Annotated in this window: 49 protein-coding genes and 2 tRNA genes (2 of these 51 running past the window's edge); 37 read left to right on the top strand and 14 right to left on the bottom strand. The window is 66.5% G+C overall.

Going from position 1 to position 55,809, the window contains the following annotated elements; all coding sequences use genetic code 11:
* The 3 genes from AC3QLZ_RS04855 to AC3QLZ_RS04845 all read left to right on the top strand — a co-directional run.
* A protein-coding gene (locus AC3QLZ_RS04855; RefSeq protein ID WP_492783425.1) for an MBL fold metallo-hydrolase crosses the window boundary here: on the top strand, nucleotides 1-97 show its final stretch. 806 nt of this gene lie to the left of the window's left edge; only the last 97 of its 903 coding nucleotides appear in the window; its start codon lies beyond the left edge, outside the window; its stop codon occupies nucleotides 95-97.
* Nucleotides 98-188: 91 nt separating this feature from the next.
* Nucleotides 189-881 (top strand): DsbA family protein, encoded by a 693-nt coding sequence (locus tag AC3QLZ_RS04850; RefSeq protein WP_492783424.1) that lies wholly within the window; start codon nucleotides 189-191, stop codon nucleotides 879-881.
* A 15-nt stretch (nucleotides 882-896) separates the two neighbouring features.
* Nucleotides 897-1,289, top strand: a complete 393-nt coding sequence (locus AC3QLZ_RS04845) for a nuclear transport factor 2 family protein (protein ID WP_492783423.1) — start codon at nucleotides 897-899, stop codon at nucleotides 1,287-1,289.
* 37 nt (nucleotides 1,290-1,326) lie between these two features.
* On the opposite strand, the gene AC3QLZ_RS04840 is transcribed toward AC3QLZ_RS04845, so the two are convergent.
* Nucleotides 1,327-2,058, bottom strand: coding sequence for a flagellar brake protein (locus AC3QLZ_RS04840; protein ID WP_492783422.1), 732 nt, complete (start codon nucleotides 2,056-2,058; stop codon nucleotides 1,327-1,329).
* A gap of 109 nt (nucleotides 2,059-2,167) precedes the next feature.
* The gene (locus tag AC3QLZ_RS04835; protein ID WP_130458827.1) at nucleotides 2,168-2,668 is read right to left on the bottom strand and encodes a DUF411 domain-containing protein; all 501 of its coding nucleotides are present in this window, start codon (nucleotides 2,666-2,668) and stop codon (nucleotides 2,168-2,170) included.
* A 202-nt stretch (nucleotides 2,669-2,870) separates the two neighbouring features.
* Here AC3QLZ_RS04835 and AC3QLZ_RS04830 point away from each other — a divergent pair, with 202 nt between their 5' ends.
* The 5 genes from AC3QLZ_RS04830 (at nucleotide 2,871) to AC3QLZ_RS04810 (ending at nucleotide 9,846) form a co-directional block, all read left to right on the top strand.
* Nucleotides 2,871-4,025, top strand: coding sequence for an FIST signal transduction protein (locus AC3QLZ_RS04830; RefSeq protein ID WP_492783421.1), 1,155 nt, complete (start codon nucleotides 2,871-2,873; stop codon nucleotides 4,023-4,025).
* Complete coding sequence (locus AC3QLZ_RS04825) at nucleotides 4,010-6,190, top strand: putative bifunctional diguanylate cyclase/phosphodiesterase (protein WP_130458825.1); 2,181 nt, start codon at nucleotides 4,010-4,012, stop codon at nucleotides 6,188-6,190. The genes AC3QLZ_RS04830 and AC3QLZ_RS04825 overlap by 16 nt, the downstream gene beginning before the upstream one ends.
* 93 nt (nucleotides 6,191-6,283) lie before the next feature.
* Entirely contained in the window at nucleotides 6,284-7,252 is a 969-nt protein-coding gene (locus AC3QLZ_RS04820) for an acetyl-CoA carboxylase carboxyltransferase subunit alpha (RefSeq protein WP_014238178.1), read from the top strand.
* Complete coding sequence (gene tilS, locus AC3QLZ_RS04815) at nucleotides 7,221-8,666, top strand: tRNA lysidine(34) synthetase TilS (RefSeq protein WP_492783420.1); 1,446 nt, start codon at nucleotides 7,221-7,223, stop codon at nucleotides 8,664-8,666. The genes AC3QLZ_RS04820 and tilS overlap by 32 nt, the downstream gene beginning before the upstream one ends.
* A complete protein-coding gene (locus AC3QLZ_RS04810) occupies nucleotides 8,653-9,846 on the top strand; it encodes a GGDEF domain-containing protein (RefSeq protein ID WP_152088897.1) in 1,194 nt (397 codons plus the stop codon). Before tilS ends, AC3QLZ_RS04810 begins: the two co-directional genes overlap by 14 nt.
* Before the next feature lie 23 nt (nucleotides 9,847-9,869).
* Here the strand turns inward: AC3QLZ_RS04810 and AC3QLZ_RS04805 are convergent, their stop codons facing one another.
* From AC3QLZ_RS04805 to AC3QLZ_RS04785, 5 genes are all read right to left on the bottom strand, one after another.
* The gene (locus AC3QLZ_RS04805; protein WP_152088898.1) at nucleotides 9,870-11,015 is read right to left on the bottom strand and encodes an acetyltransferase domain-containing protein; all 1,146 of its coding nucleotides are present in this window, start codon (nucleotides 11,013-11,015) and stop codon (nucleotides 9,870-9,872) included.
* A complete protein-coding gene (locus AC3QLZ_RS04800; protein WP_130458821.1) occupies nucleotides 11,015-13,138 on the bottom strand; it encodes a TonB-dependent siderophore receptor in 2,124 nt (707 codons plus the stop codon). Before AC3QLZ_RS04800 ends, AC3QLZ_RS04805 begins: the two co-directional genes overlap by 1 nt.
* Before the next feature lie 309 nt (nucleotides 13,139-13,447).
* Nucleotides 13,448-15,370, bottom strand: coding sequence for a putative bifunctional diguanylate cyclase/phosphodiesterase (locus AC3QLZ_RS04795; RefSeq protein ID WP_130458820.1), 1,923 nt, complete (start codon nucleotides 15,368-15,370; stop codon nucleotides 13,448-13,450).
* Nucleotides 15,371-15,381: 11 nt separating this feature from the next.
* Entirely contained in the window at nucleotides 15,382-15,984 is a 603-nt protein-coding gene (locus AC3QLZ_RS04790) for a response regulator transcription factor (protein ID WP_014238172.1), read from the bottom strand.
* 3 nt (nucleotides 15,985-15,987) lie between these two features.
* Complete coding sequence (locus AC3QLZ_RS04785; RefSeq protein WP_152088900.1) at nucleotides 15,988-17,976, bottom strand: ATP-binding protein; 1,989 nt, start codon at nucleotides 17,974-17,976, stop codon at nucleotides 15,988-15,990.
* 180 nt (nucleotides 17,977-18,156) lie between these two features.
* On the opposite strand from AC3QLZ_RS04785, the gene AC3QLZ_RS04780 reads away from it, so the two are divergent.
* Nucleotides 18,157-19,503 carry a dicarboxylate/amino acid:cation symporter gene (locus tag AC3QLZ_RS04780; RefSeq protein ID WP_152088901.1) on the top strand — a complete coding sequence of 449 codons (1,347 nt, stop codon included), beginning with the start codon at nucleotides 18,157-18,159 and terminating at the stop codon, nucleotides 19,501-19,503.
* 78 nt (nucleotides 19,504-19,581) lie between these two features.
* Here AC3QLZ_RS04780 and AC3QLZ_RS04775 read toward each other — a convergent pair whose 3' ends face one another.
* Both AC3QLZ_RS04775 and AC3QLZ_RS04770 read right to left on the bottom strand, forming a co-directional pair.
* On the bottom strand, nucleotides 19,582-21,933 hold the full coding sequence (locus AC3QLZ_RS04775) for a fatty acid cis/trans isomerase (RefSeq protein WP_492783419.1): 2,352 nt from the start codon (nucleotides 21,931-21,933) through the stop codon (nucleotides 19,582-19,584).
* A 187-nt stretch (nucleotides 21,934-22,120) separates the two neighbouring features.
* Nucleotides 22,121-22,894: a sulfite exporter TauE/SafE family protein gene (locus tag AC3QLZ_RS04770; RefSeq protein ID WP_172974668.1), complete on the bottom strand. Its 774-nt coding sequence runs from the start codon at nucleotides 22,892-22,894 to the stop codon at nucleotides 22,121-22,123.
* A 177-nt stretch (nucleotides 22,895-23,071) separates the two neighbouring features.
* Here AC3QLZ_RS04770 and AC3QLZ_RS04765 point away from each other — a divergent pair, with 177 nt between their 5' ends.
* From AC3QLZ_RS04765 to AC3QLZ_RS04645, 25 genes are all read left to right on the top strand, one after another.
* A complete protein-coding gene (locus tag AC3QLZ_RS04765; RefSeq protein ID WP_014238167.1) occupies nucleotides 23,072-24,070 on the top strand; it encodes a TRAP transporter substrate-binding protein in 999 nt (332 codons plus the stop codon).
* Nucleotides 24,071-24,142: 72 nt separating this feature from the next.
* Nucleotides 24,143-24,883: a TRAP transporter small permease gene (locus AC3QLZ_RS04760; protein ID WP_152088904.1), complete on the top strand. Its 741-nt coding sequence runs from the start codon at nucleotides 24,143-24,145 to the stop codon at nucleotides 24,881-24,883.
* Between the two features lies 1 nt (nucleotide 24,884).
* Nucleotides 24,885-26,168 (top strand): TRAP transporter large permease, encoded by a 1,284-nt coding sequence (locus tag AC3QLZ_RS04755; RefSeq protein WP_492783418.1) that lies wholly within the window; start codon nucleotides 24,885-24,887, stop codon nucleotides 26,166-26,168.
* Between the two features lie 140 nt (nucleotides 26,169-26,308).
* Nucleotides 26,309-27,808 (top strand): ATP-binding protein, encoded by a 1,500-nt coding sequence (locus AC3QLZ_RS04750; RefSeq protein WP_492783417.1) that lies wholly within the window; start codon nucleotides 26,309-26,311, stop codon nucleotides 27,806-27,808.
* A complete protein-coding gene (locus AC3QLZ_RS04745) occupies nucleotides 27,805-28,494 on the top strand; it encodes a response regulator (RefSeq protein ID WP_014238163.1) in 690 nt (229 codons plus the stop codon). The genes AC3QLZ_RS04750 and AC3QLZ_RS04745 overlap by 4 nt, the downstream gene beginning before the upstream one ends.
* Nucleotides 28,495-28,519: 25 nt before the next feature.
* Entirely contained in the window at nucleotides 28,520-29,404 is an 885-nt protein-coding gene (locus AC3QLZ_RS04740) for an electron transfer flavoprotein subunit beta/FixA family protein (RefSeq protein WP_492783416.1), read from the top strand.
* Nucleotides 29,397-30,479, top strand: a complete 1,083-nt coding sequence (locus AC3QLZ_RS04735) for an electron transfer flavoprotein subunit alpha/FixB family protein (protein ID WP_152088907.1) — start codon at nucleotides 29,397-29,399, stop codon at nucleotides 30,477-30,479. Before AC3QLZ_RS04740 ends, AC3QLZ_RS04735 begins: the two co-directional genes overlap by 8 nt.
* A gap of 9 nt (nucleotides 30,480-30,488) precedes the next feature.
* Nucleotides 30,489-31,799, top strand: coding sequence for an FAD-dependent oxidoreductase (locus tag AC3QLZ_RS04730; RefSeq protein WP_014238160.1), 1,311 nt, complete (start codon nucleotides 30,489-30,491; stop codon nucleotides 31,797-31,799).
* 135 nt (nucleotides 31,800-31,934) lie between these two features.
* Entirely contained in the window at nucleotides 31,935-32,219 is a 285-nt protein-coding gene (locus tag AC3QLZ_RS04725) for a ferredoxin family protein (protein WP_014238159.1), read from the top strand.
* 180 nt (nucleotides 32,220-32,399) lie between these two features.
* Complete coding sequence (ndk, locus tag AC3QLZ_RS04720; protein WP_014238158.1) at nucleotides 32,400-32,828, top strand: nucleoside-diphosphate kinase; 429 nt, start codon at nucleotides 32,400-32,402, stop codon at nucleotides 32,826-32,828.
* A gap of 71 nt (nucleotides 32,829-32,899) precedes the next feature.
* Nucleotides 32,900-34,003 carry a dual-specificity RNA methyltransferase RlmN gene (gene rlmN, locus AC3QLZ_RS04715; RefSeq protein ID WP_014238157.1) on the top strand — a complete coding sequence of 368 codons (1,104 nt, stop codon included), beginning with the start codon at nucleotides 32,900-32,902 and terminating at the stop codon, nucleotides 34,001-34,003.
* Nucleotides 34,000-34,818 (top strand): type IV pilus biogenesis/stability protein PilW, encoded by an 819-nt coding sequence (gene pilW / locus AC3QLZ_RS04710; protein ID WP_287873769.1) that lies wholly within the window; start codon nucleotides 34,000-34,002, stop codon nucleotides 34,816-34,818. Before rlmN ends, pilW begins: the two co-directional genes overlap by 4 nt.
* A complete protein-coding gene (locus AC3QLZ_RS04705) occupies nucleotides 34,815-35,762 on the top strand; it encodes a helix-turn-helix domain-containing protein (RefSeq protein ID WP_287873768.1) in 948 nt (315 codons plus the stop codon). Before pilW ends, AC3QLZ_RS04705 begins: the two co-directional genes overlap by 4 nt.
* Before the next feature lie 3 nt (nucleotides 35,763-35,765).
* Nucleotides 35,766-37,004, top strand: a complete 1,239-nt coding sequence (gene ispG / locus AC3QLZ_RS04700) for a flavodoxin-dependent (E)-4-hydroxy-3-methylbut-2-enyl-diphosphate synthase (RefSeq protein WP_014238154.1) — start codon at nucleotides 35,766-35,768, stop codon at nucleotides 37,002-37,004.
* 69 nt (nucleotides 37,005-37,073) lie between these two features.
* Nucleotides 37,074-38,372 (top strand): histidine--tRNA ligase, encoded by a 1,299-nt coding sequence (hisS, locus tag AC3QLZ_RS04695; protein ID WP_287873767.1) that lies wholly within the window; start codon nucleotides 37,074-37,076, stop codon nucleotides 38,370-38,372.
* Nucleotides 38,372-39,046 carry a YfgM family protein gene (locus AC3QLZ_RS04690; RefSeq protein WP_205229900.1) on the top strand — a complete coding sequence of 225 codons (675 nt, stop codon included), beginning with the start codon at nucleotides 38,372-38,374 and terminating at the stop codon, nucleotides 39,044-39,046. The genes hisS and AC3QLZ_RS04690 overlap by 1 nt, the downstream gene beginning before the upstream one ends.
* The gene (bamB, locus tag AC3QLZ_RS04685; RefSeq protein WP_287873766.1) at nucleotides 39,043-40,191 is read left to right on the top strand and encodes an outer membrane protein assembly factor BamB; all 1,149 of its coding nucleotides are present in this window, start codon (nucleotides 39,043-39,045) and stop codon (nucleotides 40,189-40,191) included. Before AC3QLZ_RS04690 ends, bamB begins: the two co-directional genes overlap by 4 nt.
* A gap of 21 nt (nucleotides 40,192-40,212) precedes the next feature.
* Nucleotides 40,213-41,598: a ribosome biogenesis GTPase Der gene (der, locus tag AC3QLZ_RS04680; RefSeq protein ID WP_014238150.1), complete on the top strand. Its 1,386-nt coding sequence runs from the start codon at nucleotides 40,213-40,215 to the stop codon at nucleotides 41,596-41,598.
* 83 nt (nucleotides 41,599-41,681) lie between these two features.
* Entirely contained in the window at nucleotides 41,682-41,921 is a 240-nt protein-coding gene (gene hfq, locus AC3QLZ_RS04675) for an RNA chaperone Hfq (RefSeq protein ID WP_014238149.1), read from the top strand.
* An 89-nt stretch (nucleotides 41,922-42,010) separates the two neighbouring features.
* Nucleotides 42,011-43,198 carry a GTPase HflX gene (hflX, locus tag AC3QLZ_RS04670; protein ID WP_130458810.1) on the top strand — a complete coding sequence of 396 codons (1,188 nt, stop codon included), beginning with the start codon at nucleotides 42,011-42,013 and terminating at the stop codon, nucleotides 43,196-43,198.
* Nucleotides 43,199-43,269: 71 nt separating this feature from the next.
* On the top strand, nucleotides 43,270-44,520 hold the full coding sequence (gene hflK, locus AC3QLZ_RS04665; protein ID WP_043798355.1) for an FtsH protease activity modulator HflK: 1,251 nt from the start codon (nucleotides 43,270-43,272) through the stop codon (nucleotides 44,518-44,520).
* Between the two features lie 12 nt (nucleotides 44,521-44,532).
* Entirely contained in the window at nucleotides 44,533-45,411 is an 879-nt protein-coding gene (hflC, locus tag AC3QLZ_RS04660) for a protease modulator HflC (protein ID WP_014238146.1), read from the top strand.
* Nucleotides 45,412-45,431: 20 nt separating this feature from the next.
* Nucleotides 45,432-45,617, top strand: a complete 186-nt coding sequence (locus tag AC3QLZ_RS04655) for a DUF2065 domain-containing protein (RefSeq protein ID WP_014238145.1) — start codon at nucleotides 45,432-45,434, stop codon at nucleotides 45,615-45,617.
* On the top strand, nucleotides 45,614-46,768 hold the full coding sequence (locus tag AC3QLZ_RS04650) for an ATP phosphoribosyltransferase regulatory subunit (protein ID WP_014238144.1): 1,155 nt from the start codon (nucleotides 45,614-45,616) through the stop codon (nucleotides 46,766-46,768). The genes AC3QLZ_RS04655 and AC3QLZ_RS04650 overlap by 4 nt, the downstream gene beginning before the upstream one ends.
* A 5-nt stretch (nucleotides 46,769-46,773) precedes the next feature.
* A complete protein-coding gene (locus tag AC3QLZ_RS04645; RefSeq protein ID WP_492783415.1) occupies nucleotides 46,774-48,084 on the top strand; it encodes an adenylosuccinate synthase in 1,311 nt (436 codons plus the stop codon).
* 269 nt (nucleotides 48,085-48,353) lie between these two features.
* Here AC3QLZ_RS04645 and AC3QLZ_RS04640 read toward each other — a convergent pair.
* Together AC3QLZ_RS04640 and AC3QLZ_RS04635 are read right to left on the bottom strand one after the other, a co-directional pair.
* Nucleotides 48,354-48,440: transfer RNA gene (locus AC3QLZ_RS04640), tRNA-Leu, on the bottom strand.
* A gap of 244 nt (nucleotides 48,441-48,684) precedes the next feature.
* Nucleotides 48,685-48,771 (bottom strand) — tRNA-Leu (locus AC3QLZ_RS04635).
* Nucleotides 48,772-48,910: 139 nt separating this feature from the next.
* Between AC3QLZ_RS04635 and rnr the strand changes: the two genes are divergently transcribed.
* Nucleotides 48,911-51,298 carry a ribonuclease R gene (gene rnr, locus AC3QLZ_RS04630; RefSeq protein WP_492783414.1) on the top strand — a complete coding sequence of 796 codons (2,388 nt, stop codon included), beginning with the start codon at nucleotides 48,911-48,913 and terminating at the stop codon, nucleotides 51,296-51,298.
* A 16-nt stretch (nucleotides 51,299-51,314) separates the two neighbouring features.
* Here rnr and AC3QLZ_RS04625 read toward each other — a convergent pair whose 3' ends face one another.
* On the bottom strand, nucleotides 51,315-52,061 hold the full coding sequence (locus AC3QLZ_RS04625; RefSeq protein ID WP_152088914.1) for a tRNA pseudouridine(65) synthase TruC: 747 nt from the start codon (nucleotides 52,059-52,061) through the stop codon (nucleotides 51,315-51,317).
* 201 nt (nucleotides 52,062-52,262) lie between these two features.
* Here AC3QLZ_RS04625 and nirJ point away from each other — a divergent pair, with 201 nt between their 5' ends.
* Nucleotides 52,263-53,438, top strand: coding sequence for a heme d1 biosynthesis radical SAM protein NirJ (gene nirJ / locus AC3QLZ_RS04620; protein ID WP_492783413.1), 1,176 nt, complete (start codon nucleotides 52,263-52,265; stop codon nucleotides 53,436-53,438).
* Nucleotides 53,435-55,033: a cytochrome D1 domain-containing protein gene (locus tag AC3QLZ_RS04615; RefSeq protein ID WP_014238139.1), complete on the top strand. Its 1,599-nt coding sequence runs from the start codon at nucleotides 53,435-53,437 to the stop codon at nucleotides 55,031-55,033. Before nirJ ends, AC3QLZ_RS04615 begins: the two co-directional genes overlap by 4 nt.
* Nucleotides 55,034-55,188: 155 nt before the next feature.
* Here AC3QLZ_RS04615 and AC3QLZ_RS04610 read toward each other — a convergent pair whose 3' ends face one another.
* Together AC3QLZ_RS04610 and AC3QLZ_RS04605 are read right to left on the bottom strand one after the other, a co-directional pair.
* Nucleotides 55,189-55,557 (bottom strand): response regulator, encoded by a 369-nt coding sequence (locus tag AC3QLZ_RS04610; RefSeq protein WP_014238138.1) that lies wholly within the window; start codon nucleotides 55,555-55,557, stop codon nucleotides 55,189-55,191.
* An 18-nt stretch (nucleotides 55,558-55,575) separates the two neighbouring features.
* Nucleotides 55,576-55,809: the final stretch of a methyl-accepting chemotaxis protein gene (locus AC3QLZ_RS04605; protein ID WP_014238137.1), read on the bottom strand. It continues 1,062 nt past the right edge of the window; the window shows 234 of its 1,296 coding nt (coding positions 1,063-1,296); the start codon falls outside the window, past its right edge — the gene reads right to left on this strand; it ends in the stop codon at nucleotides 55,576-55,578.

Here is a 55,809-nt window from a genome sequence, read left to right as displayed (position 1 = left end):
GCTGATCGCCGCCATGCAGCAGGCCTACCCCCGGGCCGGCCTGGGCGTGGCCCTGGAGATCGGTGCCAAGGTCAACAAGGGCGAGATGCAGTGGTAGGTCTCCGCGCCCTGCGCCAACGCCGTGCCGCCGCCATCCGGGCGGCGGCGCGGTCCTGATTTATCGCCTCCATCCAAGGAATTACCGAACCATGACGGCCCCGATCCTGCATTACCTCTACGACCCGCTGTGCGGTTGGTGCTATGGCGCCGCCCCCTTGGTGCGGGCAGCCCGCGACGTCCTGCCGGTGCGGCCCCGCAGCGGCGGCATGATGGCCGGCGCCCGGCGCCAGGCGGTGACGCCCCAGCTGCGCGCCTATGTCCAACCCCATGACCAGCGGATCGCCCAGTTGAGCGGCCAGCCCTTCGGCCCTGCCTACACCGATGGCCTGCTCCGGGACAACGGCGCGGTCTTCGACTCCGAGCCGCCCACCGCCGCCATGCTGGCCGCCGAGCAGCTGGCCGGCCGCGGGCTGGACATGCTGGCCCGGTTGCAGGTGGCCCACTATGAAGAAGGCCGCCGCATCGCCGAGCCGTCGGTGCTGGTGGAGTTGGCCGCATCCCTCGGGCACGATGCCGCCGCCTTTGCCGAGACTCTGACGCAACTGTCGGGCGAGGCGGTGCAGGCCCATTTCCGCGACACCCGGGAATTCATGGGCCGGGTCGGCGCCCAGGGCTTTCCCACTTTCGTCCTCGAAACGGCGGAGGGCCTGCAGAGCATCGACGTCTCCGCCTACCTGGGGCGTCCCCAGGCCTTCCAGGAGCGTCTGCGCCAGCGTGCCGGGCTGCCCGCCGCGAGCGCCGCCCAGGCCCTGGGCTGCGGCTTCGACGGTTGTGCCCTGTAAGCCGGGAGTCTGGTCATGAAAAGCAATCTGCAGATCGTTGCCGATCACTACGCCGCATCGGCCCGGGGGGATCTGGCCGGCATGCTGGCGGACCTGTCGCCGGAGGCGGCCTGGACCGAGATGGCGGGCTTTCCCTGCGCCGGCACCTGGATCGGTGCCACCGAGGTGGGCGCCCATGTCTTCGCCGTCCTCGGCCGCGACTGGGAGGATTACACCTTTGTCCTGGAACGTTTGATCGACGGCGGCGAGGAAGTGGTGGGTATCGGCACCTACAGCGGCACTTACCGTAAAACCGGCAAGTCGATGCGGGCCCGGGCGACCCATGTGTGGCGGCTTGCCGGCGGCCGGATCGTCGCTTTCGAGCAGTTCACCGACACCCTGCTGGTGGCCCGGGCCATGCAGGCCTGATGGGGACGGCCTGGCTTGGCCGCGGCTGCCCGGAGGTTCAGGTGGCCGCGTCCTGTTCCAGCAGCTTCTGGTAGACGAAGGCGGTGAGGGTGATGCGGTCCTGGGCTTCGCCGCCGACGAATTCCAGGCCGTAGCCGATCATGCCGGGGCCCAGGTCTTCGCCGCCCGGATTGACGGCGCGGATGACCGCATCCAGGGTCACCAGGGAAATGATGTCGGCCAGGGCGATCTTGAAGGAGAGGCGAATGCTGTCGCCCTGGAGCCCCAGGGGATGGGGCGAGGCCAGCATGGCGCCGGAGATGCTGACGTTGCGGATGCTGGCGGCGCAGGCGTCCGGACTTTCCTGGCCCAGGGCGTCGAGGCGGCGGGCGCTGGCGATGAGATTGACCTTGGCCCGGGCGCCGCGGCGCACCACCAGGGCGCGCACGTCTTTGGGATAGGACAGGTGCAGGTAGGGGTAGGGCACGGCCACGGAACGCACCACCGTGGTGGAGAAGGCGTAGGCGTTCTTGCCGGAGAAGGCCCGCACCACGTAGTTCTGGCCGTCCCGTACGAAAATGTAGGCGCCGTCCACCTTGGGCGTGCTGACCAGGACGCTGGCGCCCTTGGTGAAGCCGATCAGCTTGACGTAGTGGCGGGCGGCGTTGGCGTCGCCGTTGGGTTGCAGCTGCAGGGCGTCGCCTATCTGCAGGCGGGCTTCGTCCAGATTGACCCGATTTTCGGCGGGGATTTCCGGGGCGATGTCCTTGGTGGGGGCGGGATCGGGCATGGTCGGGGCGCTATGGTTATACGGGGCCCTGGGGCCTGTGTTGTGGCCCTGAGTGTAGCACCCCCATGTTGCCGTCGTAAGGCCGTCCCCGGACCGGCCCTGGCCCCGCCTAGTGCCGGTTGAAGATGCGGGTCTGGCCCTTGAGATCCACCAGCAGGGTGTCGTACAGCTCCCGCCGCACTTCCCGCTGCTCCGGCGTCGAATCGAGCACCGTGCAGCCCCGCTCACAGCTGGGGTTGGAAGCCTCCCGTCCCGGCGCCCCGGCGGGCAGGCCTGGCACGGCCAGGCCCCGGGCCTTGGGCTTTTCCTTGAGCAGTTCCTTGATGTCCTCGGCCGGCACATGGCCTTCGATGAAGTAGCCGGCAACCCGGGCCGTATGCACCGACTCCACCGCGGCGGGGACTTTCAGGCGCTTTTTCAGGGCCGCCATGTCCGCCGTTTCCTTCATGGTGACGCTGAAGCCGTTCTGCCGCAGGTGCTCGGCCCAGTCGATGCAGGCCAGGCAGGGCACCGGGGCGAACACTTCCACCGGCGGCAGGTTTTCCGCCGCACCGAGGGGCGCGGCAGGCAGGAGGGCGGCCAGCAGGGCCGTTGCCAGCAATCGTTGCATATGAGTTTTCCCTGAGAATGTGGGACTGCGGAAAAGCCGCGCCCTTTTTTTGCCATTCTCGCCCCGGGGCGGGCGGCAAAACAACCCTTCCTCTGCCATGGATTTGGCGCTGGTGGCCGATCCGTGACGGATTGCAGCCGTCGCTGCGGGGGGCTGTGCGACAATGGGCGCCCCAAATCGTTCCCGTTTCCCGTCTTCCACCATGGATTCCCCCCGCTATCTGGAAGCCCCGACCGGCCAGGCCCTGGAGGCCGTGCTGGCGGCCTGGCATGAGAGCCTGCCCGGGTATTCCGTCCTCGCCCTGGTGGCCGAGGCCAGCGCCGAGGCCGTGCCCCTGCTGCAGGCAGCCTGCCGCAGCGCCGGCGTCAGCCTGGCCGGGGCGGTCTTCCCGGCCCTGCTGCAGGAAGACGGGGCCTTGCCCCGGGGAGTGGTGCTGCTGCCCCTGCACGGAGCGCCGCCGCCCCTGCTGGTGGAGGGCGTGTCCCGGGCCGAGGCGGTGGCGCCCCTGGCCAGCCGTCTCGCCGCCTATGTCGATGCCCAGCTGGACGACGACACCGAGGCCACCCTGTTCTGCATCTTCGATGCCCTGGTGCCGAACATCGCCACCCACCTGGATGCCTGGTACCTGGCCCTGGCCGACCGGGTGCACTACGCCGGGGTCAATGCGGGCAGCGAGCGTTTCGTTGCCATCCCCTGCCTGTTCGACCAGGAGCGCTGCATCGCCGACGGCGTGCTGCTGCAGCTCCTGCCGGGCCACCAGGGCGCCGTGCTCGAACACGGCTTCCAGGTGCCCGAACAGGTTATCACCGCCACCTCCGCCAGCGGCAACCGCATCGTCCAGATCGACTGGCGGCCGGCCCTGGAGGTCTATGGGGAAATGATGGCCAGCCAGTATGGGGTCAGCATCGACCGGGACAACTTCTATACCTACGCCGTGCATTTCCCCTTCGGCATCCTGCGGGCCGACGGCGAGGTGCTGGTGCGCATTCCCGTGGCCCTGGACGAGGGCGGCGGCATTATCTGCGTCGGCGAGATTCCGCCCAATTCGGTGCTGACCCTGCTCGACGCCCGCAGCGGTGCCGAGCGCTGTGTGCCCCAGCTGGCCGCCAGCCTGGCCGCCATGCCGCGCTCCGGTGCCGACCTGTTGCTCTTCTACTGTGCCGGGCGCCGTATGCACATGGGCCCGGCCGGGATGGACCGGGAGCTGGCCGAACTGGCCCGGCGCCTGGGGCCGGTCAGGCTGTGGGGCGCCCTTTCCCTGGGCGAGATCGGGGCCGCCGTCTGCGGCGGCTACCCCCTGTTCCACAACGCCACCCTGGTGGGTCTTCCCTGGAGCGGTTCGTGGTCGGTGCGGTAAACGACGAACAGGCCCTGGCCATCCTCTACGACCTGGCGCTGACCATCGGCGGCGAGGTCAATGTGGCGCCGCTGATGGTGCGCACCCTGCAGCGCTTCATGTACCACACCGGCTTCCCCGTCGGCCTGTGGCTGGTGGAGGAAGAGGGGGCGGCCGACGGCCGCTGTCGCCTGGAACTGGCCATCGGCGACTACCACCTGATCCGGCGCCAGGGCGAATCCCTGGCACTGCCCGCCGCCCTGGTGCAGGGCGGCCCGGCCCTGTTCGAGGCCGGGGCGCTGCTGGCCGGCCTGGCCCTGCGCAAGCCCCTGGGGGTGGTGCTGCGGCTGCCGGTGCCGGGGCAGGGGGTGATCCTGCTGCTGGGGGCGGCCAGACCGGCCACCCGTCTTTCCCTGCCGGAGCTGTTCTCCCCCATCCTGGAGCGCCTGGGCCGCTCCATCACCCTGTGCCGCAGCTACGAGCTGGAAGTGCTGCACCGGGTGGAGCAGACGGCCTACTACGACCCGCTCACCGGCCTGCCCAACGCCATCCTGTTCAACAACACCCTGCACCAGGCTGTGGTCCGGGCCCGGGCCACGGGCCGCTGGCTGGCCCTGGTGCACCTGGATGTGGACGACTTCCGCGCCTTCAACGAGGCCCGGGGCAGCGACCTGGGCAACCGGGTGCTGGTGGCCCTGGGGCAGCGCTTCGGCGCATCCCTGCAGCCGGGGGAACTGCTGGCCCGCATCGCCGGCGACGAATTCATGTTGCTGCTGCCCGACCTGGGGGGCTGGGACGATGTGGACGAGCGCATCGTGCGCACCCTGCAGACCAACCGCACGCCCCTGGAAATCGACGGCGAGGCGGTGGAAATCACCTTCTCCGCCGGCATTGCCCTGCTGCCCGCCGATTCGGAGGATGGCGACACCCTGGTGCGCCACGCCCAGATGGCCCTGCACCAGGCCAAGCAGGAGGCCCGGGGCTATTTCCGCCTCTTCGACGGCGAGCAGGACAAACGCACCCACGCCCGCCGGGAGATGCTGCGGCGACTCGACCTGGCCATGGAGAACAAGGAACTGCGGCTGTACTACCAGCCCAAGGTGGACATGCCCAGCGGCCGGGTGCTCGGCTTCGAGGCCCTGCTGCGCTGGTTCCATCCGGAGCGGGGCATGGTGCCGCCGGGAGAATTCCTGCCGGTGGTGGAAAGCAGCGACTTCATCATCCGTCTCGGCGAGTGGGCCATGCGCGAGGCCCTGGCCCAGGCCGTCTCCTGGCGCCGCGCCGGGCTGGAGACCTGCATCAGCGTCAATATCGCCGGCCGCCACCTGCAGCTGCCCGATTTTCCCGAGCGGGTGCGCCATGCCCTGGCCGACGTGCCCGGCGCCCGGGCCGACTCCCTGGAAATCGAGATTCTCGAGTCCTCCATCCTGGATGACATGGCCCACGTGCGCGAGGTGATGCGGGCCTGCGCCGGCATGGGCGTGCGTTTCGCCCTGGACGACTTCGGCACCGGCTACTCCTCCCTGGCCTATCTGCACCAGTTGCCTGCCGCCACCATCAAGATCGACCAGTTCTTCGTGCGCAACCTGTTCGAGCAGCGGGAAGACCCGGCCATCATCCAGGCCGTGGTGCAGATCGCCCAGGTCTTCGGCCGGGAACTGGTGGCCGAAGGGGTGGAAGACCCGGAACACGGCATGCTGCTGGTGGCCATGGGCTGCCATATCGGCCAGGGATTCGGCATTGGCCGGCCCATGGCGGCGGAGGCAGTCCTGCCCTGGGTGGCGGGCTACCGGGCCCGCCGGGAATGGACGGCCCTGCAGGGCCTGGCCTGGCACCAGGGACTGTACGAGCTGTTCCACCTGCGCCACGAGCACCGCCAGTGGCGCGAGCGGGTGTCTGCCCGGCTGGCGGAGAGGGCGGAGGCGGCGCTGCCGGCCTTCGATGCCTGCGGCCTCAGCCAGTGGCTGATGATTGCGGCGCCGGGCGGCGCCCCGGCCCAGGTGCGGGAGTGCTTCCGCCTGCTGGGGGAACTGGCGCAGCAGGCCCGGGGCCTGGAGGCGGCGCGGCAGAGTCCGGCAGCACCCGCCACCATGGCCCTGCTGGGGCAGATGTTCGCCTCCTCCGACGCCCTGCTGCGGCTGCTGGACGAACTGGGGGTGCGCCTGGCCGCCCGCGCGGCGGCCTGAGCATCCTCCCGCGCCGCCGGCCTTTCCCGGGCAATGGGGAGTATCCGGGGGGTTTGGGGTAGAATACGCGCCTGCCAAAATTTCCCTATCTCGATGAAAACCACTTTCCTCGACTTCGAACAGCCCATCGCCGAGCTTGAAACCAAGATCGAAGAACTGCGCTTCATGCAGGACGATTCCGCGGTGGACATCTCGGAAGAAATCGCCCGCCTGGAAAAGAAGAGCCAGGGGCTGACCAAAGACATCTACGCCAAGCTGACGCCCTGGCAGACCGCCATGGTGGCGCGTCATCCCCAGCGTCCCTACACCCTGGACTACGTCTCCCGCCTGTTCACCGACTTCGAGGAACTGCACGGGGACCGCAGCTTTGCCGACGACAAGGCCATCGTTGGCGGCCTGGCCCGCTTCAACGGCCAGCCCTGCGTCGTCATCGGCCACCAGAAGGGCCGGGACACCAAGGAAAAGATCTACCGCAACTTCGGCATGCCGCGCCCCGAGGGCTACCGCAAGGCCGAGCGCCTGATGAAGCTGGCCGAGAAGTTCCAGATTCCCGTGTTCACCTTCGTGGACACCCCGGGCGCCTATCCCGGCATCGACGCCGAGGAGCGGGGCCAGTCCGAGGCCATCGGCCGCAACCTCTACGTCATGGCCGAGCTGAAGACCCCCATCATCGTCACCATCATCGGTGAAGGCGGCTCCGGCGGTGCCCTGGCCATCGCCGTCGGCGACACGGTGCAGATGCTGCAGTACTCCACCTATTCCGTGATTTCCCCCGAAGGCTGCGCCTCCATCCTGTGGAAGAGCGCCGAGAAGGCCAACGAGGCTGCGGAAACCATGGGCATCACCGCTTCCCGCCTGAAGACCCTGGGCCTCATCGACAAGATCGTCAACGAACCCGTGGGCGGCGCCCACCGGGATCACGGCGCCATGGCCCAGAACCTGAAGAAGGCCCTGCAGGACGCGCTCAAGGGCGTTTCCGGCCTGTCTACCCAAGAACTGCTGGCGGCCCGCTACGAGCGGCTCATGTCCTATGGCCGCTTCAAGGAACAGCCGGTCTCCTGACCTGCCCCGGCGGATCGCCGACCGCCTGGCCTGGTTGCTGGCGGCGGCCGATCCCCATTCCGTTCTTCCCGCATCCCCCCTTTCCACTACGCCCGTCCTCGCCGTCGGCCTCTCCGGCGGCCGGGATTCCGTCGCCCTGCTGGCGGCCCTGGCTGCCCAGGCGCCGGCGCGGGGCTGGCGTTTGCAGGCGGTGCATGTGCACCACGGTCTGTCGCCCCATGCCGATGCCTGGACCGCCTTCTGCGGCGACCTCTGCGCTCGCCTCGGCGTGCCCCTGCAGGTGCACCGGGTCAGTCTGCCCGAGGCCCGTCCGGCGGGCCTGGAGGCGACGGCCCGGGCCGCCCGCTACCAGGTTTTCGCCGGCCTTACGGCCGATGCCCTGATCCTGGCCCACCACCGGGACGACCAGGCCGAAACCCTGCTCTTCAACCTGCTGCGGGGCAGCGGCCTGCGGGGCCTGGCGGCCATGCCGGGGCGGCGCCTGCTGCCGCGTCCGGGCCATGGGCCCCTGCCGTTGCTGCGTCCCCTGCTGGAAACCTCCCGGGCCGAACTGGAAGCCTGGCTGGTGGCCCAGGGCCTGGGCTGGATCGAGGACGAGAGCAACGGCGACCGGGCCTACGCCCGCAATTTCCTGCGGCATGAGGCCCTGCCCCTGCTGCAGTCCCGCTTTCCCGCCGCCGTCAGCCTCGGCCGGGCGGCGGCGCTGGCGGGGGAGGCGGAGGACCTGCTGGAGGAACTGGCGGCCCAGGATCTGGCCAAGGCCGCCGTCGGCTCCCGCCTGCAGCAGGCGGCCCTGGCCGGCCTCTCCAGTGCCCGGGGGCGCAACCTGCTGCGCTGCTGGCTGCGCCGCCATGGCGCCCCCATGCCCGAGGCCCGGGCCCTGGCGGAACTGTGGCAGCAGCTGGCCTGCCCCCGGCCTGACGGCCAGGTGGAATGGCGCTGTAGCGAGTGGGTGGTCCGCTTGTGGCGCGGAACGGTGTTCCTGGACCATGAGCCCCTGCAATCCCCGTCTTCCCTGGCGGAGCCGGCAGGGCCCTTCGTCATGCCCGTCCCCTGGGCCTTCGGCAGCATCGGCGGGCGGGAGGCGATCGGCCAGGGCGTGGCCCTTGCTCTGTGCGGCGAGGCTGCCCGCTTCCGCCTGCGTCAGGGAGGCGAAACCATGCAGCTGCCGGGCCGGCCCCGGCGTCCCCTGAAAAAGCTGCTGCAGGAAGCGGACATTCCGCCCTGGCAGCGGCAGCGCCTGCCCCTGCTGTGGGTCGGCCAGACCCTGGCCTGGGTGCCCGGCATCGGCATCGCCGCCGACTGCCTGGCCCGGGCCGACGCACCCGGCTGGCTGCCCGAATGGCGGCCGGCCGAGAGCGCCAGCCTGTCACTGTCACCCTTGCCCTGCGACGATCCCGATGCCCCATATTGACCTGCGCACCGTCATCCTCCTGGCCGGTTTCATGACCGCCCTCATGGCCGTGGTGCTGTTCTTCGTCACCCGCAGTTTCCCCCAGCGCATCCGGGGCATCGGCCACTGGGCCGGCGGCACCCTGGTGGGCGTCTTTTCCGGCCTGCTGTTCGGCCTGCGCGGGCTGATCCCCGATGCGCTTTCCGTGCTTCTGGCCAGCCTGCTGCTGTACACCGCCCTTTCCCTCTGGCTCAGCGGCACCGAGCTGTTCTACCAGCGCCAGCCTTCCTGGCGCTTCCAGGCCCTGGTCAGCGGCGTCGGGCTGGGGCTGCTTACCTGGTTTCTGCTGGTGCAGCCGGATACCAATGCCCGCCTGGCGGTGGCCGGCCTCAGCCTGCCCCTGTTCTACGGGCGGCAGCTGCTGGTGGTGTTCCGCTACGGGCGCCCCGGCTTCATCAGCCGTTTTTTCTGCCTGGTGCTGCTGGCCCAGATCGGCGTGTTGCTGCTGCGCGGCAGCAGCGCCCTGGTGCCCGGCCTGGGCAGCGATTTCCTGGAGCAGACGCCGATCCAGGTGGTCTATCTCACTGCCTACCCCATCTGCACCCTGATGATCACCGTGGGTTACGTGCTGCTGGCGACGGACCGCCTGCGGGGCGAGCTGGAATATCTCTCCAGCCACGACTCCCTGACCCAGATTCTCAACCGCAGGGCCTTCGTCGAAGTGTGCGAGTGGGAGATGGCCCGGGCCCGGCGCCACGGCCGTGCCCTTTGCCTGCTTATGCTGGACCTGGATTTCTTCAAGAAGATCAACGACACCTACGGCCACCAGGCCGGCGACCTGGTGCTGCAGGGCTTCGTCCAGCGGGTTGGCGCCGTGCTGCGCCGGGGTGAGCATTTCGGCCGCTACGGCGGCGAGGAGTTCGTGGTGCTGCTGCCCGATGCGGACCTGGAACAGGCCCGCCAGGTGGCCGAGCGCATCCGTCTGACCACCGCCGAAGGCCCGGCCCAGCTGCCGCCGGTGACGGTGAGCATCGGCGTCGCCGCCCTGGAAGCGGCCGACACCAACCTGGACTGCCTCCTGTCCCGGGCCGACAACGCCATGTACCTGGCCAAGGCCAATGGCCGCAACCGCATCGAGGTGGCTGCTGCCGGGACCCATGAAGAGGGGGCCGGGGTTTCGCCAGTTGCTCCGGCGCCGTAAGACGGGGGCGCCGGAGAAGAGGGTCAGAAGTAGGACAGCCAGCCGCCGGGATGCCGGCGTTTGTAGTCGGCAAAACGCCGGCACAGGGGATACAGGACCGGGACCGACAGCAGGGCCAGGCCCCAGATCTGCCAGACCTGCCCGAAGCCGTAGCGCTCGCCCTGGGTGGGCCCCCACAGCGCCAGGCAGAGCAGATTGAGCAGATGCAGGGCGTAGAGATGGACGACGTAGAAGAACATCGGCACCCGCCCCAGCACCGCCAGGAAATTCCAGGTGTGTCGTTCCAGGACGGCCAGCCCGAGCAGTCCGCTCCCCAGGGTCAGCAGCAGGAACAGCAGGGAGGGCGGATATTTGGTCAGGTTCAGCCAGCCCATGAGGGTGACCAGGCCCGTTCCGGCGCCGGCCAGGGGATGGTCCCCGTAGCCATCAAGCCCCCGCAGCAGGACGAACAGGGCGAGGGCGCCCAGGCCCGCCAGGGCAAGGCGGCGCCGGCGCTGCTCCGGCGCACTGCCCTGGGCAAACCAGGGCCCCAGCCCGTAACCCAGCAGGATGACGCCGATCCAGGGCAGGACCGGGTAGGAGGTGCGGGCCGCCAGTCCGGGGGCCAGTTCGATGATGGCGCGGTCGTGCAGGACGGCCCACACGGCATGGGCTGCCGTGCCCGGAGGGAAGTGCAGGCTGTCGAGCAGGTTGTGGCCGACGATGATGAGGAGCCCCAGGGCCAGTTGTCCCGCCCGGGGCAGCCACAGCAGGGCGGCCAGAGCCAGCATGGACAGGCCGATGGCCCAGATCACCTGCAGATAGAGCATCCTGGGGGGGAAGGCGAAGGTCCAGGCGAAGTTGATCAGGCTCAGCTCCAGCAGCACCAGGAAGAGGCCGCGCTTGGCCAGGAAGGCGCTGGCGGCGCGCCGGGGATCGCCGCCGGCGCCAAGGTGCCGTTGCCCGTAGCACCAGGCGCCAAGCCCGGTGAGAAAAACGAAGACCGGGGCGCAGAAGTGGCTGGCGAAGCGGGTGAAGAACAGCCCGGGCGAGGTGGTGTGCAGGTCCATCGGGTCGGCGACCTGCTGGTGCAGGAAAAAGAACTCCCGCACGTGGTCCACCACCATCAGCGCCATGACCAGGCCCCGCAGGGCGTCGATGGCGTTGATGCGCTGATTTCCGCCGGGCATCAGAACTTGGCCTGCATGCCCAGGGTCACGGTGCGGGGCGCGCCCGGCGTCACCCAGTACACGTCGTAGGAACTGGCGTAGTAGGTCTTGTCGAACAGGTTGTCGATATCCAGGGAGAAGCGCAGGGTCTTGCTCGGCTTCCAGTAGGCCATGGCCCGCATGGTGGTGTAGCTGGGCAGTTCGAAGCTGTCGATGGAATTGCCGGCCCGCTTGCCCACATAGGTGGCGCCGGCGCCAAGGCCGTAGCGGCCGCCGGCCAGGCCGTCTTCATACATTGCCAGCACGCTGCCGCTGTTTTTCGGCACGTTGATCAGCCGGGCGCCGACCAGGGCGGCGTTGCTGTCCTTGGTGATCTCGGCATCGATATGGGCGTAGTTGGCCAGCACCCGCACCTTGCTGGTCAGTTGTCCGGAGAAATCGAATTCCAGGCCGCGGCTGCGGGCCTCGCCGGCGGCGATGGCGTAACCCGCATTGGCCGGGTCGTTGGTCAGCACGTTCTTCTTGTCGATCTCGAACAGGGCCAGGGTGCCGCCGTAGCGCTTGTCAGGCGATTCGTATTTGAGGCCGGCTTCCCTGGACTCGCCCCGTTCCGGCGCAAAGGACTGGCTGGCCGCATCGACGCCGTTGTTGGCGCGGAAGGATTCACTGGCCAGGACATAGGCGGACAGGGTGGGGGTGGCCAGCCAGGTCAGGCCGACGCGGGGGGTGGTGACGCTGTGTTCCTGGGAGGTGCTGATACCCGTGTTCCGGTTGAGGATTTCCTGCCGGAAGCGGTCGTGGCGCAGGCCCAGCAGCAGGCGCCAGCGTTCCGCCAGACTCATCTGGTCCTGCAGGAAAAAGCCGGTGGCGTGCTGGGTCTCCAGGGTGTTGGTGGGCGTGGCGGTCAGGGCCAGCGGCGTCTGTCCATAGACGGGGTTGAGCACATCCAGGCCGTAGGTGGTGGTGGAGCGGCCCCGCCGCATCAGCTGGTCCAGTTCGAAACGGTAGCTGTCCACGCCGGTCAGCACTTCATGCTGGAGCCAGCCGGTGCTGAATTTGCCGAGGATTTCGCCCTGGAACGACAGGTCGTTGGAACTGTAGTCCCGGTAGCGCCGCTCCCGCTCGATGACGGGAGCGCCGGCGCTGGTCCAGCGGATGCTGCCGGCAGTGCGGGGGCTGGCCTCGGTGGAATAGCCTTCCAGGCTGGTGGTGCGGTAGGCCAGACCAAACTTGGCTTTCCAGGCATCGGCCAGTTCATGTTCCACCGTCAGATGGTGGGTCTTGTTGTCGATGGTGATGTCACCGTCCCCCGGCTCTCCCAGGAAGCGCTCCCGGGGAATGCTGCCCACCTTGCCATTGACCGCGATCACCCCCCGGTCCATGGGCGCTTTCTGGCGCAGCAGTTCCAGGTCGTAATTGACGATGGTGCCGGCGCCCAGGAGCCAGGTGAAGGAGGGCGCCACCAGGTAGCGCTGGCTGTCCACCTGCTCGCGGAAACTGCCTTTGTCCTCATAGGCCAGGTTAAGCCGGTAGGCCAGGGTGTCGCTGATGGGGCCGGTGGAATCGAGGGTCGTCCGGTAGGTGTCGTAGCTGCCGACATACATCTCCAGGGCGTGGCCGGATTTGAACTGGGGCTTCTTGGTGACGATGTTGAGGATGCCCCCGGGTTCGCTGCCGCCGTACAGGGCCGATGCGGGGCCCTTGATCACTTCCAGCCGTTCCACGTTGGCCATGTCCCGGGGAGCGTTGTAGCCCCGGTTCCCGGCAAAGCCGTTGCGCAGGAAATTGGCTCCCGTGTCCGGGTTGCCGGCAAAGCCGCGGATGGAGAAGTTGTCCCACAGGCCGCCAAAGCTGTTCTGGCGATTGACGCCGCTGACATAGTCGTAGGCTTCCTCGAGGCGTACCGCCCCGATGTCGTCGATGGCCTGGCGGGGAACGACCCGCACCGACTGGGGGACTTCCCGCAGGGGCGTCTCGGAACGGGCCACGCCGGCCTCGTCGCTGTAGTAGTCCTGCCCTTCGCTGCGTCCCACCACATTGATTTCAGACAGGGTCAGGGAAGGTTCCTCGGCCAGGGCGCAGTGACTTGTGCCGAGTAGCAGTACGGCCGCAGCGAGCGGCTTCAGTTTCAGGCTGACAGACATGATTTTCTTGTATGTGATTGGGAGTGGGGTTGCGAATCGAAAATGGGGACCCGCGCCATAGCCGATGAGGCGCGCGGAACGGCGGCGGCCTCCGGCGGGCTCCGAAGCGGAGGCGCAAGAACGGCCGCTAATATACTTTGGATGGGAATTATTCTCAAATAGAAGTCGCGCAATCGTTGGCGACATTTCGTCGCAGCGCGATTCTTCGGCTTCAGAACACCAAGGCGCCTGTGAGGTGGCCGACCGGGGCCGCCAGGACGCGGCGCGGTGCGGTGGGGGCTTGGAGGCCGGGGCGGCCCCGCAAGGTGTTCAGCGGTGGCCCAGGAGGGCCTGGAAGTCGGCGGCGGGCATGGGACGGCCGAAGAGGAAGCCCTGCACCTCGTCGCAGTCGAAGCGGCGCAGCATGGTGGCCTGCTCGGCGTTTTCCACCCCCTCGGCGACCGTGCGCAGACGCAGCTGGCGGGCCATGGTGATGACGGCGCTGACGATGGCTTCGTCGTCCGGATTGCTGCACAGCTCGCGGATGAAGCTCTGGTCGATCTTCAGCTTGTCCACGTTGAAACGCTTCAGGTAGGCCAGGCTGGAGTAGCCGGTGCCGAAATCGTCGATGGACAGCTTCACCCCCAGGCCCTTGAGGGCGGTGAGGGTTTCCAGGATGGCCGCGTCCTCCCGGATCAGCAGGGACTCGGTCAGCTCGAATTCCAGGCACTCGGCCGGCAGGCGGTTTTCCTGCAGGGCCCGGGCGGCGATTTCCACCAGGCGGCTGCGGCGGAACTGCACCGGCGACAGGTTGACCGCCATGGTCAGGTCCGTGGCCCCGGCCTCGTGCCAGCGCCGCAGCTCGCGGCAGGCTTCGCCGATGACCCATTCGCCGATGGGGCCGATGAGGCCCGTGTCCTCGGCCACCGGAATGAATTCCCCGGGGGGCACCAGGCCCCGCTCCGGGTCCCGCCAGCGCAGCAGGGCCTCGGCGCCGAGGATGCGGCCGCTGGCCAGGTCGAACTGGGGCTGGTAGTACAGCACCAGTTCCTCCTTCTCCAGGGCCCGCTGCAGGCGGTTCTGCAGCTTGAGGCGGGCGGCGGCCTCGACGTTCATGGCGGCGGTGAAGAAGCGCAGGGTGTTGCGTCCCGCCTCCTTGGCCGAGTACATGGCCGTGTCGGCCTTCTTCATCAGGGTGTCGAAATCCTCGCCGTCGTCCGGGTAGAGGGCGATGCCCAGGGAAAAGGTGACGTTGAGGCGGTGGCCGTTCACCCGCACCGGCTCGTGCATCTGCTCCATCAGCTTGCCGGCGATGCTGCCGGCGCTTTCCGGGTCCGCCAGTTCGGGCAGGACGATGACGAACTCGTCGCCGCCCTGGCGGCTGATGGTGTCCGTCTCCCGCACGCCGCGGCGCAGGCGCTCGGCCACGGCCTGCAGCAGGCGGTCGCCGATGGGGTGGCCCAGGGTGTCGTTCACCAGCTTGAAGTGGTCCAGGTCGAGGAACAGGATGGCCACCCGGTTGGCGCTGCGAGCCGCCTGGCCCTGGGCCTGGAGGAAGCGGTCGCGCAGCAGCACCCGGTTGGGCAGGTCGGTGAGGGGATCGTGGTGGGCCAGGTATTCGATCTGTTCCTCGGCGCTCTTGCGTGCCGTGATGTCCCAGAAAATTCCCTGGATGCCGTTTATGCTGCCGTCGGGGGCGTAGGTGGGCGTCTTGACGATCTCGATGTAGCGCTTGCGCTGCTCGCTATCGAGGGAAACCATTTCCTCGATCAGGTTGAGGGTCTCGCCCTGCAGCACCCGCAGGTCGTCCTGGCGGTACTTGGCCGCCAGATCCGCCGGATACACCTCCCGCGGCGAATGGCCCAGGATGGCTTCCCGGGGCTTGCCCAGGTGGCGTTCCAGGGCCCGGTTGGCGAAGGTGATGCGGCTTTCCCGGTCCATGCGGTAGAGGCACTGGGGCATGACCTGGACCAGGGATTCGTAGAGGGCCTCGCTTTCCGCCAGGGCCCGGTAGGAGCCCTGGAGCCGGGACAGGGAACGGCGCACGAGAAAGAAGAGGAGGGTGCAGGTGATGGCGACGAAGGCCCAGCCCTTGTAGTTCTGGATCAGGGTCAGCTGGGCCGTGTCGCCCGCCACCAGGGCCGCCAGCCGGTCCGAGAGGGCGATCCAGAGGGCCGCCAGAAGGCCGTAGAGCCCGGCCACCAGGCCGGCCTGTCCATTGGGGGAGGGGGCGGCGGGAGCGGGCGGTTTCATGACGGAATCCCTCAGGGTTTGAGCAGTTGGGCCAGTTCCACGGCGGTGCGCACGCCCATCTTCTCAAACAGGTGGGCCCGGTGCACTTCCACCGTGCGCATGCTGATCTGCAGTTCGTCGGCGATGACCTTATTGAACTTGCCCACCAGGATCAGTTCCATGATCTGCCGCTCCCGGGTGGTGAGGGTGTCCAGGCGGGATTGGACGGAGGCGCTGATGGCCTGCTTTTCCTGGTTGCGGGCGTCCGCATCCATGGCCTCGATGACCCGGTTCACCAGTTCGTTGTCGTTGAAGGGCTTTTCGACGAAATCGAAGGCGCCCTTCTTCAGGGAGGAGACGGCCATGGGCACGTCGCCGTGGCCGGTGAGGAAGATCACCGGCAGCTTGAGGCCCTTGCCCTGCAGGTGCTCGAACAGTTCCAGGCCGCTCATGCCGTCCATGCGGATGTCCAGCAGCAGGCAGCCCTGCAGGCTTTCGCCGGAGGCGTTCCAGGCCTCCAGGAAGGCTTCGGCGCTGGGCCAGGTGGCGCTGGCGACGCCGCGGGACTGCAGCAGCCAGGAAAGGGCGTCACGGATGGCTTCGTCGTCGTCGATGATGTGGGCTTTGGGGCTCACGGCTTACTCCCAGTCGAGGGGCAGGGTGAAGATGAATACGGTGCCGCCTTCGGCCCCCGGTTCGAACCAGAGGCGGCCGCCGTGGAATTCTATGACGGAACGGCAGATGTTGAGGCCCATGCCCATGCCTTCCGTCTTGGTGGTGAAGAAGGGAGAAAAAAGCTTTTCCGCCACTTCCGGGGGAATGCCGCAGCCCCGGTCGGCGATGCACACTTCCACCTGGTCGCCCAGCAGCTGGGCCTCGACGATGAGCTGGCGCCGCTCCGGCGGGGTGGCGGCCATGGCGTCGATGCCGTTGCGCATCAGGTTGATCAGCACCTGGCCCAGCAGCACCGGGTCGGCCAGCAGCTTGGGCAGATGGGCCGGCACCAGGCGCAGCATGTGCACCTGCTGCTTGCGCGCCAGGGGCTCAATGAAGGCGATGCTGTCCTCGATCACCTCTTCCAGGTGGCAGATGACCCGCTGGGGCTCCCGCCGCCGCACGAAGTCGTGCACCCGGCGGATGATGCGGCCGGCCCGCTGGGCCTGCAGGGCCAGCTTGTTGAGGGCGCCGGAGATTTCCTCCCGGGTGTAGTCCCCCGCCTCCAGGCGGTTGAGGCAGCCGGTGGTGTAGCTGGCGATGGCGGAGAGGGGCTGGTTTAGTTCGTGGGCCAGGGTGGAGGCCATTTCCCCCATGGTCACCAGGCGCGCCGTCTGTTCCAGTTTCTCCTGCTGCTGCCGCTGCAGGGCCTGGGCCTTCTTCCGCTCCGAGATGTCCACCACCGAACTGATCCAGCCGGTCTGCTTGCCGTGGGCGTCGATCAGGGGCGTGGCGTACACCATGGTGTGCACGATGTGGCCGTCCCGGTGGCGGATGCTGGCCTCGAAGCCCTCGTTGGGGGCGTGGCCGGTGAGCACCAGGGCGTTCTGCTCCTCGTGGGTGTCCAGGCTGTCCGGGTTCCAGTAGGGCAGGGGCGGGCTGTGGCCCACCAGTTCGTCGGCCCGGTAGCCGCTCATGCGGCAGAAGGCCGGGTTCACGTAGGTGATGCGGCCGTCCATGTCCCGGGCCCGCATGCCGATGATCATGGAGTCCTCCATGGCCTGGCGGAAGGCATGCTCGTCGCGCAGGGCCTGTTCCGCCGCCAGGCGCTTCTTGATCAGGCCGCGGATGGCGAAGAGGCTCCAGAAGACGCCGATGGCCAGGACCACGATGGCGCCGGCCAGGACCAGCTGGGCCGGGTTGCCGGCGTTGCGGTAGGCGATGCCCTGCAGCATGAGGCCGTGGCCCGGCGGGTCGAAGGGAAGTTCGTAGGCCAGCCCGGGCTCGCCCTGGATGTTGGACTTGCTGGCCAGCACCGCACCGCCGTCGTCCAGGATGCGCAGCTGGTATTTCTCGGCAAACCACCAGGGCACCAGGTGGTTGAGCATGGACTTGAGGGAATAGACCATCACCAGCATGCCGGCGAAATCGCCCTGGCGGTAGATGGGCACGAAGAGGTCGATCTGGCTGTTGCCGCCGGCGGCCCGGTAGGGGTCGGTGTAGGTGGCCTTGCCCAGCTTGCGGGCGAAGTCGAAGGCGTCCCGGGTGATGGGGCCGCCGAAGATGTCCAGCTCCTGCCGGTCGGGGATGCGGTTGGGATAGGCCTGGACCAGGTTGCCGCCGGCGTCGAGCCAGATCACCTGTTCCACTTCCGGGTTGTTCTTGACGATGTGCTGGGCCTGCACCTGGAACACCGTCGCCGGCGTGCCGCCCTTGGCGGCGCTGCCCATGTCGAGGCCGGTGCGGTTGAGCTGGTCCTCGTTGCCCGACATGTGGAAGCGGAAATTCTGTTCCAGCCAGAGGATGTCGGCGATGAGGGTGGCCCGTTGCTCCTCCACCTCGTTGCGGTGCAGGAGCCACAGCAGGCTGACCAGGGAAATGACCAGCAGCCCCACCGCCAGCTTGGGCATCAGCAGGGTCCAGCGGGGCCATTGCAGGACGCTGCCCGAGGAAGGAACGGAAAGTCGTTTCATAAAGCGCAATAGTACCCCAGGAGGTGCGTCCCGTTTGCCTCTCCGCGGCTTCATGCTGCGCTGCAGCTAACGGATAACCACAATGGCGACCCCGGCTTCAGGGGCAGAGAATGCGCCCCCATAACTACATCGGGGTCCGTACGGAAACCCCGGGAGCCATCTCAATCAGCAGGAGTGACCATGTCTCACAAGCCTTTCTACAAGCGCCTGTATGTGCAGGTGCTGTTCGCCATTGCCCTGGGGGTTGCCCTCGGCGCCTTCTTCCCGGAAACGGGCGCCACCATGAAGCCCCTGGGCGACGCCTTCATCAAGCTGATCAAGATGATGATCGCCCCGATCATCTTCGCCACCGTGGTGGTCGGCATCGCCAAGATGGGCGACATGAAGGAAGTGGGCCGGGTCGGCCTGAAGGCCCTGATCTACTTTGAAGTGGTGTCCACCGTGGCCCTGGCCATCGGCCTGATCGTGGTGAACATCCTGCAGCCGGGCGCCGGCATGAACGTGGATCCGGCCACCCTGGATACCAAGGCCATCGCCAACTACGCCGCGGCGGCCCACAACCAGAGCACCACCGATTTCCTCATGAACATCATCCCCAACAGCGTGGTGGATGCCTTCGCCAAGGGTGAAATCCTGCAGGTGCTGCTGTTCTCCGTGCTCTTCGGCCTGGCCCTGTCCCGCCTGGGCGACAAGGCCAAGCCCCTGGTGAAGATTCTCGACGAGTTCTCCCACGGCCTCTTCGGCGTCATCGGCATGATCATGCACTTCGCCCCCATCGGCGCCTTCGGTGCCATGGCCTTCACCATCGGCAAGTACGGCATCGGCTCCCTGAAGCAGCTGGGCTTCCTCATGGCCAATGTGTACATCACCTGCGCCCTGTTCGTCTTCGTGGTGCTGGGCCTGATCGCCAAGTTCACCGGCTTCTCCCTGCTCAAGTTCCTGGCCTACATCAAGGAAGAGCTGCTCATCGTGCTCGGCACCTCCTCCTCCGAGTCCGCCCTGCCGCGCATGATGACCAAGCTGGAAAACCTGGGCTGCCACAAGCCCGTGGTCGGCATGGTCATTCCCACCGGCTACTCCTTCAACCTGGACGGCACCTCCATCTACCTGACCATGGCGGCCATCTTCATCGCCCAGGCCCTCAACGTGCCCCTGACCCTGACCGAGCAGCTGACCATCCTCGGCGTGCTGCTGCTGACCTCCAAGGGCGCGGCGGCCGTGACCGGTGGCGGCTTCATCACCCTGGCGGCCACCCTGGCCACCCTGGGCGGCAAGCTGCCGGTGGAAGGTCTGGCCCTGCTGCTGGGGGTGGACCGCTTCATGTCCGAAGCCCGCGCCATCACCAACCTGATCGGCAACGGCGTCGCCACTATCGTCGTCTCCAAGTGGGAAAACGCCCTCAACACCGACCGCATGACCCGGGTGCTGAACGGCGAAACGGTGGAAGAGGCCGACGAGCCCGAAGCCGTGTCCGACGCCGTGCTGCATCCGGCCGATCTGGTCCGCCCGGTGGGCAAGGCCGCCTGACCCTCCAGGTAGCCGCCAATCAAAAAGCCGCCCCCGGGCGGCTTTTTCCTTTTCTGTCCTCCCTGCTGAGGGCCTGGATCAGCGGTTCTCCAGCCGGTTGTAGTCCAGCCAGCCGGCCTCGACGGGGGCCTGGCGCCGGTATTCCCCATTGACGTAGTCGCTCAGGGCCCAGAAGGCCGGGCTGCTGCGGCGCAGGCCGTAGGCGTCCATGAAGCGGGTGTAGTCCCGTTCCGAGGCCAGGGCCGCCAGGTCCCGGGCGAAGGCACCCAGGCTGGCGCGGGGCACCCGGTAGAAAGCGTTGGGATAGGCGGTGGCGATGCCGGGCAGCACGTCCAGGCTGTGTTCTTCCGGGGCGATGGCCAGCTTTTCGATGAGCACGTAGGTGACGTTGCGGTGGCCCGTGTTGCGCAGCAGGGTGAAGATCCGGGTCGGGCGTCCCGCTTCCTCCAGCAACAGCAGGCTGCTTTCCGGCAGCCAGGCCAGGGCCTTGCCGGCGACCCGGGCCAGATCCTGCAGATCGGCCTGCAGGGCCGTGTCGGGCAGGGTGTCGAGAAGGTGCTGCCGCGGCAGCACCGGCTGCAAGCGTTGCTGCAGGCGCTGCAGCAGTTCCCGTTCGGGCTGCTCCCGCTCCCGGTAGGCGATGCCGCTTTCCTGGTCGAAGCGGGCGATGCTGCCGTAGACCCGTTCCCGGGTGTCGCCATTGACGTCCCGGTACCAGTGGTCCCGCACCTGGATGCGGGCCTCCCGGGGCAGCAGCATGAGGAACTGGGATTCCCCCTCCATGCGCAGGAAATCCATGTACAGCCGCGTCGTCAGCTGGTGGCCGATATTGCCGAAGACGTCGTAGCCCGCCACCAGCAGGTAGTGGATGCGTTCCAGCAGGGGGTAGCTGAGGACCCAGGCGGTCTTGGGCTTTTCGCCCACCAGCCCCTTCAGCACCGTGGCGCTGTCGAAGTGGCGGTAGATGGTGAGGGCGGCGTTGTCGTTGCGGCCGCCGCCGTCCCAGATCAGGTTGAGATTGACCTTGGCCGGGCTGTCGAAGCGCTGCTCGTAGTAGCGGGACTTGGCCTGGAGGTAGCGGGTCTCCTGGGCGCTGTAGCGCATCCAGGGGGTGAGGATCGGCGTCTCGCTGCCCTTTTCCGCCGGCAGGCTGAGGTTGCGGCTTTCCCGCAGGAGAAAGGCTTCGTCGGATTCGGAGACGCTGTCTGGGTTCTGGAAGAAGACCCAGAAATGGTCGTCGATGACGTTGAGGGCCGTCTGGCCCCGGCACACCGGGCCCTTGATGAAGCCCATCACGGTGAACTGGGCCTCGTCCAGGAGGAACTGGTAGCGGGCACGGACCGGGATGTCGCGGAAGGCGAGGAAGGGATTGGCCGCCACTTCCGGCGCGTAGCCCGGCAGGCGCTCCACCCGGTAGGCGGGCTGCAGGAACAGTTCGCGCCAGCGGGCCATGCGCCCCGGGCCGAGGGCGTAGGGCATGTGGTTCTTGGCGACGATGGTCTCTTCCACCGGGCGCAGGCGGTAGTGGAAGTGTTCCACCTCCGGATCGTCGAAGGGGCGCCGCGTGGCGATTTCCTCCACTTTTTCCCCCGGGGCGCTGCGGGAGCGCACCAGGCGGAAGTAACGGGGGCCGTCACTACCTTCGGCTGCGCCCTCGAAGTAGAGGTTGGCCAGGAACAGGTGCTCGTAGAGATAGCGGGCCATGAGCCGGCTCTTCAGGTCGGCGCCGTTGAGGAAGCGCTCCCAGGCATCCACCTGGGCCTGGAGGGCTGGCGTCAGGGGCTGGGGGCCTTCGGCGGGGGCGCCCTGCTGCAGCCATTTCTTCAGCAGGGCCACTTCCGCCGGCGCCAGGGCCGGTAGGCCGAAGGGCATGCCCCAGCCCGGATTGCGCCGTTCCAGGGCGTCGTACTCCTCGATGGCCGGGCAGGACTGCTGGCGCGCCAGGGAAAAGTCGATGTCTCCGCCCACCGGCTGGTCGGGCACCAGAGGATGGGCCGCCTTGAGGTCCAGGGCCCGGGCCAGGAGGCTGGCCTGGAGAGCGGCGGCAGGAGTGTCGCCCCGCTCGTTGAGGATCGGGTGGAAGCCCTTGTCGCGCCACTGGGAGGCTTTCTCGGCGTCGATGAAGAGGCGGGTAGGCGACTCCTCCCGCAGGCGGGTGCCGTTATAGACCTCGATCTTGCTGCCGCCCCGGGCCACGCCTTCCCAGGAGCCCAGCTTGATCTGGCAGGGGGCGTCGTAGCAGGAGTGGCAGACGACGCAGCGGCTGTCCAGGATGGGCCGCACCTGCTGCTGGAAGGAGATGGCGCCGGGCCGGGGCGCGTCGTAGCGGCCCCCATCGGCGGGGCCGAAGCGTTGATCCAGGTCGTGGCGCACCAGGGCGGTACAGCCGGCGAGGAACAGCAGCAGGACGGAGGCGAATCGTAGTTGCATACCGGGGCACCAAGTGAGGGGAGGGCACGGGTCTGAACGGCGCATGGGGCGGGCATGGGGAGCCGGCATTGCCGGCGGTCGGCCCTGGATGCGCTTGGGCGAGGGGTGCCCCTGGAAATGGGCGCCCCTGGCTGCACGCCATTCTAGCGGAGCCCCGGCCGGCGTGCTGACCGGGTCCTGGGGATGCCTAGCGGGCCCAGGCCAGGCCGACCTGGACCAGCATGAGGACGGCCATCAGCAGCAGGGTGTGGTTGAGCCAGCGCCGGTAGGTGGAGGCGTCCATGCGGGACTGGATGCGCATGCCGGGAATGAGGCAGGCCACGGCCAGCACGGTGAGACCGGCGCTTTGCCACAGGATGGCGGCGGTGAATTCGCCGTGGGCGGCCAGGGTCCCGGCCTGGGTCAGCTTGCCGACGATGAAGCAGAGGTTGAACAGCTGCACCGTGGCCACGGGGGAAAGGTCCAGGCCGATGAAGTAGATGGCCAGGGGCGGCACCGAGACATTGACGGTGCCCGAGAGAATGCCGCCGATGAGGCCGAAGGCCGCTTCCGAGGTGCGGCGGTGGCGGCGCAGGAAGGACCAGTCCAGCTTCTTCAGGCGGTTGAGGTTGATGGAAACGAGCATCATCAGGGCCAGGGCCAGCTTCAGGGGCTCGGCCGGCAGGCCGATCAGCAGCTGGGTGCCCACCAGGCTGCCCAGCAGCACGTAGGCGGCCAGGCGCCAGTGCTTGAGCAGGCTGTCCCGCCAGTTGCCGCCGCGCAGGATGGAGAGGATGTTGAGCAGGATGTTGGGCAGCACCGTGATCAGCACCGCCGTCTTCAGGTCGGTGAGGAGGGTGATGCAGGGCGTGGTGATGAGGGGGAAACCGACGCCGATGACCCCATGGGCGAAGGCGGCGATGCCGACGATGAGGGCGATGCAGGCCAGCAGCAGGGGCGGGGAGAGCAGATCGTGGGGCATGGGGGGGCGGTCAGCGGGCTGCAACGTAAGGAAGCGAAGCATGCAGAATGACGGAAACCCGCGTGGATTGTGGATATCCACAGTAGTGGGCGGTGTATAACGTTTGTGATACTGCGCCAAGCTGGCCTGAGGGCTAGTCTACATAAACCAAATCAACTGTTTGTCGGAGGAGAAAATATGAAGATGTCCCATCTCATGTTCGGCCTGTTGGCCGGAGTCCTGTCCTGCGGGGCCATGGCCCAGCAGCCCATCGTCATCAAGTTCAGCCACGTGGTGGCCGTGGATACGCCCAAGGGCATGGCTGCCGACTTCTTCGCCAAGAAGGCTGCCGAACTGACCAAGGGTAAAGTGAAGGTCGAGGTCTACCCCAACAGCCAGCTGTACAAGGACAAGGAAGAAATGGAAGCCCTGCAGCTGGGCGCCGTGCAGATGCTGGCACCTTCCCTGGCCAAGTTCGGTCCCCTGGGCGTGCGTGAATTCGAAGCCTTCGACCTGCCCTACATCTTCGACAACTACGAAGAGCTGCACAAGGTCACCACCGGCCCCGTCGGCGCCGCCCTGCTGGCCAAGCTGGAACCCAAGGGCATCAAGGGTCTGGCCTACTGGGACAACGGCTTCAAGTCCTTCTCCGCCAACACCCCGATCAAGACCCCGGCTGACCTGAAGGGCAAGAAGATGCGCATCCAGTCCTCCAAGGTGCTGGAAGAGGAAATGCGCTCCCTGGGCGCCCTGCCCCAGGTGATGGCCTTCTCCGAGGTGTACCAGGCCCTGCAGACTGGCGTGGTGGACGGTACCGAGAACCCCATCTCCAACCTCTACACCCAGAAGATGCATGAAGTGCAGAAGCATCTGACCCTGACCGACCACGGCTACCTGGGTTACGCCGTCATCGTGAACAAGAAGTTCTGGGACGGTCTGCCCGCCGATGTGCGCGGCCAGCTCGAAACCGCGATGAAGGACGCCACCACCTACGCCAACAAGATCGCCAAGGAACAGAACGACAAGGATCTGGAATCCGTGAAGAAGAGCGGCAAGACCCAGGTCTACGTGCCCACCAAGGAAGAGCGCGAAGCCTTCAAGAAGGCACTGACCCCGGTGCACGCCAAGATGGCTGACCGGATCGGCAAGGATCTGATCCAGTCCATCTACAAGGAAACCGGTTTCACCGCCCAGTAAAACATTCTGCCCGCGAGGACGCCCGCCTCAGACTGGGGCGGGCGTTTTTGTGAGGGCAGGGGGAGTTCTGTCATGAATAAGCTGCTCAATCACCTGGAAGAAGCCATCATCACCTTCCTGATGGGTGCGGCCACGGTCATCATTTTCCTGTCCGTGGTGCATCGCTATCTTTCCGGTTACGACATTCCTGGCCTGCAGGACTGGCTGCTCAGCCTCAACTTCAGCTGGGCCCAGGAACTGTGCATCATCATGTTCGTGTGGATGGCCAAGTTCGGCGCCGCCTATGGCGTGCGCACCGGCATCCACGTCGGCGTCGATGTGGTCATCAACCGCCTGAAGACTGCCAACCGCGCCAAGTTCGTGCTGTTCGGCCTGCTCGCCGGCGCCACCTTCACCGGCATCGTCGGCACCCTGGGTGCCACCTTCGTCTGGGAAAACGGCGCCCACTACCAGTTCTTCCACTGGTTCGGCATCGAAGCGCCGGACCTCTTCGAAGGCCCCATCACACCGGACCTGGAATGGCCGACCTGGATCGTCTATTCCGCCGTGCCCCTGGGCTCCTACCTGATGTGCTTCCGCTTCCTGCAGGTGGCCGTCTCCTTCCTCAAGACCGGCGAACTGCCCCACCACGACCACGGCCATGTGGAAGGTCTGGAAGAGGAACTGGCCCAGGAAGAGAAGACCTACTCCATCGGCGAGGCCATCCAGGCCGCCGAGGAACTGGAACACGTGGACGCTGGCCGCAAGGAAGTGCCCATGGAGCCAGACACGCCCCACGGTGTGAAGCGCGACGACAAGAACGGAGGCCAATAACATGAACGCCGCAATCATTTTCGGCCTCCTCCTGGCGCTGATGCTGACGGGGATGCCCATTTCCATTTCCCTGGGTCTGACCGTACTGACCTTCCTCTTCACCATGACCCAGGTGCCCATCGAATCGGTGGCCCTGAAGCTTTTCACCGGCATCGAGAAGTTCGAGATCATGGCGATCCCGTTCTTCATCCTGGCCGGCAACTTCCTCACCCACGGCGGGGTGGCGCGGCGCATGATCAACTTCGCCAGCGCCATGGTGGGCCACTTCTACGGCGGCCTCGGCCTTGCCGGCGTGCTGGCCTGCGCCCTGTTCGCCGCCGTCTCCGGCTCCTCCCCGGCGACCGTGGTGGCCATCGGCTCCATCCTGCTGCCGGCCATGGTCAGGGCAGGCTTCCCCAACCGTTTCGGTGCGGGCGTCATCACCACCTCTGGCGCCCTGGGCATCCTGATCCCGCCCTCCATCGTCATGGTGATGTACTCCGTGGCCACCAACACCTCCGTGGGCGCCCTGTTCATGGCCGGTGTGATTCCCGGTCTGCTGCTGGCTTTCACCCTGGGCATGGTCACCTGGTACCGGGCCAAGAAGTTCGACTATCCGCGCATGCCCAAGGCTTCCTGGGGCGAGCGCTGGGTCGCCTTCCGCAAGTCCGTATGGGGCCTGATGCTGATCGTCATCGTCATGGGCGGCATCTACACCGGCATGTTCACCCCCACCGAGGCGGCGGCCATGTCCGCGGTGTACGCCTTCATCGTGGCGGTGTTCGTGTACAAGGACATGGGCCTCAAGCAGATCCCCAAGGTGCTGCTGGATTCGGCCAACATGTCCGCCATGCTGCTGTACATCATCACCAACGCGGTGCTGTTCTCCTTCCTCATGACCAACGAGAACATCCCCCAGCTGCTGGCTGAATGGCTGCTGGACAAGGGCCTGGGCCCCATCGCCTTCCTCCTGGCGGTGAACGTGCTGCTGCTGGTGGCCGGCAACTTCATGGAGCCTTCCTCCATCGTCCTGATCATGGCGCCGATCCTGTTCCCGGTGGCCGTCAAGCTGGGCATCGACCCGGTGCACTTCGGCATCCTGATCGTGGTGAACATGGAAGTGGGCATGTGCCACCCGCCGGTGGGCCTCAACCTCTATGTGGCTTCGGGCATCACCAAGATGGGGATTACGGAGCTGACCATCGCCGTCTGGCCGTGGCTGCTCTCCATGCTCTGCTTCCTGGCCCTGGTCACCTACTGGCCCACCCTGTCCCTGTGGCTGCCCCGCACCCTGGGCATGCTGTAGCAAAGAATCACCCTTGCGTTGAGTTGGCGCGCGTGCGGGAAACCGCCGCGCGCTTTTTTTCGCCCATTTTTTACAGTGCTTTTATACGGCTCGGGCTAGCATGGTGCCCATGATTCCGGCTTCTTCCTGCTGATTCGGCCATGGGGCACCTCCTGCAGCGCTTCTCCGGCTACCTGATGGGCATGCTCTTCGTCCTCCTGGGGACGGCGCTGGCGGCCCCGTTCCGGGCTGAGATCGACCTCTCCAACCTGGCCCTGCTCTACGTCCTGGCGGTGGTGGCCGTGGGCGGCCACTTCGGCCGCGGCCCCGCCGTGGCCTGCGCCCTGGCCGGCAGCCTGGCCTTCGCCTACGTCTTCGTACCGCCCCATTTCTCCCTCGCCATCACGGAAATCCAGTACGTCATGGCAGCGGTGATCATGGTGGTGGTGGCCCTGGTGGTGGGCCATCTCACCGCCGCCCTGCGCACCCAGGTGGAACTGGCCCGCGACCGGGCCCGGCGGGCCCGGGCCCTCTACGAACTGGCCAAGCACCTGGCCGGCAGCCAGACCGCCGAGGAGGTGACCCAGACCTGCCGCCGCTTCCTCGCCGACGCCCTCGGTGCCCGCCGCATCCGCCTGCTGGAGCCGGCCACCTGGGACCAGCCGCCGCCTTTCATCACCAAGGCCCTGGTACGGGCCTGTCTGGAGCGGCGCCAGCTGGTGGCCATTCCCAGCCCGGCGCCGGGCATTTCCCGGGCCCTCCTGCCCCTGGCCGGCACCCGGGACCTGCAGGGCCTGCTCGGCTTCGAGGTGGACAGCGGCACCCTGGACGACGGCGAATATCGGGAGGCCCTGGACACCATGGCCTCCGTGGTGGCCGTGGCCCTGGAGCGGACCCAGTACGCCGCCGCCGTGCGCGAGAGCGAATTGCGGGTGGCGGCCGAAACCCTGCGCGGCACCATCCTTGCCAGCCTCTCTCACGATCTACGCACGCCCCTCACGGCCCTGGTGGGCATGGCCGACGGCCTGGCCCTGGGCAAGGTGGCCGGTGCCGACAAGCAGAAATCCATGCTGCTGCGCCTGCGGGACCAGGCCCTGGCCATCAACCAGTTGCTCGGCAACCTGCTGGAAATGGCCCGGCTGCGCTCCGGCAATGTGGAGTTGCAGAAGGAATGGCAACCCATCGAGGAGGTCATCGGCGCCACCATGGGACTGCTGGAGCCCCACGCCGGGGGGCGGGAGATCGTCATCAACATCGCCCCGGACCTGCCGCCGGTGCATATTGACGGGGTGCTGATCGAGCGGGTGCTGTGGAATCTCCTCGAGAACGCCCTCAAGTATTCTCCGGCGGAACAGAGCATCGAGCTGCGCGTGGCCCAGTCCGAAGGCTGGCTGGAACTGTCCGTCTGCGACCGGGGCGAAGGCCTGGCGCCGGGCCAGGAGGAGGACCTGTTCGGCCTCTTCCGCCGCGGCCGCAGCGAGTCCAACGTGCCCGGGGCCGGGCTCGGGCTGGCCATTGCCCGCACCATTGCCGAGGCCCACGGCGGCAGCGTCAGCGCCGCCAACCGCAGTGGCAGCGGCGCCTGCTTCTGCCTGCGCCTGCCCCTGGAAACCCCGCCCGACCTGGCGGATCTGGCAGACCTGGAAAGCGAAACGCTATGAACGCCAGCGAAACCATCCTGGTGGTGGAGGACGATGGGTCCATCCGGGAATTCGTCGTCTCCGTGCTGGAGAGCGAAGGCTACGCCGTCAGCGAGGCCGGTTCGGCCCGCCACGGCATGGTCCAGGCCGGCGCCCTGAAGCCCTCCCTGCTCATCCTGGACCTGGGCCTGCCGGACCTGGACGGCCTGGATTTCCTGCGGGACTTCCGTGCCTGGTCGGCGGCGCCGGTGCTGGTGCTGTCCGCCCGCACCCAGGAGAGCCAGAAGGTGGCGGCCCTGGACGCGGGTGCCGACGACTACCTGACCAAGCCCTTCGGCGTGCCCGAGCTGCTGGCCCGGGTGCGCGCCCTGCTGCGCCGGGGGCCGGCGGCCACGGGGGAGGGCAGTCCCCTCATCGAATTCGGCGAGGTGCGCATCGACTGCGCCGGGCGCCGGGTGGAGAAGGGCGGCGAACTGTTGCACCTGTCCCAGATCGAGTACCGTCTGCTGCTGGCCCTGGCCGGCAACCCGGGCCGGGTGCTGACCCACCGCCAGCTGCTGACCCAGGTGTGGGGCGGCAAGGCGGCGGAGAACAATCAGTACCTGCGGGTCTATGTGGGCCACCTGCGGCAGAAGATCGAGGCCGACCCGGCCAAACCGCGCCATATCCTGACGGAAATCGGCGTCGGCTACCGTTTCCTACCCTGATTTCAACTTTAGACGGATCGTCATCATGCACATCGTCGTTTGTATCAAGCAGGTGCCGGACAGTGCCCAGATTCGGGTCCATCCGGTGACCAACACCATCATGCGCCAGGGGGTGCCGGCCATCATCAACCCCTACGACCTCTTCGCCATCGAGGCGGCCCTGGCTCTCAAGGACCAGCTGGGGGGCAAGGTCACGGTGCTGACCATGGGCCCGCCCCAGGCCGAGCCGGCCCTGCGCAAGGCCCTCTCCTACGGCTGCGACGAGGCCGTGCTGGTGACCGACAAGCTCTTCGCCGGGGCCGACACCCTGGCCACCTCCTACGTGCTGGCCTCGGCCATCAAAACCTTGCACCAGGAGACCCCGGTGGACTTGGTGTTCACCGGCAAGCAGACCATCGACGGCGACACCGCCCAGGTGGGCCCGGGCGTCGCCAAGCGCCTGGAGCTCGAGCTGCTGACCTACGTTTCCCGCATCGTCAGCGTGGATCAGGCTGCCAACAGCATCCGCGTCGAGCGCCGCGCCGAGGGCGGGGTGCAGGTGCTGGAAACCCGCCTGCCGGCCCTCATCACCATGCTCGAAGGCAGCAACGAAATCCGCTTCGGCAGCGCCCCCGACATGTTCCGCGCCGCCCGGGCCGAAGTCCGCGTCTGGGACCGCAACGCCGCCGGCATCGAAGACATCAAGAAGGTGGGTTTGAAAGGCAGCCCCACCATCGTCAGCCGGGTCTTCGTGCCCAGCCCCCGGGCCCAGAAGGCCCAGCAGATCGAGTTCGACGCCGCCAACCCGGAAGCCGCCACCCAGACCCTGCTGGACAAGGTGCTGGTGGAAATCCCCAAGGTCAAAAAGCAATTGGATCAAACCCGCGACAACAAGCGGGCTAGCCGTAGTGCAGGAGAGCGCCATGAGTGAAGCCAAGACCGACAAGCCCATCAAGAAGCGCAAGATCAAGCTGGATGAAGAACTGCTGGCCTACAAGGGGGTCTGGGTCTTCGTCGAGAGCGAGCGGGGCCATGTGCATCCCGTCTCCTGGGAGCTGATGGGCCAGGGCCGCCGTCTGGCGGACCAGCTGGGGGTGGAGCTGTGCGGCGTGGTCATGGGCGCCCCGGGGCCGGACCTGGAAGCCCAGTGCCAGGCCGCCTTCGCCTACGGCGCCGACCGCTGCTACCGTATTGCCAGCCCGGTGCTGGCCGAGTACCGCAACGTGCCCTTCACCCGGGCCCTGACCGACCTGGTCAATGCCCACAAGCCGGAGATCCTCCTGCTGGGCGCCACCACCCTGGGCCGGGACCTGGCCGGTTCCGTCGCCACCACCCTGAAGACCGGCCTCACCGCCGACTGCACCGAGCTGGCCATCGACCCGGAAGACCGCTGCCTGCTCTCCACCCGTCCCACCTTCGGCGGCAGCCTGCTGTGCACCATCGTCACCCTCAACTACCGGCCCCAGATGGCCACGGTGCGCCACCGGGTGATGCCCATGCCCGACCCGCAACCGGAACGGACCGGCCTGATCGTGGACTTCGAGGCTGGCCTGATCGAAACCGACATCGTCACCAAGGTGCTGGAATTCATCCCCGACGACCAGCGCGACAAGCCCCAGCTGCCCTACGCCGAAATCGTCGTCTCCGGCGGCAAGGGGCTGGGCAAGGCGGAGAACTTCAAGCACGTGTGGGATCTGGCCAAGGTCCTGGGCGGCGAAGTGGGGGCCTCCCGGGCCGCCATCCACGCCGGCTGGATCTCCGCCGACCGCCAGGTGGGCCAGACCGGCAAGACCGTGCGTCCGGCCCTTTACATCGCCGCCGGCATTTCTGGCGCCATCCAGCACCGGGTGGGCATGGAAGGGGCGGACTGCATCATCGCCATCAACAACGATCCCAACGCCCCCATTTTCGACTTCGCCCACTACGCCATCGTCGGCGACTGCAACCAGGTGCTGCCGGCCCTGGGCCGCACCTTCGCCGGCTACCTGGCGCACCAAGGCAGCTAAGGAATCCTCATGACCCAGAACATCGAAAAATTCGACGTCATCGTCGTCGGCGCCGGCCCCGCCGGCAATGCCGCCGCCTACACCCTGGCCAAGGCCGGCAAGAAGGTGCTGCAGCTGGAGCGGGGCGAGTATCCCGGCTCCAAGAACGTGCAGGGCGCCATCCTCTACGCCGACGCCCTGGAAAAGATCATCCCCGACTTCCGCGACTCCGCCCCCCTGGAGCGTACCGTCATCGAGCAGCGCATGTGGGTGATGGAGGACGAGTCCTACGTCGGCACTACCTTCCGTTCCGACCGCTTCAACCAGATGCCGGGCAACCGCTACACCATCATCCGGGCCCGTTTCGACAAGTGGTTCTCCGAGCAGGTGCAGAAGGCCGGCGCCCTGGTGATCTGCGAAATGACGGTGATCGCCCTGCTGCGGGATGCCGCCGGCAAGGTCATCGGCGTCGAGGTGGACCGGGAGGACGGCAAGATCTACGCCGACACCGTGATCCTGGCGGACGGGGTCAATTCCCTGGTGGCCAGCCGGGCCGGCCTGCGGGAGGACATCAAGCCCGCCGCCGTGGCCCTGGCGGTGAAGGAAACCATCTTCCTGCCCAAGGAAACCGTGGAGGCCCGCTTCAACCTGAAGGGCAGCGAGGGTGTGGTGATCGAGATGCTGGGCAGCATCAGCCAGGGCATGGCCGGTACCGCCTTCCTCTACACCAACAAGGACTCCATTTCCCTGGGTATCGGCTGCATGCTTTCCGACATGAAGGCGCAGAACACCACCCCGGCGGAACTGCTGGAAAAGCTGAAGCAGCACCCTTCCGTGGCGCCCCTGATTGCCGGCGGCGAGACCCGGGAATACGCCGCCCACCTCATTCCCGAAGGCGGCTACCACGCCCTGCCCGAGCTGTACGGCGAAGGCTGGCTGCTGGTGGGGGATTCCGCCGGTTTCGTGAACGCCGTGCACCGGGAAGGCTCCAACCTGGCCATGACCAGCGGCCGCCTCGCCGCCGAGACCCTGCTGGAACTGGGGGAGAAGGGCCTGCCTTCCACCGCCGCCAACCTGGCCCGCTACAAGGCCAGGCTGGAGGACAGCATCGTGCTCAAGGACCTGAAGAAGTACCGCAACATCCCGGATACCCTGCACAGCCAGCGCCAGTTCCTCTCCGATTACCCGGCCCTGCTCAACGGCGCCGCCCACGAGTTCTTCACCGTGGATGGACAGGACAAGGCGACCAAGGAAAAGGCCATCTTCAACGCCTTCCGCGAACGCCGCAGCCTGCTGGGGCTGCTGGGTGATGCCTACCGCCTGTGGCGCGCCACCCGCTGAGGAAGTGCCAACAAAATGGTTCTGGCCGTGCCGCCTTGCCGTACTAGCTGTACTGCCTGCGGCGGCACGCCTAGCCAGGATCGCTGCGCTTCACGCTGTTTCCCTTGGGCGAAGCGCTTCAAAAGGACATAGATCATGATGAAAGTCGAAGAAAAGCTGTTCCAGAACCGCTACCGGGTCGATGCGGATCGGCCCCACATCCGCATCAAGAACGAATCCGTCTGCAACGACGGCTGCGTCAGCCGGGCCTGCGTCGTTTGCTGTCCGGCCGGCTGCTGGTCCTTCGAGGAGGGCAAGATCGGCCTGATCACCGACGGCTGCCTGGAATGCGGTACCTGCCGGGTGGTCTGCGACACCCACGGCAACGTGGACTGGAACTATCCCCGGGCCGGGTTCGGTATCCTCTTCAAGTTCGGTTGAGTCCCGGCGGCCGCCTTCCCGCCAGGGGAGGGCGGCCGGTTTCCCGTCCCGGCCCCGGGGCGGGGATGGCGGCTGCCGTGGTGCTGCCAAGGTGCGGAAATGGCGTCCGGGCTGGGGTTCTCCCCTAAGGTCTGGTAAAATATAAAGTTATTTCCAAACCCAGCTATTCACGGAGTGACCATGGCTATCGAACGCACCCTTTCCATCATCAAACCCGACGCCGTCGCCAAGAACGTCATCGGCAAGATCTACTCCCGTTTCGAAACCAACGGTCTGAAGATCGTTGCTTCCAAGATGGCCTGGCTGTCTGCCGAAGAAGCCGGCAAGTTCTACGCCGTGCACAAGGAACGCCCCTTCTTCAAGGATCTGGTGTCCTTCATGATCTCCGGCCCCGTCATGATCCAGGTGCTGGAAGGCGAAAACGCCATCGCCAAGAACCGCGACCTGATGGGCGCCACCGACCCCAAGAAGGCCGAGCCGGGCACCATCCGCGCCGACTTCGCTGAATCCATCGACGCCAACGCCGTGCACGGCTCCGACGCCGCCGAAACCGCTGCCAACGAAATCGCCTTCTTCTTCCCGGCGATGAACGTTTACTCCGGTCGCTAATCGGAGTCGGGTGAGCGGGGTCTGACGGTCCCGCTTTTTCGTTGTTCCCCCTCACCCAATCAGAGTCCCAGATGCAAAACCTGCTCGATTTCGATGCCGAAGGCCTGACGGCCTGGTTCGCCGCCCGTGGCGAGAAGCCCTTCCGGGCGCGCCAGGTGCTGCGCTGGATGCATCACTTCGGCCAGGCCGATTTCGATGCCATGACCGACATCGCCAAGAGCCTGCGTGAAATGCTCAAGGCCAATGCGGTCGTGCTGCCCCCGGCCATCGTCAGCGACAAGCTGTCCGACGACGGCACGCGCAAGTTCCTCTTCGACGTGGGTAACGGCAATGCGGTGGAAACGGTGTTTATTCCGGAAGACGACCGGGGCACCCTGTGCATTTCCACCCAGGCCGGCTGCGCCCTGGACTGCGCCTTCTGCTCCACCGGCAAACAAGGATTCAACCGCAACCTGGCCGTGTCCGAGATCATCGGCCAGCTGTGGCAGGCCAACCGGGCCCTGGGGGTCGATCCCCGCCACCCGGACAAGGCCGAGCGCATCATCAGCAATGTGGTGCTGATGGGCATGGGCGAGCCCCTGGCCAATTTCGAGGCCGCCGTCGCCGCTCTCAAACTGATGCTGGACGACAACGCCTACGGCCTTTCCCGTCGCCGCGTCACCGTCTCCACTTCCGGCCTGGTGCCAGCCATGGACCGCCTGCGGGATGAATGCCCGGTGGCCCTGGCCGTCTCCCTGCACGCCCCCAACGACAAGCTGCGGGACGAGCTGGTGCCGATCAACCAGAAATACCCCATCGCGGAACTGATGGCTGCCTGCCAGCGTTACCTGGAAAAGGCGCCGCGGGATTTCGTGACCTTCGAATACGTGATGCTCGACGGGGTGAACGACAGCGATGCCCATGCCCGGGAACTGCTGGCCATCACCCGCGACGTGCCCTGCAAGTTCAACCTGATTCCCTTCAATCCCTTCCCGGGATCGCCCTTCCGCCGCTCCAAGGCGGAGCGCATCCGCCGTTTTGCCGACATCCTCATCCAGGCCGGCGTCGTCACCACCACCCGCAAGACCCGGGGCGACGACATCGACGCGGCCTGCGGCCAGTTGGCCGGTCAGGTGCAGGACAAGACCCGGCGCAACGAACGGCGGACCATCCCGATTCAGGAGATGCGACCATGAGCAAGACCCCCTTCCGGCTGCCCACGCTCCCGCTTCTGATGTGCTGCCTGGCGGCCCTGGTGACGGCCTGCAACAGCAATCCCAGTGCCCCCTCCAGCCAGCCCCTGGCCGAAGGTCCCCAGTCCCAGATGACGGTCACCGGCAATGCCCGCAATTCGGCCAAGATCCATACCGAGCTGGGGGCCCTGTACTTTCAGGACGGCCAGCTGGCCACGGCCCTGGAGGAGTTGCGCATTGCCATCGCCGCCGATTCCAGCTATGCCCCGGCCCACAACGTGCTGGGCCTGGTGCACATGGACCTGCGGGAAAACGAGGCGGCGGAGCAGAGCTTCCGTCGCGCCCTGTCCCTTGCCGGCAACGACCCCGAAATCAACAACAACTTCGGCTGGTTCCTCTGCCAGGTCGGGCGGGAGAAGGAATCCATCGCCTACTTCAACAACGCCATCAAGAACCCGCTCTACCCGACGCCGGAGCGTGCCTATCTGAATGCGGGCCGGTGCTCGGAGAAAATCGGTGACCTGAAAGGCGCGGAAAACTATTATTTCCGGGCGCTGCGCCTCGCCCGCAACGATTTCCAGGCCACCTTGGCCATGGCCGGCCTCAAGTACCGCCAGGATGACCTGGACGAGTCCTACCGGCTGGTGCGCGAATTCCACAAGGCCAGCGATCCCACTCCCGAATCCCTGTGGCTGGGCCTGCGCCTGGCCCGCAAGCTCGGGGACCGGGCCGAAGAGGCCAGTTACAACGCCCAGTTGCGCCGCCGTTTCCCGGGCTCCCGGGAAACCCAGGCCCTCTTGAAAGGCAATTTCGAATGAGCGAACTCGTTCAAGAAACCCTGGCCGAGGAATCTCCCGCCGCGGAGTCCCGGCCCGAGGTCAGTGTTGGCCTCGTCCTGCGCCAGGCGCGGGAATCCCGTCAGATGTCCGTGGCCGATGTGGCCCAGTTGCTGAAAATCAGCTATCGCCAAGTCGATGCCCTGGAGAGCGACAACTGGGACGCCTTGCCGGGCCAGACCTTCGTCCTCGGCTTCATCCGCAATTACGCCCGGCTGCTGCATCTGGACGCCACGCCCCTGCTGCAGCAGATCAAGGCGGCCCAGACCCCGGACAATCCCAATATCGTGCTGCCCGAAGCCTCCGCCGCCTCCCTGCCCCAGCCGGGCCAGGGCAAGCGCCGCGATCTGGCCGCCGTGGCCGGCGCCGCCCTCATGGTGGGGGTCGCCGTGGCCGCCTATTTCCTGGTGCCGGCCGATTTCTGGCAGTCCGCGCCGGAGCCCGAGCCCGTCGCTGAAACCGCCGCCGAAGCGGAGCCCGAGCAGGCCTTCCCGCCTGCTGCTCCGGCCGAAGGCAACAGCAGCGAAGCTGCCGCCACCGGGGTTCCGGAGCAGGCGCCAGCTGCCGCTGTGCCGCCTGCTGCGGCCGCGGCACCGGCTCCTGTGGCAGCGGCAGCTCCCGCTGCCGTGGCCGCCCCCGCCCCGGTCACGGTTTCCCCCCCGGCCCCCAGCGGCGCCGTGGCCGCCGGCCAGGCCCGCTTCAAGTTCCGCTTCGAGCAGCCCTCCTGGGTCGAAGTGAAGGACAAGAGCGGCCAGATCGTCTTTTCCCAACTCAACCCCGCCGGCAGCGAACGGGAAGTGGAAGGTGTGCCTCCCTTCTCCCTGGTGGTGGGCAATGCTTCCCACGTCAAGCTGACCTACAAGGGCCGGGATGTGCCTCTGGAACCCCGCAGCAAGGACGACGTGGCCCGCGTCAGCCTCGATTGATCCATGTCTGATCCCTATTCCATTCCCCGTCGCCCGACCCTGGGCGTGAAGGTGGGCGGCGTCACCATCGGCGGCGATGCCCCGGTGGTGGTCCAGTCCATGACCAACACGGACACTGAGGACTACCTCGCCACCGCCCTGCAGACGGCCGAACTGGCCCGGGCCGGCTCCGAGCTGGTGCGCATCACCGTGAACACGCCAGAAGCGGCCGCGGCCGTGCCGAAGATCCGCGAGCACCTGGATCGCCTCGGCCTCTCCGTGCCCCTCATCGGCGACTTCCACTACAACGGCCACCGCCTGCTCACCGACCATCCGGAGTGTGCCCAGGCCCTGGCCAAGTACCGTATCAACCCGGGCAATGTGGGCCATGGCAAGAAGCGGGACGAGCAGTTCGCCCAGATGATCGAGCTGGCCTGCAAGTACGACAAGCCGGTGCGCATCGGCGTGAACTGGGGCAGCCTGGACCAGGACCTGCTGGCCCGCATCATGGACGAGAACGCCAAGCGGCCCGAACCCAAGGACGCGGTGCAGATCATGCGCGAGGCCATGGTCACCTCGGCCCTGGAGTCGGCGGAGAAGGCCGTGGAGATTGGCCTGCCGGCCGACCACATCGTCCTCTCCTGCAAGGTTTCCGGGGTGCAGGACCTGATCGCCATCTACCGGGAGCTGTCGGCCCGTTCCCGTTTCGCCCTGCACCTGGGGCTGACCGAAGCCGGCATGGGCAGCAAGGGTATCGTCGCTTCCACCGCCGCCATGGGCGTGCTGCTGCAGGAAGGCATCGGCGACACCATCCGCGTCTCCCTGACCCCCGAGCCCGGCGGCAAGCGCACCGGTGAAGTCATCGTCGCCCAGGAAATGCTGCAGACCATGGGCCTGCGCGCCTTCACCCCCATGGTGGCGGCCTGTCCCGGCTGCGGCCGTACCACCAGCACCTTCTTCCAGGAACTGGCTTCCACCATCCAGGAGTACGTGCGGGCCCAGATGCCCCAGTGGCGCACCGAGTACGACGGCGTGGAGAACATGACCCTGGCGGTCATGGGCTGCGTGGTCAACGGTCCGGGCGAGAGCAAGCACGCCAACATCGGCATTTCCCTGCCCGGCACCGGCGAAGTGCCGGCGGCCCCGGTGTTTGAGGACGGGGAAAAGACGGTTACCCTGCGGGGCGACAATATCGCCGAAGAATTCAAGGCCATCGTGGATCGCTACGTGGCCCGTACCTACCAACGCAAACTGCATCCGTGATTGCCAGGGACCGGGGCCGGCGCCGCCTGTGGGCGGTGTCCGGCCCTTCCCGATAATGAAACCAGGTTTATGAGTCAGAAAACACTACAAGCCGTCCGCGGCATGAACGACATCCTCCCCGACGAAGCCGAGCTGTGGGAGCGCTTCGAGGAGGTTGTCCGTTCCTGGCTGCACAGCTACGGCTACCGCCCCATCCGCATGCCCGTCGTGGAGCCCACCGGCCTCTTCAAGCGGGCCATCGGCGAGGTCACGGACATCGTCGAGAAGGAAATGTATTCCTTCGAGGATGCCCTCAACGGTGAAAACCTCACCCTGCGCCCCGAAGGTACCGCCGGTTGCGTCCGTGCCGTGATCCAGCACAGCCTGGCGGCCCAGCATCCGCGCCGCCTCTACTACATGGGCCAGATGTTCCGCCACGAGCGGCCCCAGCGCGGCCGCTACCGCCAGTTCCACCAGGTGGGCGTGGAGTCCTTCGGCTTCGCCGGTCCCGATGTGGACGCCGAGCAGATTCTCATGGGCGCCCGCCTGTGGGACGACCTGGGTCTGGAAGGTATCACCCTGCAGATCAACAGCCTGGGCCAGCCCGAAGAGCGGGCCCGGCACCGGGCCGAGCTGATCGCCTATTTCCAGGCCAATGCCGACCGGCTGGACGAGGATTCCCAGCGCCGCCTGCACACCAATCCCCTGCGCATTCTGGATACCAAGAATCCGGACATGCAGGAGCTGTGCGCCAACGCCCCCAAGCTGATCGACTTCCTCGGCGCCGAATCCCTGGCCCACTTCGAAGGCGTGCAGCAGGTGCTGCGGGATGCCGGCCAGCCCTATACGGTGAATCCGCGCCTGGTGCGGGGGCTGGACTACTACAACCTGACCGTGTTCGAATGGGTCACCGACCGTCTCGGCGCCCAGGGTACGGTCTGCGCCGGCGGCCGCTACGACGGCCTGGTGGAGCAGCTGGGCGGCAAGCCCACGCCCGCATGCGGCTTTGCCATGGGGGTGGAACGCCTCATCGCCCTGATCCAGGACCAGGATCTGGCGGGCAATCCGGAGCCGGTGGATGTGTACGTGGTGCACCAGGGCGAGGCCGCCAGCCGGCTCGCCTTCCGCGTCGCCGAAGGGCTGCGGGACAACGGCCTGGCCGTGCTCCTCAATTGCGGCGGCGGCAGTTTCAAGAGCCAGATGAAAAAGGCCGACGGCAGCGGTGCTGCCTTCGCCGTGATCATCGGCGACGACGAGGCGGCGGCAGGGGAGGTGAGCCTCAAGTCCCTGCGCAGCGCCGACGGCGAGAAGGGCGAACAACAGCGGGTGAAGGTGGATGATCTGCCTGCCACCCTGATGGATTCAATCATTGATTGGGAAGAGAAATAATGGCCGTCTACGACTTGCAGGAGCAGGAACAGCTCGACGAAATCAAGACCTGGTGGAAGCAGCACGGCAACCTGGTGACCAGCATCCTGCTCGCCGCCGCCATCGGTGTTGCCGGCTGGCAGGGCTGGAACTGGTACCAGGGCCGCCAGTCGGCCCAGGCCGCCGTGGTTTTCGGTGTGCTGCAGAAGGCCGCCCTGGAAGGTGATGCCCAGCGCCTCAAGGCGGCTGCCGGCGAACTGCTGGAAAACTACAAGGGCTCCACCTACGCCTCCCTCGGCGCCCTGACCGCGGCCAAGGTGGCCTTCGATGGCGGCGACCTGAAGACCGCCAAGGTGCAGCTGGCCTGGGTGGCCGAGAACGGCAAGGACGAGCTGCGCGACCTGGGCCGTCTGCGCCTGGCCGCCGTGCTGCTCGACGAGAAGTCCTACGACGAGGCCCTGAAGCAGCTGGAAGCCAAGCCGGCACCCGCCTTCGCGGCCCGCTATGCCGAAGTGCGTGGCGATATTTTCCTGGCCCAGGACAAGAAGGACGAAGCCCGCAAGGCCTTCGCCGACGCCCTGGCCGCCATCGATGCCGCCGCCAAGGCCGGCAGCGGCGCCCAGGATGCCCAGGCGGCCGCCGCCTACCGTCAGGTGCTGCAACAGAAGGCCGATGCCCTGGGAGAGGCCAAGTGAAATTCCGTCCCGCCCTCCTGAGCCTGCTGCTGGCAGCCGCCCTGGGCGGCTGTTCTTCCCTGGACAAGATCAATCCCTTCGCCAGTTCCTCCAAGGTCAAGATGGCCGAGCTGGACACCATCAAGCCCAGCGTCAATGTGGTGAGCCTGTGGCAGGGCCGGGCCGGCAAGGCCGAGGACTACGTCTTCACGCCGGCGGTGGTGGATTCCAGCGTCTATGTGGCCGCCAACAACGGCAGCGTCACCCGTTTCGACGACGGCAAGCAGGCCTGGCAGGTTTCCGCCGGCCAGCCCCTCTCCGGCGGTGTCGGCAGCGACGGCCGTCTGGTGGTGGTGGGCACGCCCAAGGGCGAAATCATTGCCTTCGACGCCAAGGACGGCAAGCAGCTGTGGAAGGCCCGGGCTAGTTCCGACATCCTGGCGGCGGCAGCCGTGAGCGCCGACATCGTCGTCGTGCGCACCGGCGACAACCGCCTCTACGGCTTCGATCCGGCCGACGGCAAGCGCAAGTGGGTCTATCAGCGCAACAACCCGGCCCTATCCCTGCGCAATGCGGCGTCGCCGGTGATTTCCGAACGCTACGTCTTCGCCGGGTTCCCCGGCGGCAAGCTGGTGGCGGTGTCGCTGCAGAATGGCGCCGCCGTCTGGGAAGGCACCGTGGCCCTGCCCAAGGGCACTACCGAGCTGGACCGGGTGGCCGATATCACCAGCCCCCCCGTGTTCGACGGTCCCCAGGTGTGCGCCGTGGCCTACCAGGGCCGCGTCGCCTGCTTCGACCTGACCAACGGCAACCTGATCTGGGCCCGGGACATGTCCTCCGCCTCCGGTCTGGCCATGGACAGCCGCAATATCTACGTCGCCGACGACAAGGGCGCCGTGCATGCCCTGGACCGTTTCCGCGGCACCTCCCTGTGGAAGCAGGACAAGCTCTTCCTGCGCCAGCTCTCCATGCCCCGGGTGGCCCACGGCCTGGTGGCGGTGGGTGACGTCAAGGGCGTGATCCACTTCCTCAACCGGGACGACGGCTCCTTCAGCGCCCGCTTCACCACCGACGGCACTGCCGTGGTGGCGGCGCCCCAGAGCTACGGCAGCGGCTGGCTGTTCCAGACCCAGGGCGGCGGCGTGTTCGCCCTCGACGTTCAATAATCCAAGCAGAAAGCATTACTCGTGAAACCCACCCTGGTACTGGTCGGCCGGCCCAATGTAGGCAAGTCCACCCTGTTCAATCGCCTGACCAAGACCCGTGACGCCATCGTCGCCGACCTGCCCGGGCTGACCCGGGACCGCCACTATGGCCACGGCAAGGTGGGCAGCAAGCCCTATCTGGTGGTGGACACCGGCGGCTTCGAGCCCCTGGCCAAGGACGGCATTTTCCACGAGATGGCACGACAGACCGAGCAGGCCATCGCCGAGGCGGACGCCGTGGTCTTCGTGGTGGACGGCCGCGTCGGCATTACCGCCCAGGACAAGGAAATCGCCAACAAGCTGCGCAAGCTGGAGCGCCCGGTGCTGGTGGCGGTGAACAAGGCCGAGGGCATGAAGCACACGGTGGTGGCGGCCGACTTCTACGAACTGGGCCTGGGCGAGCCGTTTCCCGTTTCCGCCACCCACGGCGACGGCGTGCGGGATCTGGTGGAAATGGCCCTGGCCGATTTTCCCGAGCCGGACGAGGATGACGCCAAGGACGAAACGCCCCGGGTGGCCATCGTCGGTCGTCCCAACGTGGGCAAGAGCACCCTCATCAACGCCCTCATGGGCGAAGAGCGGGTCATCGCCTTCGATATGCCCGGCACCACCCGGGATGCCATTTTCGTGGACTTCGAGCGCAACGGCCGCAAGTACACCCTGATCGACACCGCCGGCCTGCGCCGCCGCGGCAAGGTCTTCGAAGCCGTGGAGAAGTTCTCCGTGGTGAAGACCCTGCAGTCCATCGAGGACGCCAACGTGGTGGTGCTGGTGCTGGACGCGGACCAGGACATCTCGGACCAGGACGCCCACATCGCCGGTTTCGTTGTCGAATCCGGCCGCTCCTTGGTGGTGGCGGTGAACAAGTGGGACAGCCTGGACGCCTATCGGCGCGAGCGCATCAAGGTGGATCTGGAACACAAGCTGAAATTCCTCAGCTTCGCCACCTTCCACTACATTTCCGCCCTCAAGGGCCTGGGCCTGGAAAAGCTGTTCACCTCCGTGGACCGGGCCTACGCCGCCGCCATGGCCAAGCTGCCCACGCCCAAGCTGACCCGGGTGCTGCTGGACGCCGTGGCCCGCCAGGCGCCGCCCCGTCACGGCGGCATCTTCCGCCCCAAGCTGCGCTATGCCCACCAGGGCGGCTCCAACCCGCCCCTGATCGTCATCCACGGCAACGCCCTGGATTCCCTGCCGGAAAGCTATCGCCGCTACCTGGAACATACCTTCCGCGAAGTGTTCAAACTGCAGGGCACGCCCCTGCGGGTCCAGTTCAACACCAGCCACAATCCTTTCGCCACCAAGGAAGTGCGCAAGATCGGCAATCCGCGGGACACCTTTTACAAAAACCGCGAGAAAAAGTCCTGAATCTACGGGTTTGCCCGGTGGCTTTCCCCCGGAAAATCCATTAAAGTGCTTTTTCCATAACAACGAACCATGGAGTTTCAGCCATGAGCAATAAAGGGCAACTTTTACAAGACCCGTTTCTCAACACGCTCCGCCGCGAACATGTGCCGGTTTCCATTTACCTGGTGAACGGCATCAAGCTCCAGGGCCAGATCGAGTCCTTCGACCAGTACGTCGTGCTGCTCAAGAACACGGTGACCCAGATGGTCTACAAGCATGCCATTTCCACCGTGGTGCCGGCCCGCCCCGTCAATATCCAGCAGGATAACGGCGCCGAGTCGTGATCATTCCCCGCATACGCATTTCCGGCCCGCTGGCATCACCGGCGGGCCGCGTCGTTTTCGGCCGGTTGCGGCCAGTCTGCTCCTAATCCATGTTTGATCGTCCCTCCGCCGGTGACCCCAGGGTCCCCGGTTCCGAGCGCGCCCTCCTGATCCAGGTAGATTTCGGCCAGCCCGACATCGAGGATTCCCAGGAAGAACTGCGCCTGCTGGCCAGCTCGGCTGGTGCCGAAGTGGTGGATGTGCTGGTGGCCAAGCGGGGTGCGCCCGATGCGGCCACCTATGTGGGCAAGGGCAAGGTGCAGGAAATCGGTGCCGTCGCCGCCGCCCATGATGCCACCCTGGTGATTTTCAACCACGAGCTGTCGCCGGCCCAGGAACGCAACCTGGAGCGGGCCCTGCAATGCCGGGTGATCGACCGCACCAGCCTGATCCTGGACATCTTCGCCCTGCGCGCCAGCAGTTCCGAAGGCAAGCTGCAGGTGGAACTGGCCCAGCTGGAGCATCTGGCCACCCGTCTGGTGCGGGGCTGGACCCACCTGGAGCGGCAGCGGGGCGGCATCGGTATGCGCGGTCCCGGCGAAAAGCAGCTGGAAACGGACCGCCGTCTGCTTGGCGTCCGGGTCAAGAGCCTCAAGGAGCGCCTGGCCAAGCTGTCGCGCCAGCGCAATGTGCAGCGGCGGGCTCGTTCCCGGCGCGATGTGCTCAACGTGTCCCTGGTCGGCTATACCAACGCCGGCAAATCCACCCTGTTCAACGCCATGACCAAGGCCGGCGTCTATGCGGCGGACCAGCTTTTCGCCACCCTGGACACCACCTCCCGCAAGCTGTGGCTGCCGGAAGTGGGCTCCGTGGTGATGTCGGACACGGTGGGTTTCATCCGCGACCTGCCCCACGCCCTGGTGGAGGCCTTCAAGGCCACCCTGGAAGCCACGGCCCAGGCCGATCTGCTGCTGCATGTGGTGGATTCCGCCTCCCATGCCCGGGAGGAGCAGATTGCCGAAGTCAACAAGGTGCTGCACGAGATCGGTGCCGACCAGGTGCCCCAGATTCTGGTGTGGAACAAGGCCGACCTTACGGGCTTGCCCGCCGCTGTGGAGCGGGACGAGTATGGTAAACTTCACCGCGTCCGATTGAGTGCCAGGACCGGCGAAGGCCTGGATTTGTTGCGCCAGGCGCTGACGGAGTTTGCCCGGGATAATTCACTCAGCATGACGACAGCGGCCTCTGCGGACGATGCCGCGGCAGCTAGTGCGAATGACGCAGTGCAAGACGTTTAGACCGGATCACCGGCCCCTCATACCGCCCTCAATAAGAGTTCCCCGACATGATCTCTAGCATTGGACTTCTGATGTCGCTTAACGACCCCCAGTGGGGTAATCGTGGCAATGGCGACGGCCGCCGTCCCAACCAGGGACCTCCCGATCTGGAAGACCTGTGGCGCGATTTCAACCGCCGCCTGTCCGGCATGTTCGGCAAGAAGGGCGACGGCAAATTTGGCGGCGGCGATTCCGGCGGCCCCTCCGACTTCAATCCCAAGCTCTTCGGCGGCGGCATCGGCCTCCTGGCGGCCCTGGTGGCCGTGGTCTGGCTGGCCTCCGGCTTCTACATCGTCGACGCTTCCCAGCGCGGCGTGGTGCTGCAGTTCGGCAAGTTCAAGGAAACCACGGAACCGGGCCTACGCTGGCGTCTGCCGTTCCCCATCGAATCCCACGAACTGGTGAATCTCACCGGCGTGCGCACCATTGAGGTGGGCTACCGGGGCAGCGAGAAGAACAAGGTGCTGAAAGAGGCGCTGATGCTGACCGATGATGAAAACATCATCAACATCCAGTTCGCCGTGCAGTACTACCTGAAGGACCCGGTCGAATACCTGTTCAACAACCGTCACGCCGACGAGGCCGTGATGCAGGCTTCCGAAACGGCCATCCGGGAAATCGTCGGCAAGAGCAAGATGGACTTCGTCCTCTACGAAGGCCGGGAGCAGGTGGCGGCCCAGGCGGCCAAGCTGATGCAGGACATCCTGGATCGCTACAACACCGGCATCCTCATTTCCAAGGTCACCATGCAGAATGCCCAGCCGCCGGAGCAGGTCCAGGCAGCCTTCGATGATGCGGTGAAGGCGGGTCAGGACCGGGAGCGGCAGAAGAACGAAGGCCAGGCGTACGCCAACGACGTCATCCCCCGGGCCAAGGGTACCTCCGCCCGCCTGTTGCAGGAAGCCGACGGCTACAAGCAGCGCATGATCGCCACCGCCGAGGGCGACGCCAGCCGCTTCAAGCAGATCCTCGTGGAATACGCCAAGGCACCCGAGGTGACGCGCCAGCGCCTCTATCTGGAAACCATGCAGCAGATCTACGCCAACACCTCCAAGATCATGGTGGATGCCAAGGGCGGCAACAACCTGCTCTACCTGCCCCTGGACAAGCTGATGGAAACCGTGGCGGCGCCCGGCCATGCCGGCGTCCCGGCCGCCCAGGCCGTTGAAAGCACCGTGAACCGGGGTGTGTCGATTTCCAACGACGTTCCGCCCCAGCTGGAAAAGAACGATGTACGTTCCCGTGACGCTTCCCTGCGTTCCCGGGATCGGGACGGCCGCTAAGGAGCCCCAGAGATGAAACAGAGCTTCGGTCTTATCGGCGGCCTGGTGGCCGCCATCGTGGTGGTGCTGGCCCTCAGCCTGTTCACCGTGGATCAGCGCCAGTACGCCGTGGTGCAGCAGCTGGGCGAGGTCAAGTCGGTCATCACCGAACCCGGCCTCAACTTCAAGTGGCCCCTGATCCAGAACGTCCGCTTCTTCGATCGCCGCATCCTGACCATGGATTCCCCGGAACCCGAGCGTTTCATCACCTCGGAAAAGAAGAACGTGCTGGTGGATTCCTACGTCAAGTGGCGCATCGTCGATCCCAAGCTGTACTACATCTCCGTCGGCGGCGACGAATCCCGGGCCCGTACCCGTCTCTCCCAGACCGTCAATGCGGGCCTGCGGGAAGAGTTCGGCAAGCGCACGGTGCATGACGTGGTCTCCGGCGAGCGGGACAAGATCATGGACGACATGCGGGAAAAGGCCGACCAGGATGCCCGCAAGATCGGTGTGCAGATCGTGGACGTGCGCCTGAAGCGCGTCGAGCTGCCCCAGGAAGTGAGTGAGTCCGTCTATCGCCGCATGGAGGCCGAGCGCAAGCGGGTGGCCAACGAACTGCGTTCCCAGGGCGCTGCCGAGGCCGAAAAGATCCGCGCCGACGCCGACCGCCAGCGCGAAGTGCTGGTGGCCGAAGCCTACCGGGATGCCCAGAAGATCAAGGGTGAGGGCGATGCCAAGGCTGCCGCCATCTACGGCCAGGCCTTCGGCCAGAATCCCGAGTTCTTCGCCTTCTACCGCAGCATGGAAGCCTATCGCTCCACCTTCAAGAGCAAGAGCGATGTCATGGTGCTGGAACCCAATTCCGATTTCTTCAAGTACATGAAGAACGTCGGCCGCAGCGGCAAGTAAAGTCGGCCGTCGTTCTGCCTATGGGCGATAATCTCCTCCTCGCCTTCGCGCTCATGCTGGTGCTCGAAGGCGTCGTTCCCTTTCTCGCGCCCCAGGCCTGGCGCGAGACGTTTCGCCGCCTCATCGCCATGAGCGACGGCCAGATCCGCTTCATTGGCCTCACCGCCATGATCGCGGGCCTCATACTGTTGATGATTTTCAAATGAACTGGTTGCTACCCGAATACCTGGCCGATGCCCTGCCGGCAGAGGCCGCCAAGATCGAGCGCCTGCGGCGCCAGACCCTGGACCTGTTCCGCTGCCATGGCTACGAACTGGTCATGCCGCCCCTGCTCGAGTACCTGGAATCCCTGCTCACCGGGTCCGGCCAGGACCTGCGCCTGAAGACCTTCAAGCTGGTGGATCAGTTGTCCGGCCGCACCATGGGCGTGCGTGCCGACATCACGCCCCAGGTGGCTCGCATCGACGCCCACCTGCTCAACCGCCAGGGCGTGGTCCGTCTCTGCTATTGCGACAGCGTGCTGCATACCCTGCCAGCGGCCACCGCCGGCACCCGGGAGCCGATCCAGATCGGCGCCGAGATTTACGGCCATGCCGGCGTCGAAGCCGACCTGGAGATCATCCGCCTGATGGCTGCCGCCCTGGAAGGGGCCGGCCTCTCCGCCGCCCGCCTCGATCTGAGCCATGTCGGCATCTTCCGCGCCATCGCCCAGGCCGCCGGCCTGCCGGCTGCGGCTGACGAGGAAGTGTTCGCCCTGCTGCAGGTCAAGGACATCCCCGGCCTGCAGGCCGCCTGTGCCGGCCTGCCCGAGCCCTACCGTTCCGCCCTGCTGCGCCTGCCCGACCTCTATGGCGATGCTTCCGTGCTGGCCAAGGCCCGGCAGCAGCTGCCCGACCTGCCGGCGGTGCACGCCGGCCTGGACCTGCTCTCGGCCCTGGCCGCCAAGGCCGGCGACCTGCCCATCAGTTTCGATCTGTCGGACCTGCGCGGCTATCATTACCACAACGGCGTCGTCTTCGCCGCCTACAGCCCCGGCTACGCCACCGCCCTGGCCCTGGGCGGCCGCTACGACGGCGCTGGTGAAGCCTTCGGCCGGGCCCGTCCCGCCACGGGGTTCTCCATGGATTTGCGCGAGGTGGCCCGCCTGGCCCCCGCCACCCAGGTTTCAAAAGCCATCCTGGCGCCCTACGGCGGCGAGGATGCCCAGCTGGCCGCCGCCATCGCCCGTCTGCGGGCCGAAGGCGAGGCCGTGGTGGAACTCCTGCCCGGCCAGGCCGGCAGCGAAGGTCTGCCCTGCGACCGCCGGCTGGTGCAGCAGGACGGCAAATGGATTATTGCAGCAATCAATAAGGACTAAGCAGTATGGCTAAGAACGTCGTGGTCGTCGGCACCCAGTGGGGCGACGAGGGGAAGGGAAAGATCGTCGATTGGCTGACGGACAACGCCCAGGGCGTGGTGCGTTTCCAGGGCGGGCACAATGCCGGCCATACCCTGGTGGTGGGCGAGCGCGAATACAAGCTGAACCTGGTGCCCTCCGGCATCGTGCGTGACGGCGTGCAGTGCTACATCGGCAACGGCGTGGTGCTGGACATCCAGCATCTGCTGGCCGAAATCAAGATCCTGGAAGAGGGCGGCCTGGACGTGCGTTCCCGCCTCAAGGTCAGCCCCGGCTGTCCCCTGATCCTGCCCTACCACTCCGCCATCGACAAGGCGCGGGAAGCCGCCAAGTGCGCCGACCAGAAGATCGGCACCACCGGCAAGGGCATCGGTCCGGCCTATGAAGACAAGGTGGCCCGCCGCGGCCTGCGGGTGTACGACCTGTTCAACCCGGAGCGCTTCGCCGCCAAGCTGAAGGACGTGATGGAGTACCACAACTTCATCCTGACCAAGATGCTGGGTGCCGAGCCCGTTTCCTACGAAGCCGTGCTGGAACAGGCCCTGGCCAATGCGGAACAGATCAAGCCCCTGGTGGCTGACGTCTCCGCTGCCATCTACGAATCCAACAAGGCCGGCCAGAACCTGCTGTTTGAAGGCGCCCAGGGCACCCTGCTGGACATCGACCACGGCACCTATCCCTTCGTCACCTCCAGCAACTGCGTTGCCGGCCAGGCGGCAGCGGGCGCCGGCGTCGGCCCCGGCATGCTGCATTACGTGCTGGGCATCACCAAGGCCTACTGCACCCGTGTCGGCGGCGGTCCGTTCCCCTCCGAGCTGGATATCGACACCGCCGGCTGTCCCGGCCACCAGATGTCCACCAAGGGCAAGGAATTCGGCACCGTCACCGGTCGCAAGCGCCGCTGCGGCTGGTTCGATGCCGCCGCCCTGCGCCGCTCCGCCCGCATCAACGGCGTCACCGGCCTGTGCATCACCAAGCTGGACGTGCTCGACGGCCTGGAAGAACTGCACATCTGCACCGGCTACAAGCTGGACGGCAAGGTGCTGGACCTGCTGCCCATCGGTGCCGACGAAGTGGCCCGCTGCGAGCCCATCTACGAAACCATTCCCGGCTGGAAGGAAACCACCTTCGGCGCCAAGCGCTGGGAAGACCTGCCGGCCACGGCCCAGGCCTACCTGGACCGCATCCAGACCCTGTGCGAGATTCCCATCGACATCGTCTCCACCGGTCCGGAGCGGGACGAAACCATCCTCAAGCGGCATCCCTTCGCCGCCTGAGCGAAAAAGCCGGCGTCAGAGCGCCGGCTTTTTTCTTTAACCTGAGTGTCGTCCTGATTGTCGTCAACTCCCCTTAAGCTTGCCGGCAGCCAGTATCGCCGGGGGCATTCGTGCCCTGCGACTGCGGGAGGTGCGTACTCTGCCGCCGTTGCGAATGGGGATGGTGGTGCGGGGAGGGGGGAGTGCCGGACCGGCAGCCGTTGCGGAAGCGGGGCCGGAAAAGCAAAAAGCCGAAAATCCTTGAAGAATTTTCGGCTTTGCCTGAACCTTGGTGCCCAGGAGAGGACTCGAACCTCCACAGTGTTGCCACCGCCAGGACCTGAACCTGGTGCGTCTACCAATTCCGCCACCTGGGCAGGTGTCGAAAAGAGCCCGCATTATAATGAAGCCTGCGGTACTACCGCAAGAGGAAAAATGATTAATTTTTTACCGTCGCTGCAGAACCCGATTTTTGCCATGGCTGTCGCCCCCATGTCGTCCTTGCGGATGGCAGGGCAGGGTGCGTCCCGGCTGGCGGGAATTGTGGCGGCTGGGGAAACCCGTGCAAACGGGAAGCAGAAAAACAAAAAGCCGGCAAAAGCCGGCTTGATGTCTGAAACCTGGTGCCCAGGAGAGGACTCGAACCTCCACAGTGTTGCCACCGCCAGGACCTGAACCTGGTGCGTCTACCAATTCCGCCACCTGGGCAGGTGTCGAAGAAGGCGCGATTATAAGGTAAATAAAGACCATGTCAACTAGAAAACTATCCAAAACCAGAAAAAACGATCCCTTCTTTGAAAGGGAGTGCCAAAAGTACGAGATTCCCCTGCCGTCCCGGGAATACACCATGCAGCTGCTGCAGGACCAGGGACGCCCCGTTTCCTTCGACCAGCTGGTGGCCCTGCTGGACATCAGCCGGGATGAGGAGGACCTCTTCCAACGCCGTCTCAACGCCATGGAGCGGGACGGCCAGCTGCTGCGCAACCGCAAGAACTCCTACATCCTGCCGGAGAAGGCAGACCTGATTCCGGGCAAGGTGGAAGGCCATCCGGACGGCTTCGGCTTCGTCAAGCCGGACGACGGCAGCGACGACCTGTTCCTCGAGCCCAAGCAGATGGACAAGGTGCTGCACGGCGACCGGGTGCTGGTGCGCTGCATCGGCCTGGACCGCCGCGGCCGCCGCGAGGCCACCATCGTCGAGGTGCTGGAGCGGGCCAACACCCGCCTGGTGGGCCGGCTCATGGAAGAGCACGGCATCCAGTTCGTGGTGGCCGAGAACAAGCGCATCAGCCAGGACATCCTGATTCCCCCCACCGCCATGACCGACAAGCGGGCCAAGCTCAAGGCCCGGCCCGGCAATGTGGTGATGGTGGAAATCCTGGAGCAACCCTCCCGCTATTCCCAGCCCATCGGCCGCATTGTCGAGATTCTCGGCAACTATGCCGACCCGGGCATGGAAATCGAAATCGCCCTGCGCAAGCACGACCTGCCCTTCGAGTTTTCCAAGGAAGCCCAGGCCGAAAACAAGGCGGTGCCGGACAAGGTCAAGAAGAGCGACTTCAAGGGCCGCGAAGACCTGCGTGAGCTGCCCCTGGTGACCATCGACGGCGAGACCGCCCGGGACTTCGACGATGCGGTCTTCTGCGAGAAGGTGGGCCGGGGCTGGCGCCTGGTGGTGGCCATCGCCGACGTCTCCCATTACGTGCGTCCGGGCATGGCCCTGGACCAGGAGGCCTACGACCGGGGCAACTCGGTGTATTTCCCGCGGCGGGTCATTCCCATGCTGCCGGAGAAGCTCTCCAACGGCATCTGCTCCCTCAACCCGGACGTGGAACGGCTGGCCATGGTGTGCGACATGAACATCAGCGCCACCGGCAGCATCGGCAAGTACCGCTTCTACCCGGCCGTGTTCCGCTCCCATGCCCGCCTCACCTACAACCAGGTGTGGGGCTGGCTGTCCGGCGAAAGCCAGCCGGAGAACGAGGTGCATCAGGCCCTGCAGCCCCACCTGCAGAACCTCTACAAGCTCTTCCAGGTGCTGCTCAAGGCGCGCAAGAAGCGGGGTGCCATCGACTTCGAGACGGTGGAAACCCAGATGCTGTTCAACGCCCAGGGCAAAATCGAGAACATCGTGCCCGTGGTGCGCAACGACGCCCACCGCCTGATCGAGGAATGCATGCTGGCGGCCAACGTCTGCGCCTCCGGCTTCCTGCATGAGCACAAGCAGGCCTGCCTGTACCGGGTGCACCAGGGACCGACGCCGGAAAAGCTGGAGAACCTTCGGGCCTTCCTCGGCGAATTCGGCTTCTCCCTGGCCGGCGGCGACGAGCCCAAGGCCAAGGATTACGCCGAGCTGCTGGAGAAGATCCAGGGCCGTCCCGACACCCAGCTGCTGCAGACGGTGATGCTGCGCTCCCTGCGTCAGGCCCAGTACGCCCCGGAAAACCTGGGCCACTTCGGCCTGGCCTACGAGGCCTACACCCACTTCACCTCGCCCATCCGCCGCTATCCCGACCTGCTGGTGCATCGCGCCATCAAGGCGGTGCTGGCCGGCGAGACCTACAACCCGGGCAAGTGGGAAGACATCGGCCTGCATTGCTCCGGCACCGAGCGCCGGGCCGACGAGGCCACCCGGGACGTGGACAACTGGCTGAAGTGCTTCTACATGAAGGAGCGCATCGGTGAGGAATTCGAGGGCACCATCGCCGGCGTCGCCGCCTTCGGTATTTTCGTCGCCCTGGACGAGGTCTTCGTCGAAGGCATGGTGCATGTCTCGGAGCTGGGCGAGGACTACTTCCACTTCGAGCCGGCCAAGCACCAGATGCTGGGCGAACGCAGCGGCAAGCGCTTCCGCCTCGGCGACCGCCTGCGGGTGAAGCTGGTGCGGGCCGACCTGGAGTCCGGCCGCATCGACTTCATCCTGGCCCAGGAAAAGAAAGAAGGTCCGGCCGGCGACGACGAGGTGGTGACCTGGCGCAAGAACACCACGGGCAAGCCAGCCCTGGGGGCAGCTGCTCCGCAAGGCAAGCCCCGTGCGGGTTCCGGCGGTGGCAAGCCCGGCAAGTCCGCCCCTGGCGGCAAAGCGGGCGGTCCGGGTCAGGGCGGTCATCGCGGCAAGAGTCCGGCCGCTGCCAAGACGGGCGCTCCCAAGCGGAGCGGCAAGGGCGGGGCGAAGGGCGGCAGCAAGTCCGCCAGCAGGGGCGGCGCCAACAACGGCGGCCGCAAGGGGCGCTAGGCCCCGTTGCCGTGTCTCAGGTCTGGCCGGCGAGCCCCGCCGGCAGGGCCTGGGCCCAGCCCAGCTCGGCCACCAGCCGGGCAAAATCGCCCTCCAGGGGCGCTTCCAGCAGCAGGGGGGCGCCGCTGGCCGGGTGTCTCACTTCCAGACGCAGGCAGGCCAGCAGCAGGCGCGGGCAGGCGAAGTGCTGGGCGAAGAAGCGGTTGTGCTTGCCCTTGCCGTAGGTGGCGTCGCCGATGATGGGATGGGCGATGTGCTTGAGATGGCGCCGCAGCTGGTGCTGCCGGCCGGTGGCCGGCTCCAGTTCAAGCAGGGCGTAGCGGCTGCTGGGATAACGGTCCACCGCCAGCGGCAGTTCCACCGTGGCCAAGCGCCGGTAGCGGGTGAGGGCGGCCTGGGGCTCCCGGTTCATGCGCTCCCCCTGCCATTCCCCGTCGTCGAACTGGCGGCTGAGGGCATGGTCGATGACGCCGGCTTCCTCCGGATGGCCGCGCACCACCGCCACATAGGTCTTGTGCACCGTCTGGGCCTCGAACTGGCGACCCAGTTCCCGGGCCATGTCGCTGCTGAGGGCGAACAGCAGCACGCCGGAAGTGCCCCGGTCCAGGCGATGGGCCGGGTAGACCCACTGGCCGATCTGGTCCCGCAGCAGCTGCACGGCGAAGCGGGTCTCGTGCCGGTCCACCAGGGAACGGTGCACCAGCAGGCCGGGGGGCTTGTGGATGGCGATCAGGTGCTCGTCGCGGTAGATAATCGGCAGCATCCGCTCGGTTTTCCTCGGTAACGGTGGTGGCAAAGGGGAGGGGCATCCTAGCAGGAATTGCTGCCCGAGGGCTTCCCGCCGGCCTCCCGGCATCCGCCGAAGGCCGCCCTGGCGCCCATCCCGCAGCTGTCTTGATGCGTATCAACGACGCCCCATTTCTTCCCGCGTTCAATGGCAGCCACGATCTCCAGGGAAGAAAAAATGTTCCGCATCTCCCAATTCATGGACGAGCTGGTGACCCCCAGCACCGTCGGCCCCCGCCGCAATCCGCCCGGGCCGGTGGTGATCTGGAACCTGGTGCGCCGCTGCAACCTCACCTGCAAGCACTGCTACTCCATCTCCGCCGACAAGGATTTTCCCGGCGAACTGAACACCGAGCAGGTGTTCACCGTGATGGACGACCTCAAGGCCTTCCGCGTGCCGGTGCTGATCCTCTCCGGCGGCGAGCCCCTGCTGCGGCCGGACATCTTCGACATCGCCCGCCGCGCCAAGGGCATGGGCTTCTACGTCGGCCTTTCCTCCAACGGCACCCTCATCAGCGAAGCCAATATCGACGCTATCGCCGACATCGGCTTCGACTACGTGGGCGTCAGCCTGGACGGCATCAAGGAGACCCACGACAGGTTCCGCCGCCTGGAAGGGGCTTTCGACGCCTCCCTGGCCGGCATCCGCCTGTGCAAGGAACGGGGCATCAAGGTGGGCGTGCGCTACACCATGACCCAGGACAACGCCCACGACCTGCCGGGTCTGCTCAAGCTGATCGAGGCCGAGGGCATCGACAAGTTCTACTTCTCCCACCTCAACTACGCCGGCCGGGGCAACAAGAACCGGGCCACCGACACCCATCACCTGGCCACCCGCCAGGCCATGGACCTGCTTCTGGACACCTGCTGGGAATACAGCCAAATGAGCCGGCAGGGTGGCCCGCACAAGGAATTCGTCACCGGCAACAACGACGCCGACGGCGTGTACCTGCTGCGCTGGGTGGCCCGCCGCTTCCCGGACAAGGTCTCCCACATCCGTGCCAAGCTGGAGCAGTGGGGCGGCAACGCCAGCGGCGTCAATGTGGCCAACATCGACAACCTAGGCAATGTGCATCCGGACACCATGTGGTGGCACCACACCCTGGGCAACGTCAAGGAGCGGCCCTTCTCCACCCTGTGGAACGACCTTTCCGACCCCCTCATGGCCGGCCTCAAGCAGCACCCGCGGCCCGTGGAGGGGCGCTGCGGCGCCTGCGCCTACCTCAACATCTGCAACGGCAACACCCGGGTACGGGCCCAGCAGCTGACCGGCAATCCCTGGGCCGAAGACCCGGCCTGCTATCTCAGCGACGAAGAAATCGGCGTCAAAAAGGTAACCGAGGTATCCCTATGAAAACCCGCGTCCAGGCCGCCAGGCGGCCATCCTCCCTGGCCTTCTGGCTGCTTTCCGTACCCCTCGGCCTGGGGGCGTTGTGGCTGGCCAGCCGGCCGGCCCACGCCGCCGATGCCAACGCCCCGGCCCTGTTCCAGCAGCACTGCGCCGCCTGCCACGGTGCCGACCGCCTGGGGGGCATGGGCCCGGCCCTGCTGCCGGAAAACCTGGAACGGCTGAGAAAGGCCGAAGCCCTCAAGACCATCAGGGAAGGCCGGGCCGCCACCCAGATGCCGGCCTTCAAGGACCAGCTGAGCGAGGCCGACATCGCCGCCCTGGCCGACTACGCCTACGCCCCGGTGAACCCCAAGCCCACCTGGACGGAGAAGGACATCCGGGCCTCCCGCATCCAGCACGTGGACGAGAAGACCCTCTCGCCCAGGCCCGTCTTCAAGGCCGACCCCATGAACCTCTTCGTGGTGGTGGAAGGGGGCGACCATCACGTCTCCATCCTCGACGGCGACAAGCTGGAGCCCATCCACCGCTTCCAGTCCCGCTACGCCCTCCACGGCGGGCCCAAGTTCTCCCCCGACGGCCGCTTCGTGTATTTCGCCTCCCGGGACGGCTGGTTGACCAAGTTCGACCTGTGGAACCTGAAGGTGGTGGCCGAGGTGCGGGCCGGCATCAACACCCGCAACGCCGCCGTCTCCGGCGACGGCAAGTACGTCATGGCCGCCAACTACCTGCCCCAGGATCTGGTGCTGTTCGACGCCGACCTCAACCTGATCAAGGTGATGGAGGCGAAGAGCGCCGACGGCAAGGAAAGCTCCCGGGTTTCCGCGGTGTACGATGCCGCCCCGCGCAAGAGCTTCGTCGCCGCCATGAAGGACATGCCCGAGGTCTGGGAAATCAGCTACGACCCGGAAGCCCATCCCATCTACGACGGCCTGGTGCACGACTACCAGTACAAGGAAGGGGTCTCGGTGCCCGGCTTCCTCAACCCCCGCCGCACCCGCCTCACCGATCCCCTGGACGATTTCTTCTTCGACCAGAGCTATTCCGAGGTGATGGGCACCAGCCGGGAAGGCAAGGGCCAGGTGGTGAACCTGGATGCCCGGCGCAAGGTCTCCGAACTGCAGCTCTCCGGCATGCCTCACCTGGGCTCCGGCATCACCTGGAACTGGCAGGGCCGCACCGTGATGGCCTCCACCAACCTCAAGGAAGGCAAGGTGACGGTGATCGACATGAAGGACTGGAAACCGGTGAAGGACATCGTCACCCGGGGAGCCGGCTTCTTCCTGCGCAGCCACGAGAACAGCCGCTACGCCTTCGTCGATTCCATGATGAGCCCGGCCAAGGACACCCTGCAGGTGATCGACAAGGACAAGCTGGAGATCGTCAAGGAACTCAAGCCCGTCCCCGGCAAGACCCTGGCCCACATCGAGTTCACCAAGGATGGCCGTTACGCCCTGGCCAGCCTGTGGGAAATGGACGGCGCCCTGATCATCTACGACGCCAGGACCCTGGAAGAGGTGAAGCGCCTGCCCATGAAGAAGCCCGTGGGCAAGTACAACGTGTGGAACAAGATCACCCGTTCCGAAGGCACCAGCCACTAGGCTGGGCTCGGCAGCCCGGCGGGCTTTCCTGCTGCCGCGATGGCGGTGGGGGAGGCCTGGGTAAGGAGTGATGGGAAGGGAACTGCCTGGCCGGGCAGCAGCGCCCTGGATGTGACCAGGGGCGGCAGGGGCCCGGTAACCCGGGCGGTGTTCCGTCAGAGCCGCTGCAACAGCTTTTCCAGGGCCCGGTGCACCGTTTCCGCCTTGAAGGGTTTGACGATGTAGCCCTGGATGCCGGTCTGGATCAGTTCCCGCACCCGGTTCTGGTCCGCTTCCACGGTGACCATGATCACCGGCATCTGGTGGCCTGCCGCCCGCAGGGCGCGGACGAACTGGCCGCCATCCATGACCGGCATATTCCAGTCGCTGACGATGGCGTCGATGCCGCCGGCCTGCACCATCTCCAGGCCGGCCTGGCCGTGGGAGGCCTGCTTGACGGCAAAGCCCACCTCCTGGGCGATGGCGGTGAGGATGCCGCGCATGGACTCCACGTCGTCCACCACCAGGAGGGTCTTGGCTGCCATGGCCGGAGCAGACACCGCCTAGAGGGCGGCGTTCTGGCTTTCGATGTAGGCGAACAGCTCGTCGTACATTTCCACCAGGGCATCCCGCTCGGCACTGCCCTCGGTCCACTTGCGGGTGGCGGCCAGTTCCAGGGCTGCCCGTTCGGTGGCGGAGCGGCTGGCGATTTCCACCTGCTCGCCGTTGATGATGGCATTGACGTCGGCCCGGGCCTTCTGGGCCAGGGACACCATGCGCATGGAGGTTTCCATCCT

This window comes from Azospira sp. MPR-LB4, from assembly GCF_058809525.1.
Note: the sequence above shows the minus strand (reverse complement) of the source record. Positions and strands in the feature narration are given on the sequence as shown.

Excerpts from the sequence above, each read along its gene's own strand:
- AC3QLZ_RS04850 (WP_492783424.1), top strand. The coding sequence starts at position 189 with ATGACGGCCCCGATCCTGCATTACCTCTACGACCCGCTGTGCGGTTGG.
- AC3QLZ_RS04845 (WP_492783423.1), top strand. The coding sequence starts at position 897 with ATGAAAAGCAATCTGCAGATCGTTGCCGATCACTACGCCGCATCGGCC.
- AC3QLZ_RS04840 (WP_492783422.1), bottom strand. The coding sequence starts at position 2,058 with ATGCCCGATCCCGCCCCCACCAAGGACATCGCCCCGGAAATCCCCGCC.
- AC3QLZ_RS04835 (WP_130458827.1), bottom strand. The coding sequence starts at position 2,668 with ATGCAACGATTGCTGGCAACGGCCCTGCTGGCCGCCCTCCTGCCTGCC.
- AC3QLZ_RS04830 (WP_492783421.1), top strand. The coding sequence starts at position 2,871 with ATGGATTCCCCCCGCTATCTGGAAGCCCCGACCGGCCAGGCCCTGGAG.
- AC3QLZ_RS04820 (WP_014238178.1), top strand. The coding sequence starts at position 6,284 with ATGAAAACCACTTTCCTCGACTTCGAACAGCCCATCGCCGAGCTTGAA.
- tilS (WP_492783420.1), top strand. The coding sequence starts at position 7,221 with ATGGCCGCTTCAAGGAACAGCCGGTCTCCTGACCTGCCCCGGCGGATC.
- AC3QLZ_RS04810 (WP_152088897.1), top strand. The coding sequence starts at position 8,653 with ATGCCCCATATTGACCTGCGCACCGTCATCCTCCTGGCCGGTTTCATG.
- AC3QLZ_RS04805 (WP_152088898.1), bottom strand. The coding sequence starts at position 11,015 with ATGCCCGGCGGAAATCAGCGCATCAACGCCATCGACGCCCTGCGGGGC.
- AC3QLZ_RS04800 (WP_130458821.1), bottom strand. The coding sequence starts at position 13,138 with ATGTCTGTCAGCCTGAAACTGAAGCCGCTCGCTGCGGCCGTACTGCTA.
- AC3QLZ_RS04795 (WP_130458820.1), bottom strand. The coding sequence starts at position 15,370 with ATGAAACCGCCCGCTCCCGCCGCCCCCTCCCCCAATGGACAGGCCGGC.
- AC3QLZ_RS04785 (WP_152088900.1), bottom strand. The coding sequence starts at position 17,976 with ATGAAACGACTTTCCGTTCCTTCCTCGGGCAGCGTCCTGCAATGGCCC.
- AC3QLZ_RS04780 (WP_152088901.1), top strand. The coding sequence starts at position 18,157 with ATGTCTCACAAGCCTTTCTACAAGCGCCTGTATGTGCAGGTGCTGTTC.
- AC3QLZ_RS04775 (WP_492783419.1), bottom strand. The coding sequence starts at position 21,933 with ATGCAACTACGATTCGCCTCCGTCCTGCTGCTGTTCCTCGCCGGCTGT.
- AC3QLZ_RS04770 (WP_172974668.1), bottom strand. The coding sequence starts at position 22,894 with ATGCCCCACGATCTGCTCTCCCCGCCCCTGCTGCTGGCCTGCATCGCC.
- AC3QLZ_RS04765 (WP_014238167.1), top strand. The coding sequence starts at position 23,072 with ATGAAGATGTCCCATCTCATGTTCGGCCTGTTGGCCGGAGTCCTGTCC.
- AC3QLZ_RS04760 (WP_152088904.1), top strand. The coding sequence starts at position 24,143 with ATGAATAAGCTGCTCAATCACCTGGAAGAAGCCATCATCACCTTCCTG.
- AC3QLZ_RS04755 (WP_492783418.1), top strand. The coding sequence starts at position 24,885 with ATGAACGCCGCAATCATTTTCGGCCTCCTCCTGGCGCTGATGCTGACG.
- AC3QLZ_RS04750 (WP_492783417.1), top strand. The coding sequence starts at position 26,309 with ATGGGGCACCTCCTGCAGCGCTTCTCCGGCTACCTGATGGGCATGCTC.
- AC3QLZ_RS04745 (WP_014238163.1), top strand. The coding sequence starts at position 27,805 with ATGAACGCCAGCGAAACCATCCTGGTGGTGGAGGACGATGGGTCCATC.
- AC3QLZ_RS04740 (WP_492783416.1), top strand. The coding sequence starts at position 28,520 with ATGCACATCGTCGTTTGTATCAAGCAGGTGCCGGACAGTGCCCAGATT.
- AC3QLZ_RS04735 (WP_152088907.1), top strand. The coding sequence starts at position 29,397 with ATGAGTGAAGCCAAGACCGACAAGCCCATCAAGAAGCGCAAGATCAAG.
- AC3QLZ_RS04730 (WP_014238160.1), top strand. The coding sequence starts at position 30,489 with ATGACCCAGAACATCGAAAAATTCGACGTCATCGTCGTCGGCGCCGGC.
- AC3QLZ_RS04725 (WP_014238159.1), top strand. The coding sequence starts at position 31,935 with ATGATGAAAGTCGAAGAAAAGCTGTTCCAGAACCGCTACCGGGTCGAT.
- ndk (WP_014238158.1), top strand. The coding sequence starts at position 32,400 with ATGGCTATCGAACGCACCCTTTCCATCATCAAACCCGACGCCGTCGCC.
- rlmN (WP_014238157.1), top strand. The coding sequence starts at position 32,900 with ATGCAAAACCTGCTCGATTTCGATGCCGAAGGCCTGACGGCCTGGTTC.
- pilW (WP_287873769.1), top strand. The coding sequence starts at position 34,000 with ATGAGCAAGACCCCCTTCCGGCTGCCCACGCTCCCGCTTCTGATGTGC.
- AC3QLZ_RS04705 (WP_287873768.1), top strand. The coding sequence starts at position 34,815 with ATGAGCGAACTCGTTCAAGAAACCCTGGCCGAGGAATCTCCCGCCGCG.
- ispG (WP_014238154.1), top strand. The coding sequence starts at position 35,766 with ATGTCTGATCCCTATTCCATTCCCCGTCGCCCGACCCTGGGCGTGAAG.
- hisS (WP_287873767.1), top strand. The coding sequence starts at position 37,074 with ATGAGTCAGAAAACACTACAAGCCGTCCGCGGCATGAACGACATCCTC.
- AC3QLZ_RS04690 (WP_205229900.1), top strand. The coding sequence starts at position 38,372 with ATGGCCGTCTACGACTTGCAGGAGCAGGAACAGCTCGACGAAATCAAG.
- hfq (WP_014238149.1), top strand. The coding sequence starts at position 41,682 with ATGAGCAATAAAGGGCAACTTTTACAAGACCCGTTTCTCAACACGCTC.
- hflX (WP_130458810.1), top strand. The coding sequence starts at position 42,011 with ATGTTTGATCGTCCCTCCGCCGGTGACCCCAGGGTCCCCGGTTCCGAG.
- hflK (WP_043798355.1), top strand. The coding sequence starts at position 43,270 with ATGTCGCTTAACGACCCCCAGTGGGGTAATCGTGGCAATGGCGACGGC.
- hflC (WP_014238146.1), top strand. The coding sequence starts at position 44,533 with ATGAAACAGAGCTTCGGTCTTATCGGCGGCCTGGTGGCCGCCATCGTG.
- AC3QLZ_RS04655 (WP_014238145.1), top strand. The coding sequence starts at position 45,432 with ATGGGCGATAATCTCCTCCTCGCCTTCGCGCTCATGCTGGTGCTCGAA.
- AC3QLZ_RS04650 (WP_014238144.1), top strand. The coding sequence starts at position 45,614 with ATGAACTGGTTGCTACCCGAATACCTGGCCGATGCCCTGCCGGCAGAG.
- AC3QLZ_RS04645 (WP_492783415.1), top strand. The coding sequence starts at position 46,774 with ATGGCTAAGAACGTCGTGGTCGTCGGCACCCAGTGGGGCGACGAGGGG.
- rnr (WP_492783414.1), top strand. The coding sequence starts at position 48,911 with ATGCAGCTGCTGCAGGACCAGGGACGCCCCGTTTCCTTCGACCAGCTG.
- AC3QLZ_RS04625 (WP_152088914.1), bottom strand. The coding sequence starts at position 52,061 with ATGCTGCCGATTATCTACCGCGACGAGCACCTGATCGCCATCCACAAG.
- nirJ (WP_492783413.1), top strand. The coding sequence starts at position 52,263 with ATGTTCCGCATCTCCCAATTCATGGACGAGCTGGTGACCCCCAGCACC.
- AC3QLZ_RS04615 (WP_014238139.1), top strand. The coding sequence starts at position 53,435 with ATGAAAACCCGCGTCCAGGCCGCCAGGCGGCCATCCTCCCTGGCCTTC.
- AC3QLZ_RS04610 (WP_014238138.1), bottom strand. The coding sequence starts at position 55,557 with ATGGCAGCCAAGACCCTCCTGGTGGTGGACGACGTGGAGTCCATGCGC.